The organism is Blastochloris sulfoviridis (assembly GCF_008630065.1).
Lineage (GTDB): Bacteria > Pseudomonadota > Alphaproteobacteria > Rhizobiales > Xanthobacteraceae > Blastochloris > Blastochloris sulfoviridis.
The window spans coordinates 1-57671 of record NZ_VWPL01000014.1; the positions used below are offsets into that span (position 1 = coordinate 1).

Here is a 57671-nt window from a genome sequence, read left to right on the forward strand (position 1 = left end):
AACACGGGGGGGCGCGCCCGCGGGGCTAACGCGGGGCCCCGCCCCCCGCGGCGGGGGGGGCGCCCCCCGCGGCCCCACCCCCCCCCCCGCCCCCCCGGTTGGCCGGGGGGCCGCGGCCCGATCCGAAAGCGGCGGCGGGCCCCCGCCGGCCGGCGTCGAGCCCCGAAGCCCGCGGCGGGCGGTCCGGCCTCCCCGATCACGGGCGCGCCACTCGGAACCGGCCACACGCAATCGTGCCGGCGCCTCACACCGACGTGACTCCCCCGTGACCGGCCCGGGGTCTATGCAGGCGGACGATGATAGAGCGCCTCCGCTTCCTCCTCGCTTTGATCGCGGCGACGACAATCTCCGGACCACCGGCCGCCATCGCGGCGGAGGGCCCCCGCGTCGTCGAGCTGTTCACCAGCCAGGGCTGCTCGTCCTGCCCGCCGGCCGACACGTTCATCGGCCAACTCGCCGACCGGCCGGGCGTGATCGCCCTGTCGCTGGCGGTCGACTACTGGGACTATCTCGGCTGGAAAGACACGCTGGCGCTTCCCGCCCACGCCGCCCGCCAGCGCGCCTATGCCGAGACGCGCGGCGACCGGCGGCTGTTCACCCCGCAGGTGGTGGTCAATGGCCGCGAGTCGGTGCCGGGCCAGGATCGCGCCGCCATCGAGCGCGCTCTCCAGGCCGCCAGGATCCACACGCCGGTGCCGGTGTCGGCGGCGGTGAAGGATGGCCAGATCAAGGTGTCGGTCGGCGGCAGCAACGGGGTGGCCCGCAGCGGCGAGGTGTGGGTGCTTGGCGTGCAGCGGACGGCCGCGGTCGAGATCAGCCGCGGCGAGAACGCCGGTCACACCGTCGCCTATCGCAATGTGGTGCGGCATATCCGCCGTCTCGCCGCCTGGACCGGGCAGCCGATCGAGGTCGCGGCCGACCTGTCCGCCCTCACCGCCAACGAGTGCGACCTTCTGGTGGTGCTGGTGCAGGATGCGGCGGAGGGACGTCTCGGGCCGGTGTTCGGGGCCGGAATCATGCCGCTGCGCTGACGCCGCCGCGATTCGTCGGCGACGACCGTGTCACCGACGCCCTGCCTTCATCCGGATTTTTTGGGGATTGGACGCCGGCGGAGACGCAACGGCGAAAAAAGCGGGGCCGGCCGCACTGCACCCCAGGGGGCTGGGGGGCTGGGGTTTACCGGGGCGCCGCGCTGGCCGGCCCTCGTGGTGATAAGTCCTGACCCCCATCCTTGTTCCAAGCGTTCGCAAGAAAATGCCCGCGCAAAAGTCGCGCCGGCTGCGACCAAGCTGCGGCCGTGCACGTAGTTCCGGCCGGGCGGTGCCATTTCTGCTTGAACAAGGCAGGATTCCGGCGATCATGACAGATCGGTAACGATTTTCGAGGAGGCGCGCTTGAGCGATATCGAGCCCAGCGGGGACCGCGGAGGCGCTTTGGTCGAATGGACCGCGGCGCCCTCCGCGAACGGATCGGTGGCGGCGCTGGCGCCCTGGGTGACCTTCGACCGGCGCGAGCTCGACAGCATCCTGAACCTCTATGGCCGCAAGGTCGCCGACGGCGAGTGGCGCGACTACGCCATCGATTTCCTGAAGGACCGGGCGGTGTTCTCGGTGTTCCGGCGTACCGCCGACGTGGCGCTCTACCGCATCGAGAAGATCCCCCGCTTCGCCCGCAAGCAGGGCGCCTACAGCGTGGTGTCGGCCACCGGGCTGATCCTGAAGCGCGGCGCCGACCTCGACCGGGTGCTGCGGGTTCTCGACAAGCCGGTGCGGCTGGTGGCGGGGTAACCGATCACCGCCCGGGCGGCGGCACGCCGTCGCCCGGGCCGAGCGGGCGCTGCATCAGCACCGTGTCGAGCCAGCGGCCGTGCTTCCAGCCGGTCGACACCAGCGAGCCGACCATGCGAAATCCCAGCGCGGCATGCAGGCCGATCGAGGCCGCGTTGGCCTGATCGCCGATCACCGCCACCATCTGGCGGAAGCCGCGCTCGGTGCATGTCGCGATCAGCCGGCCGAGCAGCGCCCGGCCGAGGCCTCGCCCGCGGGCGCGCGCATCGAGATAGATCGAATCCTCCACCGTGAAGCGATAGGCCGGCCGGGTGCGGTAGGCGCCGGCATAGGCGTAGCCGAGCACGCCGTCCGCGCCCATCGCCACCAGATACGGCCCGCCGAACGCGGTGACCGCTTCGAAGCGGCGGGCCATCTCGGCCACGTCCGGCGGGTCGAGCTCGAACGAGGCGGTGCCGGCGCGCACGGCCTCGGCATAGATGGCGGCGATGGCCGCGAAGTCGTCCGCCGCGGCGGGGCGGATCTCGAAGGCGATGGACATGGTCCGCGTCCATACGCCGATTTTCGCGGCCGCGGGACCCGCATCGTCCCGCAAGCCAAAGGCGCCCCGAAAACCAAAAGGCCCCGGCGGATGCCGGGGCCTTCGGTCTTGTCAGATTTCGGTCGTGCCGGGTCAGGCGGCCGCGATCACTCGCGATTGCCGAACAGGCTGAGCAGCATGGTGAACAGGTTGATGAAGTTCAGATAGAGCGACAGCGCGCCGAGGATCGCGGTCTTCTCCTGGGTGACGCCGTCCATGCCGCCATAGAGATACTCGGTCTTCAGGCGCTGGGTGTCCCAGGCGGTGAGGCCGGCGAACACCAGCACGCCGATCACCGACACGGCGAACTGCAGGGCGGACGAGGCCAGGAACAGGTTGACCAGCGAGGCGATCACCAGGCCGAACAGGCCCATGATCAGGAACGAGGCCATGCCCGACAGGTCTTTCTTGGTCGTGTAGCCGTAAAGCGACAGCGCACCGAACGACGCGGCGGTGATGAAGAACACCCGCACGATCGAGGTGTGCGTGTAGACCAGGAAGATCGAGGCGAGCGACAGGCCCATCAGGCCGGCGAACACCCAGAAGGTGATCTGGGCCGCCTGCGGGCTCATCGAATTGATGCGGGCGCCGAGCAGGAACACGACGCCGAGCGGCGCGAGCATGATGACGTACTTCAGCGGGCTGATGAACACCCACTGGCCGAATGCGGTGAGCATCAGCCCTTCGCGCAGGCGCACAGCCGCACTGGCGGGATCGTCCGTCACCGAGAGCATGTAGGTGCCGAGCGCGGCGAAGCCCGTGATTGCGAGCCCGAGCATCATGTAATTGTAGATGCTGAGCATGTAGGCGCGCAGGCCGGCGTCGACCGCAGCGGCCTCGGCGCGCGGAACCGTTCTGCCGAACGGCGCTGCAGCGTTCCGATCAAACTGTGCCATCGTAATCCTCGTGCTTTCCCTGCCGGAGATCACTCAAACCGTGCTCGCCCCCCGGCTTGCCGGGTAGATAGGCGGGCCATCGGTACGGTACAAGGGCAGGCCATCGCGCGCCGCCCCCAATCTGCCCGTGCGGCACCGGGCCGCTCGAACAGAGTTAAGCATCTTTTGCGCCGCTGCAAGGCCGGACCGGTCCGCGCGCATCCAATTGCCGGCAAGGTACCAACACGAGACCGGCGCGGAACCGGCCGTCCAATTCGACCGATCGGGCAAACGGTCCATCAAGGATCGGGTTTCACACTGGCGGCGGAATGGGGCCGGAGACCCTCCTCATGCACGACCCGATCGACAACCTCATGGTGCGCGTGCGCTGCCCCGAGTGCCGCAACAGTTTCCGGGCGCGGGTTCACCGCCTGCTGTTCGCGGCACGGGTGGCCTGCCCGCTGTGCCACACCGAGATGTTCTTCCACGTCAGCCGCCACGGCGAGAACGAGGACGTCGCGCACTACATCCGCTATGTCGAGGGCCGCACCCGCCACCCGCATTTCTTCGCCAGCCGCTGAGGGGCCGGCGATCGAAATGTCATACGGTTTCCGGTCGATCCCTTCGGGATGCCGGAAACGGTCCCGCCGAAAAATCCTTGAGCTGGAAGGGATTTCTCGGCGATCGGAAGACGGCTCGAAGGCTTGATCAGCCGGAAACCGTATCACAGATGCCGCAGCACCGGCGCCGGCCGCTCGCCCAGCGCCCGCCAGGTGCCGATAAGGCCGAACGCCACCGTCAGCACCAGCGCCGCCGCCACCGAGACGAGCGCGCCGGCCCAGTCCCACACGAACGCGATCCGCATCGCCTGCGACACGATCGCCCAGCCGGCGAGCGAGCCGGCCAGCACGCCGAAGGTGGCGGTGACGGCGCCGAGCATGGCGTATTCCAGCCCGTACGCCTTGAGCAGCCGGCCGCGCGTCGCCCCCAGCGTCTTGAGGATCACCGCGTCATAGACGCGGTGGCGGTGGCCGGCGGCCAGCGCGCCGGCCAGCACCAGCACGGCGGCGATCAGCGTCACCGTGCTGGCGCCGCGAATGCCGGCGATCAGATTGCCGACGAGGTCGTTGACCGCCGCCAGCGCGTCCTTGACCCGCACCGTGGTGACAGTGGGGAATTCCGCGGCGACCCGGGTGAGCACGGCAAGTTCGCCCGCGCCGCCATTGGGCAGGGCGAGGGTGGCGAGGTGGGTGTGCGGCGCGCCGCGGAAGGCCGACGGGCTGAACACCATGACGAAATTGATGCCGAGCGAGTCCCACTCCAGGGCGCGCAGGTTCGACAGCGTCGCCTCGATGTTGCGGCCGAGCACATTGACGACGATCCGGTCGCCGACCTTGAGCCCGAACGCGTCGGCGATGCGCTTTTCCATCGACACCAGCGGCGGGCCGGCATAGCCGGCCGGCCACCAGTCGCCGGCCACCACGCGCGAGCCCTCGGGCGGCGTCTCGGCATAGGTGATGCCGCGGTCGCCCGACAGCACCCAGGCGACGTTCTGCGGCGCCTCGATGGTCTCCACCGGCCGGCCGCCGAGCGACACCAGCCGGCCGCGCAGCATCGGCACCCGCGTCAGCGTGCCGTCCGGGGCGAGGCCCCGCACGAAGGCGTCGAACCGGCCGGCCTCGGCATTGGGAATGTCGACGAAGAAGAAGCTCGGCGCCCGCTCGGGCAGCGAGGCGGTGAACTGGCGGCGCAGGTTCGAATCGATCTGCGCCAGCGTCACCAGCAGCGCCAGCCCGAGCCCCAACGACAGCACCACCGAGGGGGTGACCGCGCCGGGCCGGTGGATGTTGGCGAGCGCGAGGCGCAGCTCGGTCGAGCGCACGGGCGGCAGGCGGCGCGCCAGCGCCATGATGCCGGAGGCGACGAGGCGCAGCAGCAGGAACACCGCGCCGGCCGCCCCGACATAGACGGCAGCCAGCGTCGGGTCGCCGGAGGTGAGGATCGCCAGCGCGGCCAGCGCCGCCGCCGCCGCACCGGTCAGCGCGATGTAGCGGCGGCGCGGCCACCGCCGCTCCGGCGCCACCATGTCGCGGAACAGCGCCGACACCGGCACGTCATGGGCGCGGCCGAGCGGCCACAGCGCGAAGGCCAGCGCGGTCACGAGGCCGTAGAGCGCGGCGAGCCCCAGCACGCCGGGATAGAGCGCCGGCGCCAGCGGGATCGGGATCAGCGCGCCGAATGCGCCCGAGACGACGAACGGCAGGCCGGCGCCGACGCCAAGCCCGATGACGACGCCGAGCCCGCCGAGCAGCAGCACCTGGGCGAGATAGATGGCGAACACCCGCGCGCCGGTGGCGCCGAGCGTCTTGAAGGTGGCGATGACCTCGCGCTTCTTGTCCATGTAGCTCTTCACCGCGCCGGCCACGCCGACGCCGCCGACGATCAGCGCGGTCAGCCCGACGAAGGTGAGGAACTGGGTGAAGCGCTCGATCTGGCGCTCAAGCTGCGGCGAAGCGTTGGCGCGGGTGCGCACCTCCCAGCCGGCCTGGGGGAATCGTTCGGCCGCGGCTGCGGCCACGGCGCGGGCCGCGGCATCGCTCGCCTGCGGCAGCAGCAGCCGGTAGGTCCAGCGCACCAGGCTGCCGGGCTGCACGAGGCCGGTGGCGCGCAGGCCGTCCTCGCCGATCAGCAGGCGCGGGCCGAAGCCGATGCCGCCGGCCAGCTGGTCGGGCTCCTGCACCACCAGCGCGCGGACCTCGAAGGTCGCGGCCCCCACCACCAGACGCTCGCCGGGCTTGAGGCCAAGCCGGCTCAGCAGCGCCGGATCGGCGGCGGCGCCGAACGCGCCGTCCCGGCGGACAAGCAGGTCGGCGGTGGCGAGCGGCGGGTCGAGCTTGAGCGCCCCGAGCCGCGGATAGGTGGGGCCCACCGCCTTCATCTCGACCAGCGTCGAGGCGCCGTCGGCACTGTCGGTGGCCTTGCGGGCCATGCCGCGCATGGTGGCGACGAGATCGGCCGTCCCGGTCTCGGCGAAGAACGCCTGCTCGGCGGCGCTGGCCTCGCGATGGATCAGCGAGAACGACACATCGGCGCCCAGAATGGTACGGCCCTCGCGGGCGATGCCGTCGGTGAGCGCCTTCGACACCGAGCCGACGCCGGCAATGGCTGTGACGCCGAGCGCGATGCAGGCGAGGAAGATGCGAAAGCCCTTTATGCCGCCGCGCAGCTCGCGCAGCGCCAGCCGGAACGCCAGCCGCAGGGACTGGAGCGAAGCCTGGAAACCGCCGCCGGCGGCCGGAACGAACGCGCTCATGCCCTTATGCTCATGCCGGCGCCAAGGCGCGGGCCTCGGCGTCGGCCTCGATGCGGCCGGAGCGGATGCGCACCGTGCGGTCGCAGCGCCGCGCCAAGGCGACGTCGTGGGTGACGACGATCAAGGTGGCGCCGCGCTCGCGCTGCTGCTCGAACAGCAGCTCGGCGATCGCCGCGCCGGTGGCGTCGTCGAGATTGCCGGTCGGCTCGTCGGCGACCAGGATCGGCGGGTTGGGCGCCAGCGCCCGCGCCAGCGCGACCCGCTGCTGCTCGCCGCCGGAGAGCTGGGCCGGATAGTGGCCGAGGCGGTCGCTCAGGCCGACGGTGACGAGCTCCTGCCGGGCGCGGTCGAACGCGTCGGCGATGCCGGCAAGCTCCAGCGGCACCGCGACGTTCTCCAGCGCCGTCATGGTCGGGATGAGGTGGAAGGACTGGAAGACGATGCCGATGTGGCGGCCGCGGAAGCGGGCGAGCGCGTCCTCGCCAAGCTCCATCAGGTTCTCGCCTGCCACCTCGACCCGGCCCGAATCGGGCTTCTCCAGCCCGGCCATCACCATCAGCAGGGTTGACTTGCCCGAGCCGGACGGCCCTACCAATCCCACCGCCTCGCCCCGATCTATGGCGAGGTCGACGTCCTTCAGCACGTGGACCCGGGCTGCCCCCCGGCCCAGCCACAAATCAACCCCCGCCAGGGCGATCGCTGGTGTCGATGCGTGCATTTTCGAGGTCTTGGCCGTTTTCGAGGTCTTTGTCATGCCGATCCGGTTCCGAGCGGGCACGCGCCCCGCGCCGGCACAATATGGGGAGCTGGCCGCGCCCCACCAGCGCCGGCCCGGCCTTGCGCGCCGGGCGATGCTGATCGGGCTGGGAGCCGCCGCCATGGCCGCCCTTGCCTTCACCCCCGCCCCTGCCGGCGCCGAGGACGGCCCGATCCGCCTCGTTGCGCTGGGCGACAGCCTGACCGCCGGCTACGGCCTGCCGGCGGACGCAGCCCTGCCGGCGCAGCTCCAGGCGCGGCTTGAGGCGCGCGGTCACAAGGTGGTGATCGCCAATGCCGGCGTGTCGGGCGACACCGCCTCGGGCGGCCTGGAGCGGCTCGACTGGGCGATCGCGGGCGACACCGAGGGGGTGATCGTCGCGCTCGGCGCCAATGACGCGCTGCGCGGCATCGACCCGGCGGTGACGCGCAAGGCGCTCGACACGATCCTCGCCCTCCTCGATGCCAAGGGCCTGCCGGTGCTGCTCGCCGGCATGTACGCGCCACGCAACATGGGCGAGAGCTACACCCGCACCTTCGACGCCATCTATCCCGACCTCGCCCGCCGGCACGGCGCGGTGCTCTATCCCTTCCTGCTGGAGGGCGTGGCGGGCACGGCCCGGCTCAATCTCGGCGACGGCATCCACCCCACCGCCGAAGGCGTGGGCCTGGTCGCCGAGCGGCTGGTGCCGTCGGTCGAGGAGCTATTGGCGCGCATCCGCGCCCGGCGCGGCGACGCGAAAGACGCGCCCGCGCCGACGCGCGGTTGACCGGCCCCGCGCGGTCCGGCAAACGAGGACGTGGCCACCGGCCGCGAGGGCGAGGAGGAAGCGATGCCGCGTCTCTTCACGGGACTGGAGATCCCGGCCGAGATCGGCGCCTCGCTGATGCTGCTGCGCGGCGGCCTGCCCGGCGCCCGCTGGGTCGAGCCCGGCGATTTCCACATCACGCTGCGCTTCATCGGCGACGTCGACGAGCGCATCGCCGGCGAGGTGGCGCTGATGCTGGCCGGCATCACGCGCAAGGCTTTCGAAGTGTCGCTGGTCGGGCTCGATGCCTTCGGCGGCAACAAGCCGCGCGCGGTCTATGTGCCGGTCGAGGCGCCGCCGGTGCTGATGGAGCTGCAGGCCGAGCACGAGCGGCTGATGCAGCGCATCGGCCTGCCGGCCGAAAGCCGCAACTACCGGCCGCACGTGACGCTGGCACGGCTGCGCGATACCTCGCCGCGCGTCGTCGCCGACTACCTGGCCACCCGCGGCCTCTATCGCAGTCCGCCGATCCGGGTCGGACGCTTCGTGCTGTTCTCGTCGCGGGCCTCGGTCGGCGGCGGCCCCTATGTCGTCGAAGCCGCCTATCCGTTGCTCTGACGTGTCCGACCCCGGACATCCAACCCACCCGACACCCGACTGACCCGACCCGAGGAGACATCATGCGTGAAAAGCTGACCGGACCGAAACGCGAGCAGGCGCTGCGGGCGCTGCCCGGCTGGCGCGAGGCCGACGACCGCGACGCCATCACCAAGCGCTTCGTGTTCCGCGATTTCAGCGAGGCCTTCGGCTGGATGACGCGGGTGGCGCTGGTGGCCGAGCGGATGGACCACCACCCCGAATGGCTCAACGTCTACAAGACGGTGGAGGTGACGCTGTCGACCCACGACGCCGGCGGCGTCACCGAGCTCGACGCGGCGCTGGCCAAGATCATGGACGGAATCGCCGCCCAGATCCGCTGATGCGGGACGCAACCGACAGGCCGGAGCCGAGACTGGCTCCGGCCTGCAGTGCATTGGGTGCGTCGCAGCCTCAGCGCGGCATGCTGCCAGATCCGGACGGGCTCACCAGCCAGCCGGTGGTGGCCGGGCGCTGGACCCGGAAGTCGGGCGCGCTCTTGAGCTGGTCCTTGGTGGCGTTCAGCGTGATGCGGTTGCGGGCGTTCCAGCCGGTGCCGCTCGGCCGGATGCCGCTCGATCCGGAGACTTCGGAGACCTGGAGCGCCGTCAGCGGCACCGCGACGTTCTTCTCGCCGACGCCGAGAAAGCCGCCGACGCCGAACACCACGGCCTGGATCTGACCGGACGTGTCGACCACGACATCCTTGATGTCGCCGATCGTGGCGCCGTCCGCGCCATAGATGTTGGCCTCCATCAGCTCGGAGGCCATCAGTTGGCCGGTTTGCGGCATCTGGTGGAAGGTGAGCGGCCCGGGCCGGCTGTGGCTGGCGCCGGGGGCCAAAGGAGACATCGAGGGTGACATCGACGATTGGGCAAGTGCAGGACCGGTGGCGAGCGCAAGGGCGGCCACGGCGGCCGCGAAGAGCTTGTTCGTCATCTGGTTCTCCTGGGGGTTGAGGTGGACCGCGCAGTTGCGCGTGCCCATCGACGCCCCCCCAACGTCCCCCGCCGGGGATGGTTCCGGCTTCGACAAGCTCGGCCGCGCCGCCGGCCGGCGAACCGCGGGGCCGGAGCATCGCGGCCGGCGCGGTCGAGGCCGCGCCGGAAGAGTCTGGTGCCAAACCCGATTTTCCGGGCACGGATGGTGCGGCCGGCTGGGCCGATCCGTCGCGATACGTATAAAACCCTAACTTACATCCGGCTGGCCAAAGCTCCAGATGAGGCCCTCCGGATGAGGTTCGGCACCCGAGCCTCGAACAAGGCGGCAGCAATGGCGGATCTGGACTCGATCTCCCTGCCCTGGGCTGCGCGTCAGGCGCCCTCGCTCGACGAGATGACGGCGATGGCGGAAGCCGCGTTCGCCCGCCTGCCGGCCGCCTTCCGCGCATTGTGCGAGGGGCTGGTGATCCAGGTCGCCGAGTTCCCGACCGACGAGGTGCTGGACGAAATGGAGCTTGAGAGCCCGTTCGACCTGCTCGGCCTGTTCCAGGGCCTGGGCCTCGCCCAGGACGAGGCGGTGGCCCCGACCGGCCGGCTGCCCAACATGATCTGGCTCTACCGGCGGCCGATCCTCGACTACTGGGCCGAGCACGAGGAGCCGCTGGGCAGCATCGTCACCCATGTGCTGGTGCACGAGATCGGCCACCATGTCGGGCTGTCGGACGCCGACATGGCCGCGATCGAGCGCGACGCGAGGTGACCGGCGGCCGTCCCCGAGTGCCGGGAGACCCAGGTAAGTCGGGAAACCCTGGAATGCCTTGAAACGGCACCCCCGTTCTGGCAAACCGCCGGCACGATCTTCGGCCCCATGGCCGGAACAACCGACGTGGCTCGGAGGGTTCGATGGACAGGTTCACGGTGCTCACGGGCGTCGCCGCGCCGCTCAGGGTGGTCAATGTCGATACCGACATGATCATCCCCAAGCAGTTCCTGAAGACCATCAAGCGCACCGGCCTCGGCAAGGGCCTGTTCTCGGAGGCGCGCTATCGCGACGACGGCAGCGACAACCCGGACTTCGTGCTCAACCAGCCGGCCTATCGCAATGCCAGGATTCTGGTGGCCGGCGACAATTTCGGCTGCGGCTCCAGCCGCGAGCACGCACCCTGGGCGCTGCTCGACTTCGGCATCCGCTGCATCATCTCGACGAGCTTCGCCGACATCTTCTACAACAACTGCTTCAAGAACGGCATTCTGCCGATCAAGGTGAGCCCCGAGGAGCTGGAGAAGCTGTTCGACGACGCCGAGCGCGGCGCCAATGCGACGCTCACCATCGACCTGGAGAAGCAGGAAATCCGCGGGCCGGACGGCGGCGTCATCGCCTTCGACATCGACCCGTTCCGCAAGCACTGCCTGCTCAACGGCCTCGACGACATCGGCCTGACCATGGTCAAGGCCGACCGCATCGAGAAATTCGAGACGGACACCGCCGCCAGCCGCCCCTGGCTGTGACGGCCCGATCACCCTGATTGTCATCCCGGGCAAGCGGCGAAGCCGCGCGACCCGGGATCGTCCTCGGGATTGACGCCTACCCGGCAAACGGTCCCGGGTCTCGCTCCCGCTCGCCCGGGACGACGACTTTGGCCAACGGAGCGGCCGATGGACGAGGTCTGGCTCGCCGGCGTCGATGGCTGTCCGGGCGGCTGGATCGCCGCCTTCGTGCGGCCTGAGGGCAACGCGGTGCGGCTCCGGACGGTCGGCACCTTCGCCGAGGTGATCGCGGCCCCCGAGCGGCCGGCCATCATCGCCGTCGATATTCCGATCGGCCTGCCCGAACGCGGCGGCCGTGGCGGCCGGGCCGCCGAGAACGCCGTGCGGCCGCTCTTGGGCGCGCGCCAATCCTCGGTGTTCGCCATGCCCTCGCGCGCCGCCGTCTATGCCGAGACGGCGTGGCCGCTCGCGGCGGCCGACCTTGCCGCCGCCCACCGCCGCGCCTCGGCGGTGGCGCGGGCCACCTCCGACCCGCCGCGCGGCGTCGCCATCCAGGCCTTCTGCGTGTTTGCCAAGGTCCGCGAACTCGACGCGCTGCTGCACGCCGACCCGGCCTTGGCGCGCCGGGTGTTCGAGACTCATCCCGAAGTGGCGTTCTGGCGGCTGAACGGCGCGGCGGCGCTCAGCGAACCCAAGAAGGTGAAGGGCCGTCCCTACGGTCCGGGCCTCGACCTGCGCCGCCGGCTGCTCGCCGCGGGCGGCCTGCCGGCCGAGGCGATGGCGGAGCCGCCGCCCGGTGCCGGCGCCGACGATCTGCTCGACGCGCTGGCCTGCGCGCTCACCGCCCGCCGCCTGCGGGCCGGGCTGGCGGAGCCCTTCCCCGATCCGCCCGAGCGCGACGCCTTCGGCCTGCCGATGGCGATCTGGGCGTGATCCCGCTCAAGACCAGCAAATCGCGGAAACGACGGCTCGCAGAGACTACAGATCGAACGTCGCCAGCACCGGCACGTGGTCCGACGGCCGCGGCCAGCTTCGCGCCTCGGTGAGCACCGACATCGCCACGAAGCCCGGCGCCAGCGGCGCGCTCGCCCACACATGGTCGAGCCGGCGGCCGCGGTTGGACACCGTCCAGTCGGCGGCGCGGTAGCTCCACCACGTATAGAGCTTCTCGTCCGCCGGCACCTGGCGGCGCATGACGTCGACCCAGCCGCCCGCCGCCTGCCAGGCGGTGAGCTTGTCGACCTCGACCGGGGTGTGGCTGACCACGTTGAGAAGCTGCTTGTGGCTCCACACGTCATGCTCCAGCGGCGCGACGTTGAGGTCGCCGACCAGGATGGCCCGCCCGCTGCGGCCTTGCGCCGCGAGCCGGTCGCACGCCGCAAGCTCGTCGAGGAAATCGAGCTTGTGGGCGAATTTGGGATTCGCGTCCGGGTCGGGCTCGTCGCCGCCGGCCGGAATGTAGAAGCCGTGCAGCTCGACCGGCGAATCGAGGCCCGCCGCCGCGCCGAGCGTCACCGCGACGTGGCGGCAGTCGTTCTTGTTGCAGAACGCCCGGCGCTCAATGCTCTCGAACGGCAGCTTCGACAGCATCGCCACGCCGTGCCAGCCCTTCTGGCCGTTCAGCGCGGCGTGCGGATAGCCCATCTCGGCGATCGCCCGCAGCGGGAACTTGTCGTCCGGGCACTTGGTCTCCTGCAGGCAGACGATGTCCGGAGCCTGCTCGGCGACGAGCCGGCCCAGGAGATCGAGGCGCAGGCGGACGGAGTTGATGTTCCAGGTGGCAACGCAAAGACGCATGACGGCTCACGCGGGCGGAAGCGCAAACGGCTGCCGCGGCATTGCCTGCCGACCGCAGCACATCGATTCGGCAGGGACGGGGGACGGCTGGCCTTGGGACGGCGAAACCGGCTGGCCGGGGCTTCCGGCATCGCGCAACCTCGTTGCCGTCGGCGGGCGGGGCGCGAAAGGGTCTAGCCCAGGGCAATGCGGCTGTCATGCGCAATCGGGCTGACCGCAGCGCCCGGGGCGGAGCCCGCAAGACCTGACCTCAAGACCAAGACCTGATCTCAAGACCAAGGCCAGCCCTCAAGACCTGGAGCGGTCGCAAGATCGAACGGAGATCAGGATCGAGGGGGGCAAAATTAAAATGCGCCCGGTCTCGGGGAAGACCGGGCGCATTTGCTTGGGGCACGCATCGGGAGGGCACCGACGTGGCCGCTGCTGGTGCGTCGGAGGTTCGCACCGCTCGGCGTTGGCCTGTTCACAAGATGGCATATCCCACGGCGCAAACAAGTGCGGACTCAGCAAAGCCGCGCGTTTCGGAGCGCGACATTCGGCCGCGTCCCCTACTGGAGTACGCGCTCATAGTTGATGCGGAATAGATCAGCGCTCGGACGTTTGGTTGTGTCGACGTTGTAGATCGCGACTGTGGTGTCAAATCCCTGGGGATCGGTCACGGTCCACTGCTTCAGTTGGTAGTCCTGAGCGCCGAACATCAGCATCAACCGGTGCGTACCTGCGACCGGATGACGCTCTTCCAGCACCACCGACACGAACAGGTCGTCCTTCTGGACGGCGATCACCGGCGCATCGCGCAACAGGTCGATCTTCTCGGCGAGCAGGAAGCGCAGCGGCGTCTGCGACAGCGGCGTGATTTCCTGGGTCGCCAGCTTGCGGTCGCGCACGGCGATGGAGCCGCCGTCGGAGATGAATTCGATCGGGCTCGGCGGCGCGTAGTCGAACCGCACCTTGCCGGGCTTCTGGAGATAGAAATGGCCCTGGGTGCGCGAGCCGTCCGGCGCCACCTGGACGAATTCGCCGGAGGCGACGGTAAGCGCGTTGAAGACGCCGTTGATCCTCTGCACCAGATCGCGCGTCGGCGGGTCCAGCGCGGCGATCGATCCCTTGGCCGGGCCGGGCGAGCGCACCGGGACCGGAATCACCGCCCCGCTGCCGGTGGCCGGCACGACGGCGGGAATGGCCTCGGCGCCGGGCAGCTGGACCGGGCTGACGGCCATCGGCGGAGCGGGCGGCTGCCCGCCGGCCGGCGCCGAAGGCTCGGCCAGTGCGGGCAGAGCCATCGCCACCACGCCGACCGCCGCCGCAACGACAAGCCCGTAACGCATCGCAAATCCTCCGAAGGGAAAAACACGTGTCCTGCTAATACCCGGCCATGGCGAGAATGCGGCCCCTGGCCGCGGCCGAACCGAGCCCACAGGGCGCGGACGAGACGGTCACGGCAGCGCAATCCGCGAGCGGCCGCACCTCTCCCGGAGCGCACGACTCACGCGCCGCACGACTCAATAGCCGCTGTCGTTGTCGGCTTCGATCAGGATCTCGCGCTTGCCGGCATGGTTGGCCGGGCCGACGATGCCGTCCTTCTCCATCCGCTCCATCAGCGAGGCGGCGCGATTGTAGCCGATCTGCAGCCGGCGCTGGATGTAGGAGGTCGAGGCCTTGCGGTCGCGCACCACCACCTCCACCGCCTGGGAATAGAGGTCGCCGCCGCCTTCGCCGCCCATCGCGGTCTTGTCGAACACCGCGCCGTCCTCGCTTTCCTCGTCGTCCTGGGCGGTGACGGCGTCGAGATAGTCCGGCGCGCCTTGCGCCTTGAGGTGGGCGACGACGCGCTCGACCTCGGCGTCGGAGACGAAGGGGCCGTGGACGCGCGAGATGCGCCCGCCGCCGGCCATGTACAGCATGTCGCCCTGGCCGAGCAGCTGCTCGGCGCCCTGCTCGCCGAGGATGGTGCGGCTGTCGATTTTCGAGGTGACCTGGAAGGAGATGCGGGTCGGGAAGTTGGCCTTGATGGTGCCGGTGATGACGTCGACCGAGGGGCGCTGGGTGGCCATCACCAGATGGATGCCGGCGGCGCGAGCCATCTGGGCGAGGCGCTGGATCGCGCCTTCGATGTCCTTGCCGGCCACCAGCATCAGGTCGGCCATCTCGTCGACGATGACCACGATGAACGGCAGCGGCCCGCAATCCATCTCCTCGCGCTCATAGATGGCTTCGCCGGTCTCCTTGTCGAAGCCGGTCTGCACCGTGCGCACGATGCACTGGCCCTTGGCGGCAGCCTCGGCGACGCGGGCGTTGAAGCCGTCGATGTTGCGCACGCCGAGCTTGGACATCTTCTTGTAGCGGTCCTCCATCTCGCGGACCGCCCATTTCAGCGCCACCACCGCCTTCTTGGGATCGGTGACCACCGGCGTCAGCAGATGCGGGATGCCGTCATAGACCGACAGTTCCAGCATCTTCGGATCGACCATGATCAGCCGGCATTCCTTGGGCGGATGCCGGTAGAGCAGGCTGAGAATCATGGTGTTGATCGCCACCGACTTGCCCGAGCCGGTGGTGCCGGCGATCAGAAGATGCGGCATGCGGGCGAGATCGACCACCACCGGCTCGCCGCCGATGGTCTTGCCCAGGCACAGCGGCAGGCGGTCCTTGGTCTCGGCGAAGGAGGGCGAGGCCAGAAGCTCGCGCAGCAGCACCTTCTCGCGCTTGGGATTGGGCAGCTCGATGCCGATCACGTTGCGGCCGGGCACCACCGCGACGCGGGCGGAGATCGCGCTCATCGAGCGGGCGATGTCCTCGGCGAGACCGATGACGCGGCTCGACTTGATGCCGGGCGCCGGCTCCAGCTCGTAGAGCGTCACCACCGGACCGGGATGGGCGCCGATGATGCCGCCGCGCACGCCGAAATCGTCGAGCACGCCTTCGAGCAGGCGCGAGGTCTCCTGCAGCGCGCCCTGGCTCAGCGCCGGCTGGCCGGAGCCCTTGGGCGCGGCGAGCAGACCGACCGCCGGCAGCTCGAATTTCGCCTCGGGTTCGAGCGCCGGCTGCGCCTCCGCCGCCGCGCGGGCGCGGCTGGTCTTGATGCCGCGCGCCGGCCCGCGGGTCGGCGGCAGCACCTCGGGCGAGCGCGCCGGCGCCGGGGCGGCGGCGGCGGCCGGCTCGCCGTCGTCGGCCCACACCGGCGGGCGCGGCGGCTCCGGCTCGCGCCGCTCGTCGGCCGGCGGCAGCCACGGCGCGGGCCGGAGCGCGGGCGGCGGTGGGCGGCGGCGCAGCCGGCGCATCAGCGCCGCCCGGCCGGCATAGAACCAGTGGGCGAGATAGCCGAGCGAAACGGACGCGGTATCACGCTCCTCGACGACGAAACGCGCCTCGGCCGGCGCGGCGGCATGATCGGCGGTGCGGCCGAAGCCGAGGCCGGAGGCGGCGAGCACGGCGGCGATGGCGGCGATCGACAGGGGCGTGGCCACCACCGGGCGGCCCGCCGCGTCGAGCGGCCCGGCGATCCAGGCGAACCCGCGCAGCACCGCGTCGCCGACGATGCCGCCGAGGCCCGAGGGCAGCGGCCAGGTGGCCGGCGCCGGCAGACAGGCCGCCGCGGCCGCCGCCAGCACCGTGCCGGCGAGCCATAGGACAAGCCGCAACCGCTCCCGTGTCGAGGGCCGGCCCGACACCAGCCGCCAGCCCAGGACCGCGATGGGAATCAGCAAAGCGAGCGCAGCCACCCCGACGAGCTGCATCACCAGGTCGGCGACGACGGCGCCCGGCGTGCCGAGCAGGTTCCTGGCCGGGCCGCTGGTGGCGTGGTTGATCGACGGATCGTTGACCGACCAGGTCGCCAAAGCGAGGGTCATCGCCAGCACGGCCGACAGGATCGTCAGGCCGGCGAGCTGCGACGCGAACCGGCGCAGCGCCGGGATCACCTCCTCGGTCAGGAGATCCACAAGCCACCGGCGCCGGATCAACTGCATGCCCACCTCCGTGACGGCCGCACAGCATCGCGCCACGGGAGGCGCGACAGTCCGGATCACGCTAGCGGGCGTGCGGTAAAGACTCGTTTAACCATCGCCGGCCGCCCTCCGAATGGAAGCCGCCAAACGGAAACGGCCCCGGCGCGGGGCCGGGGCCGTTCCTCTCCGATGCGGCAGGGCCGCGGCGGATTGATCATACGGTTTCCGGCCTGCAGGGCCGGAGAACCGTATTCCGGTCGCCGGAAATCCAGCTTTTGAGACAGGATTTCCGGCGAGTTTGTTTCCGGGATCCGAAGGGATCATCCGGAAACCGCATCACAGATTGTAGGCGCGCTCGCCGTGATCGACGAGGTCGAGGCCCTCGCGCTCCTTGTCGGCGGTGACGCGCAGACCGACGGTCCAGTCGATCAGCTTGAGCAGGACCAGCGAGCCGAAGCCCGACCAGCCGAGCGACACCAGCACCGCCTTGGTCTGGGCCCAGACCTGGGTGGTCATGTCGTAGGCCGCGGTCTTGCAGACGCCGTCGGGGTCGCAGGCGGTGTAGTCAACGATGCCGGCGCCGCCGAGGCTGGGGTCGACCAGGATGCCGGTCAGGATGGCGCCGACGATGCCGCCGATGCAGTGCACGCCGAACACGTCCAGCGCGTCGTCATAGCCCAGCGCGTTCTTCACGCCCGAGCAGAAGATGAAGCAGATCACGCCGGCGATGACGCCGAGCACGATCGAGCCCATCGGACCGGCGAAGCCGGCCGCCGGGGTGACGGCGACGAGGCCGGCGACCGCGCCGGTGACGATGCCGAGCAGCGAGGCCTTACCCTTGACCGCCCACTCGACGAACATCCAGGCCAGCGCCGCCGCCGCGGTGGCGACGAAGGTGTTCATCAGCGCCAGGCCGGCATAGGCGTTCGATTCGAGGTTCGAACCGGCGTTGAAGCCGAACCAGCCGACCCACAGCAGCGCGCCGCCGATCATGGTCATCGCCAGCGAGTTCGGGGACATCAGCTCGCGGCCGTAGCCGATGCGGCGGCCGACCAAGAGGCAGGAGACGAAGCCGGCGATACCGGCGTTGATGTGCACCACGGTGCCGCCAGCGAAGTCGATGGCGCCGAACTGGTAGATCAGGCCGGAGTCGGCGAGGACCTCGTCGAGCTTGGCCTGGGCAGCCGCCTTGGCGGTTTCGTCGACGGCGTCATGGACCGCCTGCGCAGCCGCGGCGACCGCATCCGGGCCGGCCCAGTACCAGACCATGTGGGCGATCGGGAAGTAGATGAAGATCAGCCACAGCGGCACGAACAGTGCCACGGCCGCGAACTTCATACGCTCAGCGAAGGCGCCGACGATGAGGGCCACGGTGATGGCGGCGAAGGTCATCTGGAACGCGACATAGACCAGTTCCGGAATCGCCACGCCGACCGAGAAGGTGCCGGCCAGCGATTCGGTGGTCACGCCCGACAGCAGCACCTTCGAGAACCCGCCGAAGTAGGCGTTGTCGCCGGTGAAGGTCATCGAATAGCCGAACAGCGGCCACAGCACGCAGGCGACGCAGACGCAGTAGAAGACCTGCATCAGCACCGACAGCATGTTCTTGGAGCGGACCAGGCCGCCATAGAACAGCGCTAGGCCCGGAATGGTCATCAACAGGACGAGGATGGTGGAAATCAGCATCCAGGCGGTATCGCCCTTGTCCACCGTCGGTCCGTCGGCGAGCGCCGGACCGGCTGTCAGGAGCATCACGGCAAGAGCCGGAAGCGCCCGACGCAGCATGGAGACCGTCATTTCAATCAACTCCTTGCAGGACGAAGCTCACAGAGCGTCGGTGTCGGTCTCGCCGGTGCGGATGCGCACGGCGTGATCGAGCGAGTAGACAAAGATCTTGCCGTCGCCGATCTGGCCGGTCTTGGCAGCCCCGGTGATGGCGTCGATGACCTTGTCGACCTGGCTGGTGGGGACGGCCACCTCGATCTTGAGCTTGGGCAGGAAGCTGACCGCGTATTCGGCTCCCCGATAGATTTCCGTGTGCCCCTTCTGGCGGCCGTAGCCCTTCACCTCGGTGACGGTCAGGCCGTGCACGCCAATGCCGGTGAGGGCATCGCGCACCTCGTCCAGCTTGAACGGCTTGATGATCGCCGTGACAATTTTCATCGGTCGATGTTTCCCGCTGTTGCCAGCCGCCAGGACTGCGGCCGGGTGACTATCGTGTCGGGTGCTACCGCACGAAGGCGCGTTTCCCCCGTGGCAAACCCGCGAGGGGAGAATCAAACCTCGTGCCAAGCGCCGCGCAGCGCGCAGCGCCCTGACATACAAGAGGAAACCGACTTGAAGAGCTATGCCGCAAGGGTGCCGCGACAGCATTTGCTCAAAGATTAAGCAAATGCTCTCGCCTTGACGTGCCGCAGACGGAGTCGCCCGCTCAAAATTGAGGCAGCCGCGAAACGCCCGATTTCCGGACGGTCCTGTCGAGATCGAAGGAACCGATCCCGGCGAAAATTCTCTGACCTGGCGGGGATTGCTCGGCGACCAGCATGCGGCTCGAAGGCCCCGCAGACCGGAATCCCGGATCACTCCGTCCGGCGCTGGCGCACCAGACCCTCCTGCGCCACCGAGGCGACGAGCTGGCCGTCGCGGCTGAACACCAAGCCGCGGGCGAGGCCGCGCCCGCCCGAGGCGTTCGGGCTGTCATGGGCGTAGAGCAGCCAGTCGTCGATGCGGAACGACCGGTGGAACCACAGCGCATGGTCGAGCGAGGCGGGCAGGATGTCCTTCTCGAACACCGTGCGGCCGTGCGGGATCAGCGCCGCGTCGAGCAGCGTCAGGTCGGAGGCGTAGGCGAGGACGCAGCGGTGCAGCACCGGGTCGTCCGGCAGCGTGTCGGTGATGCGCAGCCAGATGTGGAAGCGGCCCTCGGCCTGCCGCTGGCCGAGATAGCGGCCGAACTCGACCGGGCGCAGCTCGATCGGCCGCTCGCGCTCGTAATAGGCGCGCACCGGATCGGGCATCATCGGCAGCACCCGCTGCTTGATGTCCATCTCGCTCGGCAGGTCGAGCGGCGGCGGCACCACCGGCATCGCCATCTGGTGGGTGAAGCCCTCCTCGTCGGCGTGGAACGACACCATGGCGGCGAAGATGGTCTGGCCGTGCTGGATGGCGTTGACCTGCCGTGTGGTGAAGCTCTTGCCGTCGCGGATGCGCGCCACGCGATAGATGATCGGCACCGCCGGATCGCCGGGCAGCAGGAAATAGGCGTGCAGCGAATGCGGCAGCCGGTCCTCGACCGTGCGGCAGGCCGCCACCAGCGACTGGCCGACCACCTGGCCGCCGAACACCCGCTGCCAGCCGACCTGCGGGCTCCTGCCGCGGAACAGGTTCACCTCGAGCCGTTCGAGGTCGAGAATATCGAGCAGTTCCTTCACCGCGGCGGACATGCCTTCACTCCGGGGGATCGGTGTTATCCGGCTTCCGGGCAATCCCTTCGGGAGCCCGGAAGCGGCCTCGCCGAAAAATCCCTGAACAGGAGGGGGTTTTCGGCAAACAGCATACGGTTCTCCAGCCTTGCGGGACGGAAACCGTATCATCCGCAACACTGGCGTCAGCATGGCCGGCGAGCAAGCGCGCAGACGCGGGCCCGCCTTGCGCCGTCCGGGCCGGAGGGCTACGCAGGACGCATGGTGGAGACTGCGAAGACCACGCATCACGCGGACGTCGCCATTGCCGGCGGCGGCTATGCCGGCCTCGCGCTGGCGCTGGCGCTGCGGCAGGGCCTGGGGCCGCAGGCTTTGATCCTGGTGTGCGACCCGGTGCTGGCCCGTCCCTCCGCCGGCGACGGGCGGGCCTCGGCCATCGCCGCCGCCGGCCGGCGGCTGCTGGAGGCGCTGGGCGTCTGGGCGCGGCTCGCCGCGAGCGCCCAGCCGATCCGCGAGATGACGATCACCGACAGCCGCACCGGCGATGCCGTGCGGCCGGCGCTCTTGACCTTCGCCGGCGAGGTCGAGCCGGGCGAGCCGTCCGCCTACATTATCGAGAACCGGGTGCTGCACGACGCGCTCGCCACAGCGTGCCGGGACGCCGGCCTGACGCTGCTGGCGCGGCCGGTGGCCCGCGCCGAGGACGCCGGCGAGGCGATCGCCGCGCACCTCAGCGACGCCAGCCACGTCACCGCGCGCCTCCTCGTCGCCGCCGACGGCGGCCGCTCGCATCTGCGCGAGCGGGCGGGCATCAGCGTCCACAGCCGCGCCTATGGCCAGTCCGGCATCGTCGCGACGCTGGGCTGCGAACGCGACCACGAGGGGCGGGCCGAGGAGCACTTCCTGCCCTCCGGACCGTTCGCCTTCCTGCCGATGACCGGGCAGCGCGGCTCGATCGTGTGGACCGAGACCAGCGAGGCCGCGGCGCGCTACTGCCGGCTGCCGTCGGAATTGTTCCTCGACGAGGTGGCGCGCCGGCTCGGCCACCACCTCGGCGCGCTCACGCTGCTGGAGCCGCCGCAGGCCTTTCCGCTGCGGCTGATGATCGCCCGCGAATTCTACAAGGGCCGGCTCGTCCTGGTCGGCGATGCCGCCCACATCATCCACCCCATCGCCGGCCAGGGCCTCAATCTCGGCCTGCGCGACGTCGCCGCCTTGGCCGAATCGATCGTCGATGCCGCGCGGCTCGGGCTCGACATCGGCGGGCCGGACGTGCTGGAGCGCTATGCGCGCTGGCGGCGCTTCGACACCTTCACCATGGCCGCCGCCACCGACGCGCTCATCCGCCTGTTCTCGAACGATTTCGACCCGCTGCGGCTGGTGCGCGGCTTCGGGCTCGGCGTGGTGGACCGCATGCCGGGCCTCAAGCAGGCCTTCGTGCACGAGGCCTCGGGCTTCGGCGGCGAGGTGCCGCGGCTCCTGCGCGGCGAGCGGATCTGACACGAACGGCAGCAGAATATGACTCGTCATGCCCGCGCTTGTCGCGGGCATCCACGGCTTAAAATGTCTTTGGAAACAAAGACGTGGATGGCCGGGACGACGCCCGGCCATGACGACGGCGAGTCATGCTCGACGACAGTTGGTCTAAGCCGCGCCGCGCGCCCTCAGGCCGCGCCGCGCTTGGCGAGCAGGGCCTCGATCTCCTGCTCGGCGGCGTACCAGTCCTCCTGCTCGTAGCCCGGCGCGAAGTGGCGGCGCTGCGCCCGGTAATAGGCGGCGTCGGCGATCATCGCCGCCTTCTGCTCGGGCGTGATCTCCTCGGGAACGATCGCTTCGGACACGATCTCTCCCGACGCGGCCTCAAGGTGCGTCGCGTCCTCGGCCGCCGGCGCGAGATTGGGCGCGTCGGCCGCCGCCGTCTCGACGACCTTCTCCTCGATGACCTGCGTCTCGATGGCCTGCGCCTCGACGACGGGCGCGAGCGGCGCGGGTTCCGCCACCGGCGTCTCGACGGCGGGGGCCTTCTTCGATGCCGGCGTCACCGCCTCCGCCTTCGGCTTCGCCGCCTTGGAGGCCGCCGATACCGCGGCCGCCATCGTCTCGCTGGCCGCAGGCGCAGCCTTCACCGACTTCCTGGAACCCGACTTCTTGCCTTCCGCCATGCTCATGCTCCCCATTCGGGATCCCCTTGCGCATCCGTGCGCCCGGTGGGATCGTGGATTGAACCCGATATATACAGCCGCGTTCGGCGGCAGAATAACGCCACCCCGATCGCGGCCCGAAACGCCGTCCAAGGATAATCGCCGACGCGTCCGGTCTGCGACTCCCTCACCGGCCCGGCGGCCGCGCACCGTCGCCGGCCGCGGCGCTGCCGGGAGCGAGCCGCCCCTTGAGCGCTGCGACCACCGCCTGCATGGCGGGCGAAGCTTCCAGCGCCTCGACGCTGAGGCCGATGCGGCGGCGCCAGTTCGGCTGCTCGCGGTCGGTGCCCGGCACGTTGAGCGCGTCGAGTTCGCCGGCCACGTCGTCGGTCTGCACCAGCACCAGCGCGGAGGCCGCGCTGGCGAGCCCGCCATGCAGCGCCGCCAGCAGGGCCGGCGGCGGCGTGTCGGCCTCGAACCACGCCGGCTCGGTGGGCCAGCCGGCGGCCACCAGCATGCTGGCGAGGCGCGCGAACTCGGCCCGCCGCTCCTGGCGCCGCCGCTCGGCGCCGGCCGCATCGATGCGCCCGAGCGCGACATCGACATCGATGTCGCGGCCGCGGAGCCAGCCGCCGAAGGTCGGCAGGTCGTGGGTGCCGAAGCTCGCCACCGAGGTGCGCGAATAGCGGGCCGGCAGCCGGAAGTCGGCGCCGTCGCGCTCGAACAGCAGGATGCGCATGCCGAGCATGTCGGCCTCGGTGGTGCGCTCGCGGAAGCCCCACGGCACGGTGCCGAGATCCTCGCCGACCATCAGGCAATGGGCGGCGCGGCTTTCGTCGGACAGCACGCCCAGCATGTCCTCGAACGGATAGCGCACATAGGTGCCCTCCAGCGGCGTCGCGCCGTCCGGCACGAAGAACAGCCGCGTCAGGCTCATGGCGTGGTCGATGCGCAGCGCCCCGGCGTGGCGCATGTTGGCGGCGACGAGGCCGCGGAAGGCGGCGCAGCCGGTCTCGGCAAGGCGGAACGGGTTGAGCGGCGGCACGCACCAGGTCTGCCCGGCCGCCGAGAACGGATCGGGCGGCGCGCCGACCGACACGCCCGACACGAAATCGGCGGGCGCCGTCCAGGTCTCGGCCCCGTCAGGGGCCGAGCCGACCGCGAGGTCGCGATAGAGGCCGATGGTCAGTCCCGCAGCCTTGCCCCGGGCGCTGGCGCGCGCGAGCTGGCGGTCGGCCAGCCACTGCTGGAACAGCGCGTAGCGGATCTCGCGGGCATGGTCGCGCCGCGCCTGGGCGATGCCCGGGCCGGTGATGGCGCCAAGCCCCGACGGCCAGCGCGCGCGATCGGTGGTGCCGGCGGCGTGGGCGATCGCCTGGAACAGCGCGAAGCCGGCCAGCGCCTCGCCGCCCTCGGCGACGAAGCGGGCGTATTCGACCGCCAGCGCCTGCGGCAGCCGCCCGGTTTCGGCGCGCTGATCGAAGGTCTCGAACGCCGCCCGCAGCACCGCGTCCTTGATCGCCGCCACCGCCGGATAGTCGACGAGCCGTCCTTCGGCCAGCATGGCGATGGCACCGGCATGCGATTCGAGCGCCGCCTGCGCCGCCTCGGAGTCGAACATCTTCGGCAGGCACGCCACGTCGATATAGAGCGGATCGAGGAAGCGCCGGTCGCAGGGGTGGTAGGGGCTCGCCCGGCTGCGGTCGGTGGCGAACAGCGCGTGGAACGGATTGACGCCGACCAGCGCCGCGCCCATCCGGCCGGCGCTCTCGGCCACGCGGGCGAGCGTCTCGAAATCGCCGACGCCGGCGTCGCCGTCGTGGCGCAGCGCGTAGAGGTGGGCGGCGAGGCCGTAGAGCTTGTGGTCCTCGGCCAATGCCGGCGGCAGGTGGCAGGGCGGCGCGTGCCGCGGCGCCCCCGACGCGCGGGCGTGCAGATAGGCGAGGCTTTCGCGCGCCTGGGCGGTCGAGCCGACGGCGAAGCCCATGCCGGCCAGAATGGCGCGCAGCGTGTCGGGCGAGGCGCGCCGGCCGATGCCGTCGAGACCCCACCAGTCGCGCTCGACGCCGGCGGCCTCGGCGAGTTCGCCCAGCACGTTGGGATCGACCCCGGCGCGGCGGCGGGCGCGCACCGGCGCAGCCGCCACATCGCTGACGGCCGCGAACAGGCGCACCGAGCGCGCGGCGACCGTGGTGGTGGAGAGCCCCTCGACGTCGGGGGCCGGCGCGCCATCGGGCGCGGCGCTGTCGAACAGCTCGCGCCAGACCCGCTCCTGCTCGGCATCGGGCAGGGCGACGGCGACGTCGCTTGAGCCGCCATTGATCCACAGCACGACGCGGCTCGCCGGCTCCAGCCCGTCGGCGGTGGCGAGCATCAGGCCGAGCACCCGGTTGTCGGCGGTCTGCCACTCGGGCGTCGTCATGGCGAGGCCCGAGGGCGCGAGCCAGATCACATCCGGCGCACCGCCGGGCTCGACGGCCCGGCCGCTGACGAACCGGTCCTGGCGCAGCGCCGGGTGGGCGCTGCGCGCCGCCGCCAGCCGGGCGGTGAAGGCGATCAGCTCGCGGTCGGCACTCTGCCAGTCGAGCCAGGTCGTGGCGTTGTCCTGGGCGTAGGCGTTGTTGTTGCCGCCCTGGGTGCGGCCGAACTCGTCGCCGGCGGTGAGCATCGGCGTACCGCGCGACACGAACAGCGTCGCCAGCAGCGCGCGCACGTCGCGCTTGCGCCGGGCGACGATCTCGGGGTCGTCGGTGGGCCCTTCGACGCCGTGGTTCCAGGAATTGTTGGCGTCGGTGCCGTCGCGGTTGCCCTCGCCATTGGCGAGATTGTGCTTGCGCTCGTAGGCGACGGTGTCGGCCAGCGAGAAGCCGTCGTGGCAGGCGATGAAGTTGATGCCGGAGGCCGGGCCGCGCCCGCTCGCCTGAAAAATGTCCGACGACCCCGCAAGCCGCGTGGCGAGCAGACCGGTCAGGCCGGCATCGCCCCGCCAGAAGCGGCGCACGTCGTCGCGGAAGCGGTCGTTCCATTCCTGAAACGGCTTGGGAAACCGGCCGAGCTGGTAGCCGCCGGGGCCAACGTCCCACGGCTCGGCGATCAGCACGCGCTCGCCCAGCACGTCGTCCGAGGCGATGGCCGCGAGCAGCGGGTGGTGGGGGTCGAACCCGTCGGCGCGGCGGCCGAGCGTGGCGGCGAGGTCGAAGCGGAAGCCGTCGACGCCGGCCTGAAGCGCCCAGTGGCGCAGGGCGTCGACCACCAGCCGCAGCGTGGCCGGCCGGTCGCAGGCCAGCGTGTTGCCGCAGCCGGTGTCGTTGATCAGCTCGCCGTCGGCGGCGTGGCGGAAATAGGTGGGGCCGTCGAGACCGCGCAGCGACAGGCTGGGGCCCAGGATGTCGCTTTCGCCGGTGTGGTTGAACACCATGTCGAGCAGCACCTCGAAGCCCTCGGCGTGCAGGGCATTGATGGTGTCGCGGATCTCCGTCAGGCCGCCGGGGGCGAGGCGCGGATCGGGCGCCAGATAAGCGATCGGGCTGTAGCCCCAGGCATTGGTGAGGCCGAGCGGGCCGAGATGGCGCTCGTCGATCCAGGCGGTGATCGGCATCAGCTCGATGGTGGTGACGCCGAGGGTCTTGAGGTGATCGAGGATGGCGGGCTCGGCCAGCGCGGCGACGGTGCCGCGCTTGGCCAGCGGCACGCCTGGGTGGCGCTTGGTGAAGCCGCGCACCAGCACCTCGTAGATGACCCGCCGCTCCGGCGCGATGCGGGGCCGCGGCGTGGCGGACGGTGCGGCCGGCCGGCGCAGCACCGCCTTCGGCACGTCGGGCGCGCTGTCGGCCTCGGACATGGCGCCGATCTCGCCGGCATGCGCGCGCATCGACGGCGCGAGCACGAACGGCCGGTCGAGCTCGACGGCGTAGGGGTCGACCAGGAGCTTGGCGGGATTGAAGAAGAACCCGCGGTGGGGATCGAACGGGCCTTCGGCGCGAAGGCCGTAGCGCGTGCCCTCGTCGAGCCCGGCGACGAACGTGTGATGGATGTCGCCATCGCGCGCCATCGCCACCCGGCGGAGTTCCTCGCGGCCCTCGGCGTCGAACAGGCAGAGCGTGAGGCGGCTGGCGTGCTGGGACCGGACGGCGAAGTGCACGCCCGCCGCAACGGCGTCGAACGTCGCCCCGAGACGCCCGGGCGGCATGCCCGGCGATGGGGGACGCGTTGGCGTCATGCGCTGTCCACTTCCACCAGAGACCGGAACAGGGCGGCATAGGCGCCGGCCCGCCGCGTCCACGACAGATCGAGCGACATGGCCTGCCGCTGCATCGCCCGCCACGCCGGTGCGTCGGCATAGAGCGCAACGAAGCGCTCGATCGCCGCCTCCAGCGCCTCGCGGGTGACCGGCTCGAACTGGATGCCGGTGGCGACGCCCTGCTCGCGCGCGGCGGCATTGGCGTCGATCACCGTGTCGAACAGCCCGCCGACGCGCGACACGATCGGCAGGCAGCCGTAGCGCAGGCCGTAGAGCTGGGTGAGGCCGCACGGCTCGAAGCGCGAGGGCACGAGGATCGCGTCGGCACCGCCCTGCACGAGATGGGCGAGATTCTCGTCATAGCCGGCGAACACGCCGATCTGGCCGGGATGGGCGGCCGACGCCTTGGCGAGCGCCGCCTCCAGCGGGGCGTCGCCGGTACCGAGCACAACGACGCGGCAGCCGGCGGCGATGATCGAGGGCAGCGCCTCGATGACGATGTCCATGCCCTTCTGCCACGACAGGCGCGTGATGAGCCCGATCAGCGGCCCGTCGCCGGGCACGAGGGCGAAACGGCCCTCCAGCGCCGCCTTGTTGCGGGCGCGCAACTCCAGCGTGTCGGCGGTGTAGGTGGCGGCGAGCGCCGGATCGTCGGCCGGGTTCCAGGTGTCGACGTCGATGCCGTTGACGATGCCCGACAGCGCCAGGCCCTTCTGGCGCAGCAGGCCGTCGAGCCCCATGCCGGCGCCGGGCTGGCAGATCTCGGCGGCGTAGCGCGGGCTCACCGTGGTGACGCGGTCGGCGAAGCGGATGCCCGACTTCAGGTAGCCGATGCCGCCGTAATACTCGACGCCGTCCAGCGAATAGGCGTCGCCGGGCAGGCCGATGGCGTAGAGCAGGTCGCGCGAGAACTGGCCCTGGAAGGCGAGGTTGTGGATGGTCAGCACCGAGCGCGGCCGGCTGCGGCCGCCATAGTGCAGATAGGCCGGCGCCAGCGCCGCCTGCCAGTCGTGCGCGTGCAGCACGTCCGGGACGTAGGGGCCGAAATCGCCGCGGGCGATGAGATAGGCCATGTGCGCGAGCGCCGCGAAGCGCACGGAATTGTCCGGCCAGGGCTGGCCGTCCGGCCCCGAATAGGGGTTGCCTTCGCGCCAGAACAGTTGCGGCGCCTCGAGCACGAACAGATCGAGCCCGGCGGCGCGGCCGGACAGAAGCTTGCAGAAGGCGCCGAAGAAATAGCCGTACTCGGCGACAACCGTGGTGCCCTCCAGCGCCCGCAGCACGCTCGGATAGCCGGGCACCAGCGTGCGGACCTCGACGCCATGATGGGCGAGTGCGGGCGGCAGGCCGCCGACCACGTCGGCGAGGCCGCCGGTCTTGATCAGCGGAAAGATCTCGGAGGCGACCGCCAGCACCTGCAGCGGCCGCGGTCCGGTGGGCGCGGGCGCGGGCGGAACGACCGGCACCGCCGCCGGCTCCACCGCCGCCCGCGTCGGGACGGCCGGCGCCGGCGCCGGCTTCAGAACGGGCGCCGGCTTCGCCGCGGACGGCTCCGACAGGCTCTCCCCGGCCGGCTCTGCCGGCTTGCGGGGGCGGAACGCCGGAGCCTTGCGGCCCTTGGGCGGGGCTCTGTCGCTCATTCGGACATCCTGTCGATCATGTTCTGGGTGATCAGCACGATGCCCTTGTCGGTGCGGCGGAAGCGCTTGGCGTCGAGCTCCGGATCCTCGCCGACGACGAGGCCGGGCGGAATGCGCACGCCGCGGTCGATGATGGTGTTGTGCAGCCTGGCGCGCCGGCCGATGTCGACGTCCGGCAGCACCACCGAGGACTCGATGCGCGAGAACGAATTGACGCGCACGCCGGCGAACAGCACCGAATTGCTCAGCGCGCCGCCCGACACGATGCAGCCGGCCGACACCAGCGAGGACACCGCCTGGCCGCGCCGTCCCTCCAGGTCGTGGACGAACTTGGCGGGCGGGGCGATCTCGGCATAGGTCCAGATCGGCCAGTCGCGCTCGAAGATGTCCAGGCTCGGAATGACCGCCGTAAGGTCGATATTGGCCTCGTGATAGGCGTCGAGCGTGCCGACGTCGCGCCAATAGGCGTCCGGCTCGTTGTGCGAGCGCACGCACGAGGAGGTGAAGCGGTGGGCGACCGCCTTGCCGTTCTTGACGAGGTACGGAATGATGTTCTTGCCGAAATCGTGCGAGGAGTCCGGATCGGCGGCGTCGCGGCGCAACTCCTCGAGCATGAAGCGCGTCTCGAACACGTAGATGCCCATGCTGGCCAGCGCGAAATCCGGATTGCCGGGAATGCCCGGCGGATCGGCCGGCTTCTCGACGAAGTCGATGATGCGGTCGTTCTCGTCGACATGCATGACGCCGAAGCCGGTGGCCTCCATGCGCGGCACTTCGAGACAACTGACGATGACGTCGGCCTTCTGGTCGACGAGTTGGCGCAGCATCGGCTCGCAATCCATCTTGTAGACGTGATCGCCGGCCAGGATGATGGTGTAGCGCGGATCGTAGCCCTCGATGATGTCGATGTTTTGGTAGACCGCGTCGGCCGTGCCGACGTACCACATGTCCTCCGACACGCGCTGGCTGGCTGGCAGGATGTCGAAGCCTTCCTTGCGTTCCTGGCGGAAGAAGTTCCAGCCCGACTGCAGATGCCGGATCAGGCTGTGCGCCTTGTACTGGGTGGCGACGCAGATGCGGCGGATGCCGGAATTGAGCGCGTTCGACAGCGCAAAATCGATGATGCGCCACGTGCCGCCGAAATAGACCGCCGGCTTGGCCCGACGGTCCGTCAGTTCCATCAGGCGCGAGCCGCGTCCTCCGGCCAGCACGAAGGCCATGGTGTCGCGGGCAAGCGGACCGGAATCGGGCCGGTTGACACGGGCCACGGCGGGCGAAACAGGCAGGCCGGGAGACGTCATGGGCATTCCCACTCAAGATACAGGGTGGCCAGGGGAGGCAGCGTCAGGGTCGCCGACACGCCGCCGAACGCATCGCTGGTCGCCTGCACGGCGCCGCCATTGCCGACGCCGCAGCCGCCATAGTCGCGCGCATCGGTGTTCAGCCGCTCGGCCCAGCGCCCGGTGCGCGGCATCGGCACGCGATAGCCGTGGCGCGGCACCGCCGTGAGATTGGCGATCACGGCGACGAGGCCCGAGCCGTCGCCCGACTGGCGCGCCCAGGCGAACACCGAATTCTCGCGGTCGTCGACGATCAGCCAGCGGAAGCCTTCGGGCTCGCAGTCGCGCTCGTGCAGAGCGGGCTTGGCATGGTGCATCCGGTTGAGATCGCGCACCAGACGCTGCATGCCGGCGTGCGGGGCGTGCTGGATCACCCCCCAGTCGAGCGCCCGGGATTCGCACCACTCGTCGCGCTGCGCGAACTCCTGTCCCATGAACAGGAGTTTCTTGCCGGGATAGCCCCACAGCAAGGCGTAATAGGCGCGCAGGGAGGCGAACCGCTGCCAGTCGTCGCCGGACATCTTGTGCAGCAGCGACGCCTTGCCGTGCACCACCTCGTCATGGGACAGCGGCAGGATGAAGTTCTCGGAGAAGGCGTAGAGCAGGCCGAAGGTGATGTCGTCGTGGTGCCAGCGGCGATAAACGGCCTCGCGCGACATGTATCGCAGCGTGTCGTTCATGAAGCCCATGTTCCACTTGAAGCCGAACCCGAGGCCGCCCGCAAAGACCGGGTGGGAGACGCCGGCCCAGGCGGTCGATTCCTCGGCGATCATCAGCACGCCCGGATGCTGGGCGTAGACGATCTCGTTCAGGCGCTTGAGGAAGGCGATCGCCTCGAGGTTCTCCTTGCCGCCATACTTGTTGGGCAGCCATTCGCCGTTGCGGCGCGAATAGTCGAGATAGAGCATCGAGGCCACCGCATCGACCCTGAGCCCGTCGATATGGAAGCGCTCCAGCCAGAACAGCGCGTTGTTGATCAGGAAGCTCGCAACCTCGGTGCGCCCGAAATTGTAGATCGCGGTGTTCCAGTCGGGATGGAAGCCACGGCGCGGATCCTCGTGCTCGTAGAGCGCGGTGCCGTCGAAGTGGCGCAGGCCGTGGGCATCGGTCGGGAAGTGCGCCGGCACCCAGTCGAGGATGATGCCGATGCCGGCCTTGTGGGCGGCATCGACGAAGCGCGCGAACCCCGCCGGATCGCCATGGCGGGCGGTCGGCGCGAACAGGCCGGTCGGCTGGTAGCCCCAGGACGCATCGAGCGGATGCTCGGAGACCGGCAGGAGCTCGATATGGGTGAAGCCGAGATCGGCGACGTAGGGGATGAGCTGGCGGGCGAGGTCGTCATAGCTCAGGAACTCGCCGTTCGGCCCGCGCTGCCAGGAGCCGAGATGCGCCTCGTAGATCGACATCGGCGCGCGGCGCGGATCGCGCTTGGCGCGGGCCTCCATGTAGGCGGCATCCGTCCACGCAATGTCGAGCGGCCCGGCGACCACGGATGCGGTGTTGGGCCGCAGTTCCGACTGGAAGGCCATTGGATCGGCCTTGAGCGGCTGCAGATTGCCGTCGGGACCGAGGATCTCGAACTTGTAGATCGTCCCGGCGCCAAGGCCGGGGACGAAGATCTCGTAGACGCCGGCGTCGACCCGCCGCCGCATCAGATGGCGGCGGCCGTCCCACTGGTTGAAGTCGCCGACCACCGAGACGCGCTGGGCGTTGGGCGCCCACACCGCGAAATGCACGCCGGCCACCCCCTCGTGCACGATGGGATGGGCGCCGAGCTTGTCGAACAGCCGCAGGTGCGATCCCTCGGCGACGTAATAGTCGTCGAGCGGGCCGAGCACCGGGCCGAAGCCGTAGGGGTCGAAGAACTCCCAGGCGCCGCCGGCATTGCGGGCGCGCAGCCGGTAGCGGATGCGCGGACCGGGCCCGATCGATCCTTCGAACACGTCGTGCGGCGTGCGCTTCTCCAGCGCGCCCAGCACCGTGCCGGCGTCGTCGATCACCTCGACGGTGTCCGCGCCCGGCACGAACGCCCGCACCACGCGCGTCCGTCCGGCCTCCTGCAGGCCCAGAACGGCGAACGGGTCATGATGCGTGCCCGCGGCGATGGCGGCGATATCGCCGGTCGAGAGTCGCGCGCCGTTGCCCGCCGCGACGCCTCCACCCTTGGCCCCCGCGCCGCCCGTGCTTCCTCCGCCCGTGCTTCCTCCGCCCATGAAATCCCCGGCCATATACCCCCCGGCTGTGAACTGTTCGGCCAGAATTGCTGACCCATCGCCCGACGGGCCCGCCGGCGGCCTCGCGGGTGCGTGGCCGTTCGGCTGGAACTGCCGTCCCCTTGATCGTGCCCAAAGCCGCAGGAACGATCGAGGGACCATACCTCAGTAACGCCGGCCCCGATTTGCGGGTCAGCGCGTCGGCACGCCCCAGATCTCCTCAGCGTAGTCCCGGATCGCCCGGTCGGAGGAGAACCAGCCCGATCGGGCTGTATTGATCACCGCCTTGCGGGCCCAATCGCTCGAATTGCGCCACAGGGCAGCGATCTTCCGCTGGGTTTCGGCATAAGCCTGGAAGTCGGCAGTGACAAGAAAATAGTCGTGATTGCGCAGCGCGTCGACGGTGCCGCGATGGCGCGAGGGATCGTCCGGCGAGTAAACGCCAGCGTATAACGATTCCATGACAGCGACGAGCGCCGGATTGCCGGCGATCGTTTCGTTTGGATTGTATCCCTTGCGGCGAACGACTTCGACCTCCTCGGCGATCAGCCCGAAGATGAAAATGTTCTCGCCACCGATATGATCGCGAAGCTCGATGTTGGCGCCGTCAAGCGTCCCGATGGTCAACGCGCCGTTCAGCGCGAACTTCATGTTGCCGGTGCCCGAAGCCTCCATGCCGGCAGTCGAGATCTGCTCGGAGAGATCGGCGGCAGGAATGATCACCTGCGCCAGGCTGACATTATAGTTGGGCAGGAACGCCACCTTCAGCAGCCCGCGCGTCGCCGGATCGGAATTGATCACCTTGGCGACGTCGTTGATCAGCTTGATGATGTATTTGGCGGTCGTGTAGCTCGACGCCGCCTTGCCGGCAAAGATCTTGACCCGCGGCACCCAATCCTCGTTCGGCCGGGCGCGGATCGCGTCATAGAGCGCGATGGTCTCAAGAACATTGAGAAGTTGGCGCTTGTATTCATGGATGCGCTTGACATGGACGTCGAACATCGCCGCCGGGTCGACACGCACGCCGATCTGTTCGAGCATCAGGGCGGCGAGCCGCTCCTTGTTGGCGCGCTTGACCTGCATGAAGCGTTCGCGAAACGCCGCATCCTCGGCATGGGGCGCAAGCTGCGACAGCTTCTCCAGGTCGTCGAGCGGCCCTTCGCCGATGGTGTCGCGTACCAGCCGGGCGAGGTCGGGATTGGACTGCATCAGCCAGCGGCGCGGCGTGATGCCGTTGGTCTTGTTGGTGATGCGCTCGGGATAGAGCGTCCCCAGCTCCTTGAAGACCGTCTTCTTCATCAGCTCGCTGTGCAGCGCCGAGACGCCGTTGATCTTGTGCGAGCCGACGAAGGCGAGGTTGCCCATGCGCACGCCGCGGCCGTGCCATTCGTCGATCAGCGAGATCGCCGACAGCATGCCGTCGGTGCAGTCCGGCCGCGTGCGGGCGCTGGCGAGCAGCTTGGCATTGATGGCGTAGATGATCTGCATGTGGCGCGGCAGCAGCCGCTCCATCAGCGACACCGGCCACATCTCCAGCGCTTCCGGCAGGAGCGTGTGGTTGGTGTAGTTGATGGTGCCGCGGGTGATGGCCCAGGCTTCGTCCCAGCCGAGCGCGTGCACGTCGAGCAGAATGCGCATCAGCTCGGCCACCGCGATCGCCGGGTGGGTGTCGTTGAGTTGGAGGGTGGCCTTGTCGGACAGGCTGCGGATGTCGCCGAACTGCTGGACGTGGCGGCGCACCAGATCCTGCAGCGAGGCCGAGGTGAAGAAGAACTCCTGGCGCAGCCGCAGCTCCTGGCCGGCCTGCGTCGAATCGGACGGGTAGAGCACGCGCGAGATGCTCTCGGCGCGGGTGCGGTCGGCGACCGCGCCGACATGGTCGCCGCGGTTGAAGGCTTCGAGGTGGATCGGGTCGGCGGCGCGCGCCCGCCACAGGCGCAGCGTGTTCACCCGCGCGCCGCGCCAGCCGACGATCGGCGTGTCGTAGGCGATGGCCAGCACCCGGTCGACCGGCTTCCAGGTGTGGCGCACCGCGCCGTCCCAGCCCTCGGCGGCCTCGACCGTGCCGCCGAAGCCGATCTCGTAGGCGACCTCGCGGCGCTCGAACTCCCAGGGATTGCCGAACGCCAGCCAGTCCTCCGGCAGCTCGATCTGCCAGCCGTCGGCGATCTTCTGACGGAACAGGCCGTGGTCGTAGCGGATGCCGTAGCCATGCGCGGCGATGGCCAGCGTCGCCATGCTTTCCATGTAGCAGGCGGCGAGCCGGCCCAGGCCGCCATTGCCGAGCGCGGCGTCGGGCTCAAGCTCGGCCATGGCCTCGTAGTCGACCCCGATCTCGGCCAGCGCCTCGCGCACCACCGCGTCGAGTTGCAGGTTGCACGACACGTCGCGCAACTGCCGGCCGATCATGAATTCGAGCGACAGGTAGTACACGCGCTTGCGGCCGGTGCGGTAGGCCTCGCGCACCGAGGCGATCCAGCGGTCGACGACGTGGTCGCGGACGGCGAGGCTGGTGGCGCGCAACCAGTCGTGCAGCTTGGCCGCGGCCGGATCCTTGCCCACCGCATAGGTGAGCTTGGCCAGGATCGCCTTGCGCATCTGCAGCGCATCGACCTTGGGCGCAAAGGCGACACCGTCGATCGCCGGGTCATCAAGGCTGGCGGGTTCGCCGGTGGACGCGACGTTCGGCATCAGATAGGGCATGCGACCTCGATCGGGCACGGACGGGGCTGAATTGGTCTTAGCTGCAATGCAACCTGGATTGAAGAGGCGCGATTGTTTGGCCGGCTGCCGACCGCCGCGTGCCGGCCAGCACCGGTTTCCGAGGCGTTCGGTCGAAGTATAACCTGCAAACGCCTCGCACCCAGCATGGCTGCATCCTGAATCGATCTCGACAATACGGCCTCATCCCCGACTCAGCCAAGGGTTCGGTTAAAATCGCGACTGAAACTTCTTTTCCGCGCGACAGCTCGGCATGGCAGAGCGATTCCACATGCGCTCAAATGCGGGCGGCCCGCAAGCGAAACCGAAACGGCGCCGTTGCGCAAAATTGCCGCTCCGCACGACCTGCGGCTGCGTCAGCGGGCGTATTGGCGCCGCCGTTGCCTGCATCTCAACCTTATCGATACGCATATCAACGAAAGCGTTCACGTTTCGTTAATCTTTACATGTTGTAGTAATCATCGAATCGCGGTATTGGTAAACCAAGCTAGCGGCAGCCTTCGCAACCCTTTGCGCGCCCGCGATTTATACTTTCGACAAACCCAAAAATATTTGCTGAGTACGGGGGAACCAATCTGTCGTTCCGACGTTAATGTTACTTTTTCTAGTGCGAGGCCGCCCAGGAAAGTCGAAGCCAGCCATGTTGCGAGTTCTGATTGTCGAAGATAATGCGCTGATTGCGTGCGACCTCGACGCCATCGTCGCCGCATCGGGGCATGAAGTGATGGGCCCGGTCGATACCGTGGCGGACGCACGAAAACTGCTCGGCGACTGTGACGCCGCCCTGCTCGACATCGACGTGCGCGACGGCAAGACGTTCGAACTGGCCGCGGCGCTCGGCCAGACGGGACGGCCGTTCATGTTCATCACCGGCGTGGTGCGCCGGGATCTGCCGGGCATGTTCCGCAGCGCCGCCTTCCTGCAGAAGCCCTACGCGGCGGGCGACATCCGCCGCTGGCTGGGCCGGACCGAGTCGCCGCCCACCGTGCCGGCCGCCCAAAACGCCAGGATGCGCACCGCCCCGGCCTGATCCGCCGAGCCTGATCCGCCGAGGTCAGCCACGGGCCGATTTCACCCGGCGCCGGGGTCTTACCGGCCCGGCACCGGCGATGGCAGGCCGACCATCGCGAGCGCCGCGCCCTGGCGCGCGGCAACCGTGTCCACCGAAAAATCGGCGAAGGCATCCTCGAACAGCCGGTGGAAATTGACCTCCGCCCGCAGCCGCAGGAACACGCCGCCCAATCCGATCGCGGCGCGGTCCATGAACACGAACTCGCGCGGCACGGTCACCGGCCCGAGCTCGCGCAGGGCGCGGTGCACCGAGAACGCCTCCTTGCGGCCGTACTCGCCCGGCGCGACGCCGTCGGCGATGGTGCGCACGCGGTCCTCCAGCACCGGGCCGTAGATGAAGCGCGCCCAGATGTTGAGCACGTCGATGATCTCGCGCTTCAGGCCCTTGAAGCCCCACTGCTCGTAGGCGTGAACGATGCGCGCGTCGTCGTTGTCCCGCAGGCCGCGATAGAGATCGACCACACCGCCGACGAAGGCCGGCGGGAAGATGCGGATGCAGCCATAATCGAGCAAGTTGATGCCGCCGGGCACCCCGCCCTCCTCGAACACCGTGTAGTTGCCGAGGTGCGGGTCGCCATGGATGACGGCGAAGCGGCTGAACGGCATCCACCACGCCCGGTACATGGCGACGGCCAGCCGGTTGCGGGTCTCCAGGTCGTGGTCGACGAATTCGAGCATGCGCCGGCCGTCGAGCCAGTCGAGGGTGAGCAGCCGCCCGGTCGACAGGTCCGGCCACGCCGCCGGCACCCGCACGTCGTGGAGGTCGGCCGCCATGTGGCGGTAGAGCCGGACGTGGCGGGCCTCGCGCCGATAGTCGAGCTCCTCGCGCAGCCGCTCGCCCAGCTCGCGGGCGATCTCGCGGGTATCGACCGCCGGGTCGACGCGGCGCTGGATGGCAAAGGCGATGTCGAGCTGGGAGAGGTCGGCCTCCACCGCCGACTGCATGTCGGGATACTGCAGCTTGCACGCCAGCGGCTCGCCGCCGAGCGCGGTGGCCCTATGGACCTGGCCGAGGGAGGCTGCCGCCGCCGGCCGGTGGTCGAAGCTGCCGAACCGCGTCTGCCAGTCGGGGCCGAGCTCGGCCGCCATGCGCCGCTTGACGAACGGCCAGCCCATCGGCGGCGCCTCGCTCTGCAGCTTCTGCAGCTCGGCGGCGTATTCCGGCGGCAGCGCGTCCGGAATGGTCGACATGAGCTGGGCGACCTTCATGATCGGGCCCTTGAGCCCGCCCAGCATGGCGGAGAGGTCCTCGGCATTGACCTGCCGGTCGAACCGGCCGAGCAGTCGCGAGCCCATCATCTTGGCGGCCATGCCGCCGACATTGGCACCGACCCGCGCGTAGCGCGTGGCGCGGGCGGAAAACCTGTTCTGTTCGCTGTCGGTCATGGTCTCGGCCAAACGCCCGCTCGCCCCGAACGGCCCGGTCCGCCGGATATAGGCACGATCGGCCGGATTTCCACGCCTACTCGGCCGCTTCGGGCTCGGCGTGCGCGACCGTGCGCGGCGCGCGAACCCGCGGCGTGCGTGCGCGCGACCTGCCGGCGGCATGCCGGCGGTCGGTGGCGGCGAGCCAGCGCGCGGCCTCCGGCCAGCCGGTTGCGAGGTTCTGCGCCCCCATGAACAGGCTGAGATGTCCGCCCGGCCAAAGCCGGCTGGCGATGGCGGATCTGGCCGTGCCGGCCAGCCGCGCCGCCGCGAACACCTGCGCGGGCGGTGCGATGACGTCGTTCTCTCCGGCGACCAGGAACAGCGGGTGGCGGATGCGCTCGAGTCCCACGGTATGCCCGAGCGCCGGAACAGCGCCTTCGGCCAGCAGATTGCGCTGGAACAGCCATTCCACGGTTTGGAGGTAGTAGCGGCCGGGCAGGTCGACCAGGATGCGGTCCCAGGCGGCGTAGCGCTCCAGGGCGGCGCGCGCGTGCGGCCGGTCGTCGCCGGGATCGAGCTGCAGGTCGCGGCGCGCATAGGCGTCGAGTTGGCCGGCGATCCGCGGCCAGACGTTGCGCATGGCCCGCCCGCGCATGCGCCCGCCGCACTGACGCACGATCTCCGCGAACGTCGCCAGCGGCGTGGCCTTGGCCCACGCCGCCAGATCGCTCTCGCCGACCGCGGTATCGACGGGTGCGGCGACCGGCACCAGCGCCCGCACCTTGCCGGGGAAGCGGGCGGCATAGATCAGCGCCAGGCTGCCGCCCTGGCACAGGCCGACCAGATCGACCGGCGGTCCGCACTCGTCGACGGCGACATTGAGGTCGGCCAGATAGGTGTCGAGCGTGAAGTCGCTCATCGCCGGCGTCGCCGACTTCCAGTCGGTCAGCGCGAGGCGCGCAATCCCTTCGATCGCCAGGCGCTCCATCAGGCTGTGGCCGGGGGCGAGGTCGGCGATCGCCGCGGTGTGCAGCGCGAACGGCGCGACCACCAGCACCGGCCGGCCGGCGGCGCCGGTCGAGAAGTCGCGCAGGCGCAGGGTCGGAAGATCCAGGCGGATGCGATTGGCGGAGGTCCAGGCAGGCTCTTCTTCGCCGGCCACCACGTCGGCGCCCATCACCAAGGCCGCGAACCCGCAGGCAACCTCGTTCGCCGCCGCGGCGGCGGCGAAGGCGAAGTCCCAGGGTGTGGCTGGCCAGGGAGTCGGGCGCTCGGACGGCATGGAACCCTCCCGGGACCCTCCCGCGGGGCGCCAGCATCCTCCAGGTTGCGCACCAAATCAACGGTTGGCTGTTACCCCCCGCCTGCGACCGGTGTACGCGGGGGTGCAAGTGTATTCGGGGCTGCAAGTGAACGCGGGGGTGCGAGCCGGTCGCCGATCCAGCGGGCAAGCCCCTCCTCGCCGACCTCGCCCGCCGCCAGCGCCAGGATGGCGGCCGCCGCCTCGGCGGGGTCGGCCCGCAGATCGCGGTCGTTCAGGCCGAGGAACACGACAATCGCGGCAAACGCCATCCGCTTGTTGCCGTCGACGAACGGGTGGTTGCGCGCCAAGCCATACCCATAGGCGGCGGCGAGCGCGGCAAGGTCGCTCTCGCCATAGGCGAACTTGTTGAGCGGCCGCGCCAGCGCCGACTCCAGGAGACCACGGTCGCGCAGCCCCTCGGCACCGCCAAACAGCGCCAGTTGCTCGGCATGAATGTCGAGCACGATCTCGACGTCCAGCCATTCCGGCTCGGTCATGTGGCGGGCCTCTATTTGGCGAGCGTCTTGTAGGTGTCGGCGTAGTCGCGGAACGACCGGCGGGCGATCTCCATCGCCTTGGCGTGCCTGGGGTCGTAGGGGCTGAGCTTCACGCTGCGCTCAGTCTGCTCGATGACGTGCAGCACGTCGCCCTCCTGCAGATGCAGGCGCGCCAGCATCTCCTTCGGCAGCAGCACGCCGACGGAATTGCCGATCTTCTTGATCTTGAGCACATAGCCGGTGGTGTTGGCCCGTGCCTCGGCCGGATCCTCGCGCTTCATCTCCGCCTCCGCTGTTATACAAAATGTATCACAGCGGAAGGACGCTGTCGCGCCTTACCCCTCCAGCGCCTCCAGCTCGCCGATCATGCGCTCGATCACCGTCAACCCGGTCTGCCAGAACGCCGGCTCGCGGGCATCGAGCCCGAACGGCGCCAGAAGTTCGGAGTGATGCTTGGTGCCGCCGGCGGCGAGCAGACCGAGATAGCGCTCGGCGAAGCCCTCCGGCGCGCGCTCATAGACGGCATAGAGCGAGTTCACCAGGCAGTCGCCGAACGCATAGGCGTAGACGTAGAACGGCGCGTGGACGAAGTGGCCGATATAGGTCCAGAACGTCTCGTAGCCGGGGCCGAGCCGGATCGCCGGACCCAGGCTCTCGCCTTGCACCTCAAGCCAGAACCGGCCGATCTCGTCCGCCGTCAGCTCGCCCGCTATGCGTGCCTCGTGCACCTTGCGCTCGAAACTGTAGAAGGCGATCTGGCGCACCACGGTGTTGAGCATGTCCTCGACCTTCGAGGCGATCAGCGCCTTGCGTTGGGCGCGGTCGGGGGTGGCGGCGAGGATCGCCTTGAAGGTCAGCATCTCGCCGAACACCGAGGCGGTCTCCGCCAGCGTCAGCGGGGTCGGCGCCATCAAGGGGCCGTTGGGCGCGGCCAGCACCTGATGGACGCCGTGGCCGAGTTCGTGGGCGAGCGTCATCACGTCGCGCGGCTTATTCTGGTAGTTCATCAGCACATAGGGGTGCACCGAGGGCACGGTGGGGTGCGAGAAGGCGCCCGGCGCCTTGCCCGGCCGCACCGGCGCGTCGATCCACCGCCGGTCGAAGAACCGCTGGGCGATCTCGGCCAGCTTCGGCGAGAAGCCGCGATAGGCGTCGAGCACGGTTGAGCGCGCCTCCGGCCACGCATAGGTGCGCTGCTCGACCTTGGGCAGCGGCGCGTTGCGGTCCCAGTGGTCGAGCGCGTCCTTGCCGAACCAGCGCGCCTTCAGCGCATAGTAGCGGTGCGACAGCCGCGGATAGGCGTCGCGCACCGCCGACACCAGCGCCTCCACCACCTCGCGCTCGACCCGGTTGGCGAGGTGGCGGCTGTCGGCGACGTCCTTGAAGCCGCGCCAGCGGTCGGTGATCTCCTTGTCCTTGGCCAGGACGTTGGTGATCAGGGTGAAGGTGCGCAGGTGCTCGCGGAAGGTGGTGGCCAGCGCCTCGGCGGCGGCCTTGCGGGCGGGCTCGGCCGGCTCCAGCAGCAGGTTCAGGGTCGGCTCCAGCGTCAGCTCGCGACCCTCGACCTTGAAGCGCAGCGTCGACACCGTCTCGTTGAACAGCCGGTTCCAGGCGGTGCGGCCGGTGACCGACTTCTCCAGGAACAGCTGCTCCAGCCGGTCGTCGAGCTGGTAGGGCCGCTCCTTGCGGATGTCGGTGAACCAGGGCCACCAGCGGGCAAGCGCCGGGTCGGCCAGCGCGGCATCGACCAGCGCGTCGTCGAGCCGGTTCATCTCGAGCTCGAAGAACAGCAGGTGCGACGAGGCGTTGGTCACCCGCTCCTGGACGTCGCCATAGAATTTGGCGCGCGCGGGGTCGGAATTGTCGCCGGCATAGACGAGGCCGGCATAGGAGATCAGCCGGCCGAGCAGCTCCTCGATCGCCTCGTACTGGCGCACCGCCTCGGCAAGCCGGGGGCCGGCATCGGCGGCCGCGGCGATCTCGCCGAGCTTGCCGCGCCAGGTCTCGGCGAAGGCGGCGCAGGCCGATTCGGCCTCCTTGAGATCGGCCGCCACCTCGGGAGACGCCATGCCGGGATAGAGGTCCGACAGATCCCATTCCGGCAGCGCGGGGGATGGTGCGGCGGCGCTGCGGGGGGAGGCAGAGGCGGCAGGTGTCGCGGCTGAGGTCATGAAGCGGCTCGATCCGATGCAGGGAGGCCCCGACCCGACACGCCGTTCGTGGCGGGGATGGGGCGGGGCCGGACCTGCAGAGATACCGCAGAATGGCGGGCCGCCAAGCGGGGTTTCGCCGATGGCCCGCCGGGCGCGCGGCCCAGGCTGGCGGACAGGCGCAAAACTTCTGAGAATTTGCAATTCATTCAGCATGTTCGCGCGTTTCCGCGCGTCAGGGGCGGCGAAAAGTCCTGTCCGACGCGAGATTGTTAGCGTTGCGTTAACATTCCCCGGCCACGGTCGCCCCAAATTGGCACAGATCGGGTCGGGGACGGCATGAGTGGCGTGATTCTGGTCGTCGACGACGATCCCGTGCAGCGGCGGCTGCTGGACGCCATGGTGCGCCGGCTGGGCTTCGAGGCGGTCGCCGTCGACAGCGGCGAGGCGGCGCTGGCGGCGCTGGCCGGATCGGCGTTCGACGCCGTGCTGCTCGATTTGGTGATGCCCGACCTCGACGGCATGGCGGTGCTGACCCGACTGCGCGACCAGGCTTGCGAGGTGCCGGCGATCGTGCAGACCGCGAACGGCTCGATCGACGCGGTGGTCTCCGCCATGCGGGCGGGCGCGGTCGATTTCGTGGTCAAGCCGGTCGGCATCGAGCGGCTTTCGGTGTCGCTCAAGAACGCCCTGGCGACCCGGGCGCTGGAGAACGAGATCCGCCGCTTCAAGCGGGCGCGCGAGGGCACGCTGACCTTTTCCGACGTGCTGAGCCGCTCCGCGCGCATGGCGGCGGTGCTCAAGCTTGCCAACAAGGCGGCGGCCTCCGCCATTCCGGTGCTGATCGAGGGCGAATCGGGCACCGGCAAGGAGCTGGTGGCCCGCGCCATCCATGGCTCGGGGGCGCGGTGCGCCAAGCCGTTCGTCGCCGTCAATTGCGGCGCCATCCCCGAGAGCCTGGTCGAGTCGATCCTGTTCGGCCACGAGAAGGGGGCGTTCACCGGCGCCTTCGACCGCCACACCGGCAAGTTCGTCGACGCCACCGGCGGCACGCTGTTCCTCGACGAGATCGGCGAATTGTCGCCGGACGCGCAGGTGAAGCTGCTGCGGGTGCTGCAGACCGGCGAGGTCGATCCGGTGGGCAGCCGGCGCACGGTGAAGGTCGACGTGCGGGTGATGTCGGCCACCAACCGCGACCTGCTCACCGAGGTGAAGGCCGGCCGCTTCCGCGAAGACCTCTATTACCGGCTGGCGGTGTTTCCGCTGGCGCTGCCGCCGCTTCGGGCACGGCGCGAGGACATCGCCGATCTCGTGCGCCATTTCGCGGTGCGCTTCGCTGCCGAGGAGGGCAAGCGCATCCGCACCGTCTCGTCCGACGCGCTGCGGCTGCTGGCCGAGCACCCCTGGCCGGGCAATGTCCGCCAGCTTGAGAATGCGGTGTTCCGCGCCGTCGTGCTGGCCGAGACCGACGAGCTGACGCCGGCCGAGTTTCCGCAGATCGCCGCGCGCATCCAGGCGGCCCCGGCGCTGGCGCCGACCGACCTCGCCTTCGGCGGGCTGGAGCCGCTCCTTGGCGAGCCGGCGGACGCGCCGCTTTCGATCGGACGGCCGGGGTCCGCCGCGGGCGGCTGCGCCTTGCCGCTGCGCGGACCGGACGGCCATGTCGTCGCGCTGGCGGAGGTCGAGGGCGCCGCCATCCGCCACGCCATCCGCCATTATCGCGGCCAGATGACCGAGGTGGCGCGCCGGCTGAAGATCGGCCGCTCGACGCTCTACCGGCGGCTGAAGGAGCTCGGCCTCGATGCCGACTCCCTCGCCGCCGAGACCGGCACGGCCGAGGCGGAGGCCGCCGATGCGCCGGGCGTGGTGCCGGCGTAACACGTCCGGAAAAAAGCCCGGATGACGGCGTGGTGAGTTGCCGCCGTCAAGCAAATCAGATCAGGTCCGAACGAATTCGGATCGAGATGCGCTGATCTATGGGAGCAGGTGCCATGCGTGGGGGTTCCGCCCGGTTTCTGGCAGGCGCCGCGCTGGCCGCGCTGCTGGCCTACGAGGCCGCCGCCACAGAAGGGCCGGCACTTGAGGGGCCGGCAACCGCTGCCACCCAGGCCGCGCCAGCCACGGCCACGGAAACGGCGCCCGGGACCGACGCCGCCCCCGCGGCCACGGCGGCGCCCGATGGCGCGACCGGCGAGGGCGATCCGGACGAGCCTGCGGCCGAAATCGACCCCGACCCCGAGGATGATCCCGAGGACGAACCGGCGTTGCGCTCCGGCGCCGACGCAGAGGCCGAGCCCGGCACCGCCAAGTCCAGCACCACCAAGTCGGACGAGGTCGAGGCCGGCGAGAGCAAGCCCGCCGAGATCAAGCCCGAGCTGCGGCCGGCGGCTGTCGAGGTGCCCCTGGCGCCGGCCGCGGCGCCCGCCGCCGCAACCGCGCCCGAGACGGCCGCGCCCGCCGCACCCTCCATTGACGCGCTGGTGCCGGTGCCCGAGCCGGCCAATGTGCCGCCGCCCGGCCTTGCCGACATCGGGCCGCCCGCTGGCGCGCCGGTCAAAGACACAGCCAGGGAGACGGTGAAGGACGCGGTGAAGGAGACGGTGAAGGAGACAGCCAAGGACACGGAAAAGGACGCGTCCCCGGCTGTCGCGCCCGCCGGGCAGGCCGCCAGGGAGGCTGCGCCGCCGGCCCCGCCCCCGGCCGCCGCGGCGGCGGTCGAGGACGCGGCGGTGACCGCGGCGCTGCGGGCGCTTCTCGCCGAGCGCGGCGGCAGCGCCGAGGAGCGGCGGCTGCGCGAGACGCTGGCGCAGGCCTACGAGGCGCGCGGCTTCAAGCCGGTGTGGATCGAGCACGGCACGCTTTCGGCGCGCGCCGCGGCGGTGCGCACGGTGCTGGCCGGCGCCGCAACCGAGGGGCTCGACCCCGCCGACTATCCCCTGCCCGCCGACCCCGGCCAGGCGGCGACGGCGGCGACACTCGCTTCGGCCGAGCTGAAATATTCGAACGCCGCGGTGACCTACGCCCGCCACGCCATGTCCGGCCGCTTCGATCCCGGCCGCGTGCATCCGCTGGTCACCCCGCGCCGCACGGTCCCCAAGACCGAGGAGGTGATCGCCAAGGTCGCCCAGGCCGCCGACCCCGGCGCGGCGCTCGCCGCCTACAATCCGCCGCACGACGGCTACCGGGCGCTGAGGACGATTCTCGCCGAGATGCGCAGCGCCACGGCCGCCGAGGAGACCGCCCGCGTCCCCGGCGGGCCGCTGCTGCGGCCGGGCATGCGCGATGCGCGCGTACCGGCGCTGCGCGCCAAGCTCGGCATTGCCGGCGAGGCCGCCGACACCCTCTATGGCCCCGACCTGGTCGCGGCGGTCGAGGCGTTCCAGGAGACGCACGACCTCGCCGTCGACGGCGTGGTCGGATCCCGGACGCTGGCCGCGCTCAATGGCGGCGGCAAGGCCACCATCAACGACATCATCGCCAATATGGAGCGCTGGCGGTGGCTGCCGCGCGATCTCGGCACCACCCACATCATGGTGAACATTCCCGAGTTCACCGTGCGCATCTGGCGCAACGGCCAGATGATCCACCGCACGCGGGTGATCACCGGCAAGCCGTCGACCCCGACGCCGGTATTCACCGACGACATGGAATATGTGGTGATCAACCCGGCCTGGAACGTGCCGCCCTCGATCGTGAGGAACGAGATGCTGCCGCTCCTCGCCTCCGACCCCGAGGCGATCACCCGCCAGGGCCTGGAGGTGCTGGTCAATGGCCGCCCGGTCGACCCCTACGAGATCTATGGCGCCGATCCCAACTCGATCTCGTTCCGCCAGCCGCCGGGCGAGCGCAACGCGCTCGGCCGCATCAAGTTCATGTTCCCCAACCGGCACCACGTCTATCTGCACGACACGCCGACGCGCCACCTGTTCGCGCGCGAGGTACGCACGTTCAGCCATGGCTGCATCCGGGTGAACGAGCCGCTGAAGTTCGGAGAAGTGGTGTTCTCCCTCGGCCTGCCGGGCGAGCACTGGTCGCCGGGGCGCATCGAATCGATGTTCGGCCGCCAAGAGAACATCATCCAGTTCCGCCAGCAGTTCCCGGTCCACGTGGCCTATTTCACCACGATGGTCGACGAGACCGGGGCGCTGGTGGTCCGCGACGACGTCTACAGCTACAATGCGCAGGTAAAGGCGCTTCTGGGCCTGGAGGGCGAGGTGCGCCGCTTCTCGCCGCCGCCCTCGGCGCGGCCGGTGGCGCTGCCACCGCCGGTGGTGCGTCCGGCGGGTCCGCCGCCGACCTTCCTGGAGCAATTGTTCGGCATCCGGCCGATGCGCGGCGGCTGATCCTCTCGGTGATCGGCTACCTCACCTCCGGTTAACCACTGATATTAACCAGAATTCTGGCGCGGATCGGCGCGCGGCCGATTTTTGCCACGTTCAGTCCTTACCCAAGCCTGAGCACATCGGGGGCGGGTGCTAAGTCGCCATTAACCGGACCCGATTAAGACGATGTTCACCCTGGCGAACGCGGTAAGGGGACGCGCCCGCCTCACATCCTGTCTACGCATCGGGGACCGGCTCAGTGAGTTTAAGGCACACCTCCCGCTTTGACGTCCACGTCGCCTTCATCCGCCGCGCACGGCACGGTCTCACCGTCGCCGCTCTCGCAGCCACGCTTGTGGCCGGCGGCGTCCGAGGCACCCAAGACGCTGTCGCCAATGGCGACACGCGCACGATCTCATTCCACCACACGCATACGGACGAGTCGCTGACCATCACCTACAAGCGTGACGGCCGCTACGACGAAGGCGCGCTGAAAAAACTCAACTGGTTCATGCGCGACTGGCGCCGCAACGAGTCAACGCAGATGGACCCCCATTTGTTCGACGTCGTGTGGGAAGTTTCTCGCGATGTCGGCGCCACCGCCCCGGTCGAGGTCATCTCCGGCTATCGTTCGCCGGCCACCAACTCCATGCTGCGCTCGCGCAGCCGCGGCGTCGCCCAGTTCTCCCAGCACACCGTGGGCAAGGCGATCGACCTGTTCATTCCGGGCATCAGCCTGTCGGCCGTCCGCGAAGCCGGCCTGCGCCTGCAGCGCGGCGGCGTCGGCTTCTACCCGACCTCCGGCTCGCCCTTCGTCCATCTCGATACCGCCAGCGTCCGCCACTGGCCGCGCATGAGCCGCGCGCAACTCGCCCGCGTGTTCCCGGACGGCAAGACCGTCCACCTGCCGGCCGATGGCCGGCCGATGGCCCGCTATGAGGTCGCGGCCCGCGAGATCGCGCGGCACGGCGGTGCCGTCCGCGGCCGCACCCTGGTGGCGTCTCGCGTCGAGGCCGACGAAGACGGCGAGATGACCAATGACGGGCGGGTGATCTACCGCTCGCGCGGCGCGGCCACCGCCTCGGCGGCCGCCGCCCCGCGCCGCAGCCTGTTCGCCTGGCTCGGCGGCGACCGCGAGGAGACGGGCGCGACGCCGGCCGCCGAAGCGCCGGCCAAATCTCAGGCGGCTCCCGCCTCGACCACCGTCGCCCAGGCTCCGGGCGTGCCGCTGCCGCCGGTGCGGCCCGATCGCGCCGGTGCCATCACCGTGGCCCAGACCGAGACGACTGCCGCGCCCGCCGATTCGATGCGCTGGGTCGCCGGCCCGAACGGCCGCGAAGCGCCGGCCGCGCAGGTGGCCGCCGCGCCGCGGCCGCGGCCGCGCCCCGGCTCCGGCCAGGCTGCGGGCAGCTTCGCGCTGGCCTCGGCGGAGACGCGCCCGTCCAGCCCCGAGATCACGGCCAGCATCGCCCGCGGCGGCCTGCCGCCGGAGATCACCGCCGGCATCGGCGCGACGCAGCAGGCTCAGGACCGGCAGCAGGACCCCGATCGGATGCCGGTGCTGGCCTATGCCGGCGCCGACGACATCGCCCGGCCGCGCGCGGTTGCCGCTGCCCCGGCTCCGCAGCCGGCGGCCAACCGCCCCGCCGCCCAGCGCTCGGCGGCGCGTGAGCCCATGTTCCGCGAACCCACGCCGCGCCTGACGGCGCCGCGCACCGAAGGGCCGGGCCTGCCCCGCCTGATCGTCGCCGCCCGGTTCGACACGGTCCGCGTCGACATGCGCCACCCGGATGCCAGGACGGCGGCCTCGCTGCTGCGCGGCAGCGGCGGCGCCCTCGACCTCAAATTCTCCCGCAGGTCCGACCCGGACCTGACCCCCGACCGGTTCGCCGGCCCGGCGATCCGGCCGCTGCCGCTCGCCCGGTTCGACGTCGCCCTGCTGCAGGACGACGCGGCCTCCCAGAGAGGCCGCCGGGTGCGGTAAGCGTCCCAGCCGTCTCTGACGCAAAAAAGCCTCCGGCCCATGGGCCGGAGGCTTTTTCGTATCGGCAAGAGGCCCCTCACCCGGGCTGACGCGCGCGTCCAGGGATCAACTCGGCTTCATTCTTCCCTCTCCCCTTGCGGGAGAGGGTGCCGAGCGATCGAAGATCGCGAGGCGGGCGAGGGGTGAACCTTCAAACGCGCGTCTGTATTACCCCTCACCCGGCTCGACCTCGCTTTGCTCGGTCGCGCCACCCTCTCCCGCAAGGGGAGAGGGAAGAAACCGCGGCCTCCGGCCAGCAGTTGTCCGATTCGATCACCCCGAAGCCCAGCCACCACAACGGCGGGGCCGTGGCAAAGGCCGCGGATATCACTCGCCCTGGATCATGCCGAGCGCGGTCATGTAGAGCTCGACGATCGCCTCGTGCTCCTGGCGCTCGTCGCGGTCCTGCTTGCGCAGCTTGAGGATGGTCTTCAGCGCCTTGACGTCGAAGCCGTTGGCCTTGGCCTCGGCGAACACGTCCTTGATGTCGTCGGCGATCGCCTTCTTCTCTTCCTCCAGCCGCTCGATCCGCTCGACGATGGCCTTGAGCTGATCCTTGGCGAAATTGGTGGCGTCGTCTTCGATATCGGTCTTCTTCATCCTGGATGTGGCCATCAATGGTCCCTCTTCTGCGGACAGGCATCGCCCTGCCGCGCCGGCCGGTCAAGCCGTGCTCCCCGATGTCCACAGTGGCCGGGCGCGCGAACCTCCTATACTTGAACCGGACGGCGGGATCGCGCGACCGATGGTCCGGACATGACGCAAAGCAACAGGGGAAGCCATGGAACTGGTGCTGCTCGGCCTCATCGTGCTGGCCGCGGTGGTCGCGGTCGTCATCTACAACCGGCTGGTCGCGCTGCGGCAATCGGTCGCCAGTGCCGGCGGCGACATCGATGTGCAGCTTCGCCAGCGCTACGACCTGGTGCCGCAGCTCGTCGAGACGGTGAAGGGCTACGCCCAGCACGAATCGACGGTGCTGGAGACGCTCACCCAGGCGCGCGCCGCGGTGGCGCAGGCCGCGACGCCGGCCGACAAAATGGCGGCCGAGGCCGGGCTCGGCCGCGCCATCGGCGGGCTGATCGCCGTGGCCGAGGCCTATCCCGACCTCAAGGCCAGCGCCAATTTCCAGATGCTGCAGACCCAGCTCATGGACATCGAGAACAAGATCGCCGCCGCGCGGCGCTTCCTCAACAATTCGGTGCGCGAATACAACGCCGCGCTGGAGCAGTTCCCGGCGATCTTCTTCGCCGCCCGGCTCGGCTTCCAGCCGGCGTCGTTCTACGACCTGCCGGCCGACCGCGCCGCCGAGTTGACCGAGCCGGTGAAGGTCTCGTTCAAGTGACCGGATCGCAAGCGACCGGGCAGGCCGCCGCCCCGCCGCGGGCGGCGCTGCCGCCGGGCGTGCTGGGCCTCCGAACCTGGATCTGGCGCAACAACAGCCGCAGCCTCCTGCTGCTCGCCGCCTTTCCGGCGCTGCTCGTCGCCGTGACCTACGTGCTGTGCGTCGCCTTCACGCTGATCCTGGGCGACGACGACCCGGTGGCGGCGGTGCGGGCCGGCGGCGCGCTGGCGCAGGCGGCGATCCCCGGCGTGCTGGTGGCGAGCGCGGCGTGGTTCGCCATCGCCTATCTGATCCAGCGGCCAGCGATCCTGGCGCTGGCCGGCGCCCACCTCGACGACACCTCGCCTGAGGCGCGCCGCGTCCGCCGGCTGATCGAGCCCTTGGCGATCTCGCGCGGCCTGCCGACGCCGCACGTGGCGCTGATCGACACCGACGGCCTCAACGCCTTCGCCGCCGGCTGGAGCGAGCGCGATGCGGTGGTGGGCGTCACCCGCGGCCTTCTCGCCACGCTCGACGACGCCGAGCTGGAGGCGGTGCTGGCGCACGAGATGACCCACGTCATCAATCGCGACTCGCGGCTCCTGATCGTCTCGATCGTGTTCGTCGGGGTGTTTGCGCTGGCCTGCGAGCTGGCGATGCGCGGCCTGCGCTACGCGCCGCGCTCGGACGACCGCGACGGCAACAAGTTCATGATGTTCCTGCTGGTGGCCACCGGCATCCTGTGGCTCGGCCGCATCGGCGCGCTGGCGCTGCGCTTCGCCCTGTCGCGGCGGCGCGAGTTCATGGCCGACGCCGGCGCCCTGGAACTGACCAAGAACCCCGACGCCCTGGTGTCGGCGCTGACCAAGATCGCGGGCAAGCCCGGGATCGGCGAGGTCGCCGACGAGGTGCAGCAGATGTTCATCTTCGATCCGCCGGACGGCTGGGAGCTGTTCTCCACCCATCCCGACATCGAGGACCGCATCGCCGCCATCCGCGCGGTGGGCTGATGCGGTTTCCGGCTGATCAAGCCGGATAACCGCATTCCGATCGCCGAAAACCCCGTTATCGAGACTTTCTTTTAGAACTGGGGTTTTCGGCGAGGCCGGTTCCGGTATCCCGAAGGGATCAACCGGAACCCGTATGACGCGAAAATCCGGCCGCTCGGGCCGGATTTCGTCGTCCGATTGTCGAAATACCGCCTCCGAACACGCCGCTCCGGCGGATCAGTTCCGGGAGACCGCGACGCGGCCTCCCGGACGGGTATCACGCGCCGATGCCGTGGCCCTTCAACTGCTCGGCGATCTCGTCGAGGATGGCGGGATCGTCGATGGTCGCCGGCATGGTCCAGGTGTCGCCGTCGGCGATCTTCTTCATGGTGCCGCGCAGGATCTTGCCCGAGCGGGTCTTGGGCAGACGGTTGACGCAGATCGCGATCTTGAACGCCGCGACCGGGCCGATCTTGTCGCGCACCAGCTTGACGATCTCGGTCTCGATCTCGATCGGCGACTTGGTGACGCCGGCCTTCAGCACCACGAAGCCGCACGGCACCTCGCCCTTCAGCTCGTCCTTGATGCCGATCACCGCGCACTCGGCCACCGCCTGGTGCGAGGCCAGCACCTCCTCCATGCCGCCGGTCGACAGCCGGTGGCCGGCGACGTTGATGATGTCGTCGGTGCGGCCCATGATGTAGACGTAGCCGTCCTCGTCGATGAAGCCGGCGTCCGCGGTCTTGTAGAAGCCGGGGAACTCGTGGAGGTAGCTCTCCTCGAAGCGCTCGTCCTGCTGCCACAGCGTCGGCAGGCAGCCGGGCGGCAGCGGCAGCTTGACCACGATCGAGCCCATCTTGTTGGCCGGCAGCTCGTGGCAGGCCTCGTCGACGATGCGCACGTCGTAGCCCGGCATCGGCACGGTCGGCGAGCCCGGCTTGATCGGCAGCAGGCCCAGGCCCACCGGATTGCCGGCGATCGCCCACGAGGTCTCGGTCTGCCACCAGTGGTCGACCACCGGCACGCCGAGAATGCGTTCCGCCCACAACACGGTGTCGGGGTCGGCGCGCTCGCCGGCCAGGAACAGCGTGTGCATGCTGGAGATGTCGTATCCCGCCAGCAGCTTGGCCTCGGGGTCTTCCTTCTTGATGGCGCGGAAGGCGGTCGGCGCGGTGAACAGCACGGTGATCTTGTACTCGTCGACCATGCGCCAGAACGCGCCGGCATCCGGCGTGCCGACCGGCTTGCCCTCATAGATGATGGTGGTGCAGCCGGCGAGCAGCGGCGCGTAGATGATGTAGGAGTGGCCGACCACCCAGCCGACGTCCGAGGCCGCCCAGTACACCTGGCCCGGATGGACGTCGTAGAGGTTGGCCATGGTCCAGTGGAGCGCCACCATGTGGCCGCCATTGTCGCGGACCACGCCCTTGGGAATGCCGGTGGTGCCGGAGGTATAGAGAATATAGAGCGGGTCGGTGGCCTTCAGCGGCACGCAGTCGGCGGTCTTGCCGGCGGCCTCGGCCTTGGCGACGAGGTCCGCCCAGTCGTAGTCGCGGCCCGGGATCAGGGTGGCTGTGCTCTGCGGCCGGGCGAAGATGATGCAGGCTTCCGGCTTGTGGGCGGCGAGCCCGATGGCGTCGTCGAGCAGCGGCTTGTAGGGCACCACGCGGTTGGGCTCGATGCCGCAGGAGGCCGCCAGGATCAGCTTGGGCTTGGCGTCATTGATGCGGGTGGCGAGCTCCTTGGAGGCGAAGCCGCCGAACACCACCGAATGGATGACGCCGAGCCGGGCGCAGGCATACATGGCGATCGCCGCTTCCGGGATCATCGGCATGTAGACGATGACGCGGTCGCCCTTCTCGACGCCGAACTCCTTCAGCACCGCGGCGAAGGTCGCCACCTTTTGCTGCAGCTCCGCGTACGAGATGCGGGCCTTGGTGCCGGTGACCGGCGAGTCGTAGATGATCGCGGTCTGCTCGCCGCGGCCGGCCGCGACGTGGCGGTCGATGGCGTTGTGGCAGGTGTTGCACACGCCGTCGGTGAACCAGCGGCCGTAGACGCCGGCATTGGGGTCGAACACCGTCTTGGGCGCCTCATACCAGTCGATGGCCTTGGCCGCCTCGCCCCAGAAGGCCTGGGGATCGGATTTCCAGGCGGCATAGACTTCGGCATAGCGGCTGGTTGCGGCGGGCGCCCCGATCGGCGCGCTGGTCGTGGCAGTCATGGCGGCTCCCTCTCGCTCGACCCTGTGGACAGGCCTTGCCCCGATTGTGGCCGGAACCATACAGGGCGCAAGAGCGAGCGCTATCGGACATTGGGTGAAGAGGGCGGTAACGGGCCGCCCGCGTCAAAGTGCCCGGGGCCTGACCCGGGGAGGCCGGACACGGGGCGGGGCCGCGTCGCCTAGGGCTGCCCGGCTGGCGCGCCCAAGGGCTGAGGCGGCAGATTGGGATCGTGCTTGCCCAGGCCGTGGCGGGCCAGCACCGCCCACGCCTCCTCGGCATCGTCGGCCCATTCGATCAGCGCGACGTCGTCCTCGCCGATCAGCCCGTTCTCGACCAGCACCGGCAGCTCGATCAGCCGCGTCCAGAACGCCCGGTCGATCAGCACGATCGGCGCCGGCCCCATCTTGCCGGTCTGGCGCAGCGTCAGGATCTCGAACACTTCGTCGAGCGTGCCGAAGCCGCCGGGAAATGCCACCAGCGCATTGGCGCGCATGGCGAAATGCATCTTGCGCATCGCGAAGTAGTGGAAGCGGAAGGTGAGGTCCGGCGTGGTGTAGGGGTTGGGATGCTGCTCGTGCGGCAGCAGGATGTTGAAGCCGATCGAGGGTGCGCCGGCCTCGAACGCGCCGCGGTTGGCCGCCTCCATCAGGCCGGGGCCGCCGCCGGTGGCGATGACGTTGTCGCGGATGCCATAGCCATGGTCGAGCGCCCCGCCGCGCTCGGAGGCGATGCGGCCGAAATCGCGCGCCATGGCGTACCAGGCCGCGTGCCGGCCGGGGCCGGTCTCGCGCACGCGGGCGCTGCCGAAGGCGACGATGGTCGAGCGGATGTTCTCGCGCCGCAGCGTCTCCTCGACCTTGCTGTATTCGAGCAGGAAGCGGGCGCCGCGCATCGAGTCGCCCAGCAGAAACTCGCGGTCGAGCGCGGCGAGCCGGTAGGAGGGCGACGACAGGGCCGGGGCCGGCGAATCGGAAGCGGAGTCGGTCACGTCGAATCCGGCGGGAGGGAAACGGCCGCGCGGGCCGGACTGCCGGCCCGATGACCGGCCCAAAAACCGAACCGCCGGCGCGGGCCGGCGGTTCTAAACCACGCTGCTGTGCGGGTCAGTGTACGCTGAGGGTATCGCCCCTGAGCTTCTCGATCGCATCCTTGATGGCCAGCTTGCGTCGCTTCAGTTCGGCGATCTGGAGATCGTCTGAAGCCGGTTGGGCCAGTTTTTCCTCGATCTCGCGCGCAATGCTCTGATGGCGCTTCTCGAGTTCCGCAAGGTGAGCCTGAATTGACATATGCTCCGTTCTCCCTTGTAGGGGCAAGCAAAAAAAGTCTGCCACGCCGTTTGGAGCAAGTCGACTACCGATCCGTGCTGCATTGCAGCATAGGGCCGCAAGACGCCCAGCCCTTCCGCCTTGCGGGCCACGCAAGGCGGGGTGATACTGATCTTGATGCGCGGCCCGCGGGGTGGCCGGCGCAAAGCTGCAGCCTCATGACAAATCAGGAAGAATCAGAACTGCGTGCGCAGCTCTCGCGGCTTAAGCAGGAGCATCGCGATCTCGATGCCGCGATTGCGGCGCTGGAGGCCATGTCGGGCTTCGACCGGCTGCAGGTTCAGCGGCTGAAGAAGCGCAAGCTTTCGATCAAGGATCGCATCATCGAGATCGAGGACCAGTTGTTTCCGGACATCATCGCCTAGAGCAGTCTCCGCAAAAGCGGGCACCGGTTTTGCGAAAGAGACTGCGACAACTCAAGAACTTGAGACGCGTCCGCTTGGTTCAATCAGACCGGCGGACGCGCTTGCGCAGTCTCCGCAAAAGCGGGTACCGGTTTTGCGAAAGAGACTGCGACAACTCAAAGACTTGAGACGCGTCCGCTTGGTTCAATCAGACTGGCGGACGCGCTTGCGCAGTCTCCGCAAAAGCGGGCACCGTTTTGCGAAAGAGACTGCGACAACTCAAGAACTTGACGCGCGTACTGACGCGGTCGGGCCGGACGACGCGCGATCTTCGAGACCGGACCGCCGGATCGCGGCAATCGGCCGGAGCGGACGCCCCGGTCGGCCATCGTGGGACGATTCGACGCTCCGCGACCGCGCGGCGAATCCCCGTCGAATCCCGTCTCTGCCATGCGGTTTCCGGCCCTGTAGGCCGGCAACCCGTATCACATCTGCCGCAGCAGCGCCTCGGCGCTCGACTGGTTGGCCTGGGAGGGGACGTCCTCGATGAGCAGCGTCTTCACCACGCCGTCCTCGACCAGCATGGCGTAGCGCTTGGAGCGGATGCCCAGCCCGAACGCCGACCCGTCCAGATCGAGCCCCGCCGCCTTGGCGAAGTCGGCATTGCCGTCGGCCAGGAAGACGATCTTTCCCGCCGCCCCGCTCGCCTTCTCCCAGGCGTCCATCACGAACGGATCGTTCACCGCGGTGACCAGGATGGCGTCGATGCCCTTGGCCTTGAAGTCGGCCGCGTGGGCGAGATAGCCCGGCAGATGGTTCTTGTGGCAGGTGGGCGTGAAGGCGCCGGGCACCGCGAACAGCACGATCCGCTTGCCGGCGAACAGCTCGCCGGTGGCTTTCGCCACCGGGCCGTCCTCGGTGGGCACGCGGAAGGTAACGTCGGGCAGGCGGTCTCCGACCTGGATGGTCATGGCCGTGGCTCCTCGTTGGGCAGGCTTGTCAAAGGGGAAAGCGCAGGGACGGGACGGACGGCACCTGCCGCCCGCTCGTTCCTGATCTAGGAGGGGACGGCCTTCAGTCGAGGGGGGCGGTCGTCTCGACGGCGCCCTCGCCCGACACCAGCGTGAAGGTGAGGCGGGCGCCGGCCGGGTCGGCGCCGGCCGGCACGCCGTCAAGATCGAACTCGAATCGGAGGAGTCCCTCGGCGGCCGGAACGCCCGCGCCCGGCACCGGCAGCGCCCAGTCGGCGGTCGGTCCCTCGACGAACAGCTCGGCCTGCGGCGCCGCGCGGGCATCGACGCGCACCCGCCAGGGTTTCGTGCTGCGGTCGACGGCCACGCGGGCGATGGCGAGGCCGCCGGCCGCGCCGAGCGCGGCCCGGCGCGGCACGCGGACGTCATGGGCGTGAAGCAGGCCGCCGGCTCCCGCCCCGGCCACCGCCGCCAAATGCACCTGCGGCGACACCGGCAGGCTGAGCGCCGCCTCGGCGGGGATGCAGAGGGTGCCGCACACGGCGTAGGAGAGGTCGACCGCCAGCACCGCCGGCCGCGCCGGGTCGCGCGGGTGGATGGTGAGCGGAAACACCACCGCGCCGCCATAGCCGATCGACACGCCGCCGCCCGACTCGAACCGCCGCGGCGCCGGCCAGCCGACCTCCACCGAGCGAACATTGGTCGAACGCGAAAAATCGAAGCGGGGCGGCATGCCGGCATCGCCCGGGTAGCGCCAGTAGGTCTTCCAGCCGGGATCGAGCCGCAATTCCAGGCCGGCCCGCAGCGCCGAATCGTCGCCATTGACGCCGCCGGCGATCAGCCGCGCCGCCGAATTCGGACCGGCCACCCACCCCGAGTCGGCCGCACGCGCCTCGGAGGCCGCCAGATCCGTCCCTGGCAGAACGCCGCAGACGAGGCCCGTCCCCACCAGGGCGGCCATCGCCGCGGCCGCGAGACCCGCGCCGCCCGTCGGCGAACTCCGGCGATGATGCCCGTCCATACCCGCTGCCATACCCGCTGCCCTCACGGATCGGCAGTAGCGCACCGCCGCCGGCGCGCGCCAGCCACGATGTCGTGAGACGCGGCCGCCTCGGCCGGCAATCACTTCCGCGCTGACGCGAGGTCGCGGCCGGTCTTCGAGCGTTTGCAAAGCAGGCCGAAGCGGCTACCATTTGCCTATGAAGATTGTGCGATCCAGCCGCAGCGACCGGCCCGGCGGGTATCTGGATGGCCAGATGCTCATCGCCATGCCGTCGATGCACGACGAGCGGTTCGAGCGCTCGGTGATCTATATGTGCGCGCATTCGGCCGAAGGGGCGATGGGCATCATCGTCAACCAGCTCGCGCCCGACATCCAGTTTTCCGACCTCCTGGTGCAGCTCGAGATCGTGCCGAAGGCGGAGCTGATCCAGCTTCCCAAGACGGTCGGCGCCATCCGCGTGCTGCGCGGCGGACCGGTGGAGACCGGGCGCGGCTTCGTGCTGCACAGCGCCGATTTCTTCATCGAGAACTCGACGCTGCCGATCGACGAGGGCATCTGCCTCACCGCGACGCTGGACATCCTCAAGGCGATCGCCCACGGCGAGGGGCCGCACAGTGCCGTGCTGGCGCTGGGCTATGCCGGCTGGGCGCCGGGCCAGCTCGAATCCGAGATCCAGGCCAATGGCTGGCTGCACTGCGACGCCGATCCGGACCTGATCTTCGGCAGCGAGACCGAGGCCAAGTATCAGCAGGCGCTGCGCAAGATCGGCGTCGGCATCGGCAACCTGGCGAGCGAAGCCGGCCACGCGTGATCTTCACGCATGGCGTCGCCGCGTCGTCGTCCCGGGCGAACGGCGAAGCCGTGAGACCCGGGACCGGCATCCGAAAAGATCATATCACCCTGCAGACGATCCAAGATCCTGCAGACGATCCCAGGTCGCGCGCCTGCGGCGCTTGCCCGGGATGACACGGCTTCTCGTATGGTTTCCGGTTGATCCCTTCGGGACACCGGAAACGGTCTCGCCGAAAAATCCTTGATCGGACGGGGGTTTTTCGGCGATCGGAATACGGTTCTCCGGCCCTGCAGGCCGGAAACCGTATCACCGCCCCGCGGCGGCGCGCTGGCTCTCGGCCGGAATCGGCGAGATCAGGCGGCGCGCGTCCTCGGCGGTGAGTGGCTCGCCGAACGCGAAGCCCTGGGCGTATTCGCAGCCGAGCTGGGCGAGCTCGACGGCGTCCGACTCGGTCTCCGCGCCTTCCGCCACCACCTCCATGCCGAGGTCGTGGGCCATGGCGACGATCGAGCGCAGCAGCACCGGCCGCGTGCCGCGATCGGAGGCGCGCACGAACTGCTGGTCGATCTTGACGGTGTCGAAGGGGAAGCGCTGCAGATAGGCCAGCGACGAGTGGCCGGTGCCGAAATCGTCGAGCGACAGGCCGGCGCCGAGTTCGCGGATGCGCGACAGCATCTGCGCGGCGTATTCCGGGTTCTCCATCACCAGCGACTCGGTGAGCTCCAGCTTGAGCGTGTCGGGAATGACCACGTTGCGCGCCAGCACGCCCTTGATGTCCTGGATCAGGTCGTGGCGCAAAAGCTGGCGCGACGACACGTTCACCGACACGAACACTGGCGGGTCGAGCCTGAGCACGCGCTGCCAGCTTCCGAGCTGGCGGGCGGCACGGTCCATCACGAACAGGCCGAGCTCGATGATCAGCCCGGTCTCCTCGGCGATCGGGATGAACTCGGCCGGCGCCAGCTTGCCGAGCTTGGGGTGGTTCCAGCGCGCCAGGGCCTCGAAGCCGGCCACCGTGCGATCCTCCAGCCGTACGATCGGCTGATAGAGAATGATGATCTCGTCGCGCTCCAGCGCGCGCCGCAGGTCCGATTCGAGGCCGAGCCGGTCGGTCTTCTGGGTGCGCAGCGCCGGCTTGAACACCTCGATGCGGTCGCCGCCGGTGCGCTTGGCCACCTGCATGGCCAGCTCGGCGTCCTTCAGCACCTCCTCGCGCCGGCCGTGGTCGGCATCGATCAGCGCCAGCCCGATCGACGCGGTGAGGAAGATCTCGCGATTGGCGAAGGTGATCGGCGTGCGCAGCGTCTTGCGGATGGTGTCGGCGAAGGCGGTGATGCGCTCGGGCTCGCGCTCGGACAGCAGGATGATGCCGTACTGGTC

Annotated in this window: 47 protein-coding genes (1 of these 47 running past the window's edge); 18 read left to right on the forward strand and 29 right to left on the reverse strand. The window is 69.8% G+C overall.

Annotation, left to right across the window (positions count from 1 at the left end; all coding sequences use genetic code 11):
* Positions 1-296: 296 nt before the first annotated feature.
* A complete protein-coding gene (locus F1193_RS09465) occupies positions 297-1031 on the forward strand; it encodes a DUF1223 domain-containing protein (RefSeq protein WP_150097442.1) in 735 nt (244 codons plus the stop codon).
* Positions 1032-1433: 402 nt separating this feature from the next.
* Positions 1434-1787, forward strand: coding sequence for a DUF2794 domain-containing protein (locus F1193_RS09470; protein ID WP_150097502.1), 354 nt, complete (start codon positions 1434-1436; stop codon positions 1785-1787).
* A 4-nt stretch (positions 1788-1791) separates the two neighbouring features.
* On the opposite strand, the gene F1193_RS09475 is transcribed toward F1193_RS09470, so the two are convergent.
* Positions 1792-2328: a GNAT family N-acetyltransferase gene (locus F1193_RS09475; RefSeq protein WP_150097443.1), complete on the reverse strand. Its 537-nt coding sequence runs from the start codon at positions 2326-2328 to the stop codon at positions 1792-1794.
* A gap of 146 nt (positions 2329-2474) precedes the next feature.
* On the reverse strand, positions 2475-3263 hold the full coding sequence (locus tag F1193_RS09480) for a Bax inhibitor-1/YccA family protein (RefSeq protein WP_150097444.1): 789 nt from the start codon (positions 3261-3263) through the stop codon (positions 2475-2477).
* Between the two features lie 329 nt (positions 3264-3592).
* Between F1193_RS09480 and F1193_RS09485 the strand changes: the two genes are divergently transcribed.
* A complete protein-coding gene (locus tag F1193_RS09485) occupies positions 3593-3823 on the forward strand; it encodes a hypothetical protein (protein ID WP_150097445.1) in 231 nt (76 codons plus the stop codon).
* 143 nt (positions 3824-3966) lie between these two features.
* On the opposite strand, the gene F1193_RS09490 is transcribed toward F1193_RS09485, so the two are convergent.
* Positions 3967-6555, reverse strand: a complete 2589-nt coding sequence (locus F1193_RS09490) for an ABC transporter permease (protein WP_150097446.1) — start codon at positions 6553-6555, stop codon at positions 3967-3969.
* Between the two features lie 10 nt (positions 6556-6565).
* Entirely contained in the window at positions 6566-7309 is a 744-nt protein-coding gene (locus F1193_RS09495) for an ABC transporter ATP-binding protein (RefSeq protein WP_246164258.1), read from the reverse strand.
* A 97-nt stretch (positions 7310-7406) separates the two neighbouring features.
* On the opposite strand from F1193_RS09495, the gene F1193_RS09500 reads away from it, so the two are divergent.
* From F1193_RS09500 to F1193_RS09510, 3 genes are all read left to right on the forward strand, one after another.
* Positions 7407-8081, forward strand: coding sequence for an arylesterase (locus F1193_RS09500; protein WP_150097504.1), 675 nt, complete (start codon positions 7407-7409; stop codon positions 8079-8081).
* 63 nt (positions 8082-8144) lie between these two features.
* Complete coding sequence (gene thpR, locus F1193_RS09505; protein WP_150097447.1) at positions 8145-8678, forward strand: RNA 2',3'-cyclic phosphodiesterase; 534 nt, start codon at positions 8145-8147, stop codon at positions 8676-8678.
* 62 nt (positions 8679-8740) lie between these two features.
* Positions 8741-9040 (forward strand): 4a-hydroxytetrahydrobiopterin dehydratase, encoded by a 300-nt coding sequence (locus F1193_RS09510; RefSeq protein WP_150097448.1) that lies wholly within the window; start codon positions 8741-8743, stop codon positions 9038-9040.
* A 70-nt stretch (positions 9041-9110) separates the two neighbouring features.
* Here F1193_RS09510 and F1193_RS09515 read toward each other — a convergent pair whose 3' ends face one another.
* Positions 9111-9635 carry a PRC-barrel domain-containing protein gene (locus tag F1193_RS09515; RefSeq protein WP_170263489.1) on the reverse strand — a complete coding sequence of 175 codons (525 nt, stop codon included), beginning with the start codon at positions 9633-9635 and terminating at the stop codon, positions 9111-9113.
* Positions 9636-9968: 333 nt separating this feature from the next.
* Between F1193_RS09515 and F1193_RS09520 the strand changes: the two genes are divergently transcribed.
* From F1193_RS09520 to F1193_RS09530, 3 genes are all read left to right on the forward strand, one after another.
* Entirely contained in the window at positions 9969-10397 is a 429-nt protein-coding gene (locus tag F1193_RS09520; protein ID WP_150097450.1) for a metallopeptidase family protein, read from the forward strand.
* Positions 10398-10540: 143 nt separating this feature from the next.
* Positions 10541-11146, forward strand: a complete 606-nt coding sequence (gene leuD, locus F1193_RS09525; RefSeq protein WP_150097451.1) for a 3-isopropylmalate dehydratase small subunit — start codon at positions 10541-10543, stop codon at positions 11144-11146.
* A 147-nt stretch (positions 11147-11293) separates the two neighbouring features.
* Positions 11294-12058: a DUF429 domain-containing protein gene (locus F1193_RS09530; RefSeq protein ID WP_150097452.1), complete on the forward strand. Its 765-nt coding sequence runs from the start codon at positions 11294-11296 to the stop codon at positions 12056-12058.
* 45 nt (positions 12059-12103) lie between these two features.
* Here F1193_RS09530 and F1193_RS09535 read toward each other — a convergent pair whose 3' ends face one another.
* The 6 genes from F1193_RS09535 to tesB form a co-directional block, all read right to left on the reverse strand.
* The gene (locus F1193_RS09535; RefSeq protein WP_150097453.1) at positions 12104-12922 is read right to left on the reverse strand and encodes an exodeoxyribonuclease III; all 819 of its coding nucleotides are present in this window, start codon (positions 12920-12922) and stop codon (positions 12104-12106) included.
* A gap of 548 nt (positions 12923-13470) precedes the next feature.
* Positions 13471-14205, reverse strand: coding sequence for an outer-membrane lipoprotein carrier protein LolA (locus F1193_RS09540; protein ID WP_150097454.1), 735 nt, complete (start codon positions 14203-14205; stop codon positions 13471-13473).
* Between the two features lie 219 nt (positions 14206-14424).
* Positions 14425-16896 carry an FtsK/SpoIIIE family DNA translocase gene (locus F1193_RS09545; protein WP_425457228.1) on the reverse strand — a complete coding sequence of 824 codons (2472 nt, stop codon included), beginning with the start codon at positions 16894-16896 and terminating at the stop codon, positions 14425-14427.
* Positions 16897-17205: 309 nt separating this feature from the next.
* A complete protein-coding gene (locus F1193_RS09550) occupies positions 17206-18666 on the reverse strand; it encodes an ammonium transporter (protein WP_150097456.1) in 1461 nt (486 codons plus the stop codon).
* Positions 18667-18693: 27 nt separating this feature from the next.
* The gene (locus F1193_RS09555) at positions 18694-19032 is read right to left on the reverse strand and encodes a P-II family nitrogen regulator (RefSeq protein WP_126401722.1); all 339 of its coding nucleotides are present in this window, start codon (positions 19030-19032) and stop codon (positions 18694-18696) included.
* Between the two features lie 416 nt (positions 19033-19448).
* Positions 19449-20312 (reverse strand): acyl-CoA thioesterase II, encoded by an 864-nt coding sequence (gene tesB, locus F1193_RS09560; protein ID WP_150097457.1) that lies wholly within the window; start codon positions 20310-20312, stop codon positions 19449-19451.
* 240 nt (positions 20313-20552) lie between these two features.
* Between tesB and F1193_RS09565 the strand changes: the two genes are divergently transcribed.
* Positions 20553-21791 (forward strand): ubiquinone biosynthesis hydroxylase, encoded by a 1239-nt coding sequence (locus F1193_RS09565; protein WP_150097458.1) that lies wholly within the window; start codon positions 20553-20555, stop codon positions 21789-21791.
* Positions 21792-21955: 164 nt separating this feature from the next.
* Here the strand turns inward: F1193_RS09565 and F1193_RS17285 are convergent, their stop codons facing one another.
* The 6 genes from F1193_RS17285 to F1193_RS09595 all read right to left on the reverse strand — a co-directional run bounded on the left by F1193_RS17285 (position 21956) and on the right by F1193_RS09595 (position 34463).
* Positions 21956-22459, reverse strand: a complete 504-nt coding sequence (locus F1193_RS17285) for a DUF2934 domain-containing protein (protein ID WP_210247339.1) — start codon at positions 22457-22459, stop codon at positions 21956-21958.
* A gap of 160 nt (positions 22460-22619) precedes the next feature.
* Complete coding sequence (glgX, locus tag F1193_RS09575; protein ID WP_150097460.1) at positions 22620-26621, reverse strand: glycogen debranching protein GlgX; 4002 nt, start codon at positions 26619-26621, stop codon at positions 22620-22622.
* A 26-nt stretch (positions 26622-26647) separates the two neighbouring features.
* Complete coding sequence (gene glgA / locus F1193_RS09580; protein WP_210247340.1) at positions 26648-28312, reverse strand: glycogen synthase GlgA; 1665 nt, start codon at positions 28310-28312, stop codon at positions 26648-26650.
* Positions 28309-29613: a glucose-1-phosphate adenylyltransferase gene (gene glgC / locus F1193_RS09585; RefSeq protein WP_150097506.1), complete on the reverse strand. Its 1305-nt coding sequence runs from the start codon at positions 29611-29613 to the stop codon at positions 28309-28311. Before glgC ends, glgA begins: the two co-directional genes overlap by 4 nt.
* Positions 29610-31865: a 1,4-alpha-glucan branching protein GlgB gene (glgB, locus tag F1193_RS09590; RefSeq protein WP_150097461.1), complete on the reverse strand. Its 2256-nt coding sequence runs from the start codon at positions 31863-31865 to the stop codon at positions 29610-29612. The genes glgC and glgB overlap by 4 nt, the downstream gene beginning before the upstream one ends.
* Positions 31866-32057: 192 nt before the next feature.
* Positions 32058-34463: a glycogen/starch/alpha-glucan phosphorylase gene (locus tag F1193_RS09595; RefSeq protein ID WP_150097507.1), complete on the reverse strand. Its 2406-nt coding sequence runs from the start codon at positions 34461-34463 to the stop codon at positions 32058-32060.
* A 763-nt stretch (positions 34464-35226) separates the two neighbouring features.
* On the opposite strand from F1193_RS09595, the gene F1193_RS09600 reads away from it, so the two are divergent.
* Complete coding sequence (locus F1193_RS09600; RefSeq protein ID WP_150097462.1) at positions 35227-35616, forward strand: response regulator; 390 nt, start codon at positions 35227-35229, stop codon at positions 35614-35616.
* Positions 35617-35675: 59 nt separating this feature from the next.
* On the opposite strand, the gene F1193_RS09605 is transcribed toward F1193_RS09600, so the two are convergent.
* The 5 genes from F1193_RS09605 to F1193_RS09625 form a co-directional block, all read right to left on the reverse strand.
* Positions 35676-37043: an ABC1 kinase family protein gene (locus tag F1193_RS09605; RefSeq protein WP_150097463.1), complete on the reverse strand. Its 1368-nt coding sequence runs from the start codon at positions 37041-37043 to the stop codon at positions 35676-35678.
* A gap of 76 nt (positions 37044-37119) precedes the next feature.
* A complete protein-coding gene (locus F1193_RS09610; RefSeq protein ID WP_246164260.1) occupies positions 37120-38307 on the reverse strand; it encodes an alpha/beta fold hydrolase in 1188 nt (395 codons plus the stop codon).
* A gap of 71 nt (positions 38308-38378) precedes the next feature.
* Positions 38379-38825 carry a type II toxin-antitoxin system death-on-curing family toxin gene (locus F1193_RS09615; protein ID WP_150097464.1) on the reverse strand — a complete coding sequence of 149 codons (447 nt, stop codon included), beginning with the start codon at positions 38823-38825 and terminating at the stop codon, positions 38379-38381.
* Between the two features lie 11 nt (positions 38826-38836).
* Positions 38837-39106, reverse strand: coding sequence for an AbrB/MazE/SpoVT family DNA-binding domain-containing protein (locus F1193_RS09620; protein ID WP_150097465.1), 270 nt, complete (start codon positions 39104-39106; stop codon positions 38837-38839).
* A 54-nt stretch (positions 39107-39160) separates the two neighbouring features.
* Complete coding sequence (locus F1193_RS09625; protein ID WP_150097466.1) at positions 39161-40996, reverse strand: M3 family oligoendopeptidase; 1836 nt, start codon at positions 40994-40996, stop codon at positions 39161-39163.
* A gap of 318 nt (positions 40997-41314) precedes the next feature.
* Between F1193_RS09625 and F1193_RS09630 the strand changes: the two genes are divergently transcribed.
* The 3 genes from F1193_RS09630 to F1193_RS09640 all read left to right on the forward strand — a co-directional run bounded on the left by F1193_RS09630 (position 41315) and on the right by F1193_RS09640 (position 47281).
* Positions 41315-42853 (forward strand): sigma-54-dependent transcriptional regulator, encoded by a 1539-nt coding sequence (locus F1193_RS09630; RefSeq protein WP_150097467.1) that lies wholly within the window; start codon positions 41315-41317, stop codon positions 42851-42853.
* A gap of 113 nt (positions 42854-42966) precedes the next feature.
* Positions 42967-45318 carry a L,D-transpeptidase family protein gene (locus tag F1193_RS09635; protein WP_170263491.1) on the forward strand — a complete coding sequence of 784 codons (2352 nt, stop codon included), beginning with the start codon at positions 42967-42969 and terminating at the stop codon, positions 45316-45318.
* A gap of 238 nt (positions 45319-45556) precedes the next feature.
* Complete coding sequence (locus tag F1193_RS09640; protein WP_150097469.1) at positions 45557-47281, forward strand: peptidoglycan L,D-endopeptidase MepK; 1725 nt, start codon at positions 45557-45559, stop codon at positions 47279-47281.
* Positions 47282-47647: 366 nt separating this feature from the next.
* Here the strand turns inward: F1193_RS09640 and F1193_RS09645 are convergent, their stop codons facing one another.
* Entirely contained in the window at positions 47648-47935 is a 288-nt protein-coding gene (locus F1193_RS09645) for a DUF2312 domain-containing protein (protein ID WP_150097470.1), read from the reverse strand.
* A gap of 166 nt (positions 47936-48101) precedes the next feature.
* Here F1193_RS09645 and F1193_RS09650 point away from each other — a divergent pair, with 166 nt between their 5' ends.
* Together F1193_RS09650 and F1193_RS09655 are read left to right on the forward strand one after the other, a co-directional pair.
* Positions 48102-48662: a LemA family protein gene (locus tag F1193_RS09650; protein WP_150097471.1), complete on the forward strand. Its 561-nt coding sequence runs from the start codon at positions 48102-48104 to the stop codon at positions 48660-48662.
* Positions 48659-49651: a M48 family metallopeptidase gene (locus F1193_RS09655; protein WP_210247341.1), complete on the forward strand. Its 993-nt coding sequence runs from the start codon at positions 48659-48661 to the stop codon at positions 49649-49651. Before F1193_RS09650 ends, F1193_RS09655 begins: the two co-directional genes overlap by 4 nt.
* A gap of 256 nt (positions 49652-49907) precedes the next feature.
* Here F1193_RS09655 and F1193_RS09660 read toward each other — a convergent pair whose 3' ends face one another.
* The 3 genes from F1193_RS09660 to F1193_RS09670 form a co-directional block, all read right to left on the reverse strand.
* Positions 49908-51854, reverse strand: coding sequence for a propionyl-CoA synthetase (locus tag F1193_RS09660; protein WP_150097472.1), 1947 nt, complete (start codon positions 51852-51854; stop codon positions 49908-49910).
* A 179-nt stretch (positions 51855-52033) separates the two neighbouring features.
* Complete coding sequence (locus F1193_RS09665) at positions 52034-52747, reverse strand: LOG family protein (RefSeq protein WP_150097510.1); 714 nt, start codon at positions 52745-52747, stop codon at positions 52034-52036.
* 211 nt (positions 52748-52958) lie between these two features.
* On the reverse strand, positions 52959-53141 hold the full coding sequence (locus F1193_RS09670; protein WP_126401690.1) for a YdcH family protein: 183 nt from the start codon (positions 53139-53141) through the stop codon (positions 52959-52961).
* Positions 53142-53338: 197 nt separating this feature from the next.
* Between F1193_RS09670 and F1193_RS09675 the strand changes: the two genes are divergently transcribed.
* The gene (locus F1193_RS09675; RefSeq protein ID WP_150097473.1) at positions 53339-53545 is read left to right on the forward strand and encodes a YdcH family protein; all 207 of its coding nucleotides are present in this window, start codon (positions 53339-53341) and stop codon (positions 53543-53545) included.
* A 464-nt stretch (positions 53546-54009) separates the two neighbouring features.
* Here the strand turns inward: F1193_RS09675 and F1193_RS09680 are convergent, their stop codons facing one another.
* Both F1193_RS09680 and F1193_RS09685 read right to left on the reverse strand, forming a co-directional pair.
* A complete protein-coding gene (locus F1193_RS09680; protein ID WP_150097474.1) occupies positions 54010-54495 on the reverse strand; it encodes a peroxiredoxin in 486 nt (161 codons plus the stop codon).
* Positions 54496-54598: 103 nt separating this feature from the next.
* On the reverse strand, positions 54599-55456 hold the full coding sequence (locus F1193_RS09685) for a protein-disulfide reductase DsbD domain-containing protein (RefSeq protein ID WP_170263493.1): 858 nt from the start codon (positions 55454-55456) through the stop codon (positions 54599-54601).
* 238 nt (positions 55457-55694) lie between these two features.
* On the opposite strand from F1193_RS09685, the gene F1193_RS09690 reads away from it, so the two are divergent.
* Positions 55695-56309: a YqgE/AlgH family protein gene (locus F1193_RS09690; protein ID WP_150097476.1), complete on the forward strand. Its 615-nt coding sequence runs from the start codon at positions 55695-55697 to the stop codon at positions 56307-56309.
* Positions 56310-56597: 288 nt separating this feature from the next.
* On the opposite strand, the gene F1193_RS09695 is transcribed toward F1193_RS09690, so the two are convergent.
* Positions 56598-57671: the final stretch of an EAL domain-containing protein gene (locus F1193_RS09695; protein ID WP_425457229.1), read on the reverse strand. 1821 nt of this gene lie beyond the right edge of the window; only the last 1074 of its 2895 coding nucleotides appear in the window; its start codon lies beyond the right edge, outside the window — the gene reads right to left on this strand; the stop codon is at positions 56598-56600.

Excerpts from the sequence above, each read along its gene's own strand:
- F1193_RS09650 (WP_150097471.1), top strand. The coding sequence starts at position 48,102 with ATGGAACTGGTGCTGCTCGGCCTCATCGTGCTGGCCGCGGTGGTCGCG.
- F1193_RS17285 (WP_210247339.1), bottom strand. The coding sequence starts at position 22,459 with ATGAGCATGGCGGAAGGCAAGAAGTCGGGTTCCAGGAAGTCGGTGAAG.
- F1193_RS09475 (WP_150097443.1), bottom strand. The coding sequence starts at position 2,328 with ATGTCCATCGCCTTCGAGATCCGCCCCGCCGCGGCGGACGACTTCGCG.
- F1193_RS09490 (WP_150097446.1), bottom strand. The coding sequence starts at position 6,555 with ATGAGCGCGTTCGTTCCGGCCGCCGGCGGCGGTTTCCAGGCTTCGCTC.
- F1193_RS09660 (WP_150097472.1), bottom strand. The coding sequence starts at position 51,854 with ATGACTGCCACGACCAGCGCGCCGATCGGGGCGCCCGCCGCAACCAGC.
- F1193_RS09500 (WP_150097504.1), top strand. The coding sequence starts at position 7,407 with ATGCTGATCGGGCTGGGAGCCGCCGCCATGGCCGCCCTTGCCTTCACC.
- tesB (WP_150097457.1), bottom strand. The coding sequence starts at position 20,312 with ATGTCCGCCGCGGTGAAGGAACTGCTCGATATTCTCGACCTCGAACGG.
- F1193_RS09605 (WP_150097463.1), bottom strand. The coding sequence starts at position 37,043 with ATGACCGACAGCGAACAGAACAGGTTTTCCGCCCGCGCCACGCGCTAC.
- F1193_RS09530 (WP_150097452.1), top strand. The coding sequence starts at position 11,294 with ATGGACGAGGTCTGGCTCGCCGGCGTCGATGGCTGTCCGGGCGGCTGG.
- F1193_RS09690 (WP_150097476.1), top strand. The coding sequence starts at position 55,695 with ATGAAGATTGTGCGATCCAGCCGCAGCGACCGGCCCGGCGGGTATCTG.
- F1193_RS09550 (WP_150097456.1), bottom strand. The coding sequence starts at position 18,666 with ATGACGGTCTCCATGCTGCGTCGGGCGCTTCCGGCTCTTGCCGTGATG.
- F1193_RS09670 (WP_126401690.1), bottom strand. The coding sequence starts at position 53,141 with ATGTCAATTCAGGCTCACCTTGCGGAACTCGAGAAGCGCCATCAGAGC.
- F1193_RS09615 (WP_150097464.1), bottom strand. The coding sequence starts at position 38,825 with ATGACCGAGCCGGAATGGCTGGACGTCGAGATCGTGCTCGACATTCAT.
- F1193_RS09680 (WP_150097474.1), bottom strand. The coding sequence starts at position 54,495 with ATGACCATCCAGGTCGGAGACCGCCTGCCCGACGTTACCTTCCGCGTG.
- F1193_RS09665 (WP_150097510.1), bottom strand. The coding sequence starts at position 52,747 with ATGCGCGGCGCCCGCTTCCTGCTCGAATACAGCAAGGTCGAGGAGACG.
- F1193_RS09510 (WP_150097448.1), top strand. The coding sequence starts at position 8,741 with ATGCGTGAAAAGCTGACCGGACCGAAACGCGAGCAGGCGCTGCGGGCG.
- F1193_RS09540 (WP_150097454.1), bottom strand. The coding sequence starts at position 14,205 with ATGGCTCTGCCCGCACTGGCCGAGCCTTCGGCGCCGGCCGGCGGGCAG.
- F1193_RS09495 (WP_246164258.1), bottom strand. The coding sequence starts at position 7,309 with ATGACAAAGACCTCGAAAACGGCCAAGACCTCGAAAATGCACGCATCG.
- F1193_RS09520 (WP_150097450.1), top strand. The coding sequence starts at position 9,969 with ATGGCGGATCTGGACTCGATCTCCCTGCCCTGGGCTGCGCGTCAGGCG.
- glgC (WP_150097506.1), bottom strand. The coding sequence starts at position 29,613 with ATGACGTCTCCCGGCCTGCCTGTTTCGCCCGCCGTGGCCCGTGTCAAC.
- F1193_RS09480 (WP_150097444.1), bottom strand. The coding sequence starts at position 3,263 with ATGGCACAGTTTGATCGGAACGCTGCAGCGCCGTTCGGCAGAACGGTT.
- F1193_RS09555 (WP_126401722.1), bottom strand. The coding sequence starts at position 19,032 with ATGAAAATTGTCACGGCGATCATCAAGCCGTTCAAGCTGGACGAGGTG.
- F1193_RS09685 (WP_170263493.1), bottom strand. The coding sequence starts at position 55,456 with ATGGCCGCCCTGGTGGGGACGGGCCTCGTCTGCGGCGTTCTGCCAGGG.
- F1193_RS09485 (WP_150097445.1), top strand. The coding sequence starts at position 3,593 with ATGCACGACCCGATCGACAACCTCATGGTGCGCGTGCGCTGCCCCGAG.
- F1193_RS09620 (WP_150097465.1), bottom strand. The coding sequence starts at position 39,106 with ATGAAGCGCGAGGATCCGGCCGAGGCACGGGCCAACACCACCGGCTAT.
- glgX (WP_150097460.1), bottom strand. The coding sequence starts at position 26,621 with ATGCCGCCCGGGCGTCTCGGGGCGACGTTCGACGCCGTTGCGGCGGGC.
- glgA (WP_210247340.1), bottom strand. The coding sequence starts at position 28,312 with ATGAGCGACAGAGCCCCGCCCAAGGGCCGCAAGGCTCCGGCGTTCCGC.
- F1193_RS09535 (WP_150097453.1), bottom strand. The coding sequence starts at position 12,922 with ATGCGTCTTTGCGTTGCCACCTGGAACATCAACTCCGTCCGCCTGCGC.
- F1193_RS09600 (WP_150097462.1), top strand. The coding sequence starts at position 35,227 with ATGTTGCGAGTTCTGATTGTCGAAGATAATGCGCTGATTGCGTGCGAC.
- thpR (WP_150097447.1), top strand. The coding sequence starts at position 8,145 with ATGCCGCGTCTCTTCACGGGACTGGAGATCCCGGCCGAGATCGGCGCC.
- F1193_RS09565 (WP_150097458.1), top strand. The coding sequence starts at position 20,553 with ATGGTGGAGACTGCGAAGACCACGCATCACGCGGACGTCGCCATTGCC.
- F1193_RS09630 (WP_150097467.1), top strand. The coding sequence starts at position 41,315 with ATGAGTGGCGTGATTCTGGTCGTCGACGACGATCCCGTGCAGCGGCGG.
- F1193_RS09675 (WP_150097473.1), top strand. The coding sequence starts at position 53,339 with ATGACAAATCAGGAAGAATCAGAACTGCGTGCGCAGCTCTCGCGGCTT.
- F1193_RS09635 (WP_170263491.1), top strand. The coding sequence starts at position 42,967 with ATGCGTGGGGGTTCCGCCCGGTTTCTGGCAGGCGCCGCGCTGGCCGCG.
- F1193_RS09515 (WP_170263489.1), bottom strand. The coding sequence starts at position 9,635 with ATGACGAACAAGCTCTTCGCGGCCGCCGTGGCCGCCCTTGCGCTCGCC.
- F1193_RS09610 (WP_246164260.1), bottom strand. The coding sequence starts at position 38,307 with ATGCCGTCCGAGCGCCCGACTCCCTGGCCAGCCACACCCTGGGACTTC.
- F1193_RS09645 (WP_150097470.1), bottom strand. The coding sequence starts at position 47,935 with ATGGCCACATCCAGGATGAAGAAGACCGATATCGAAGACGACGCCACC.
- F1193_RS09625 (WP_150097466.1), bottom strand. The coding sequence starts at position 40,996 with ATGACCTCAGCCGCGACACCTGCCGCCTCTGCCTCCCCCCGCAGCGCC.
- leuD (WP_150097451.1), top strand. The coding sequence starts at position 10,541 with ATGGACAGGTTCACGGTGCTCACGGGCGTCGCCGCGCCGCTCAGGGTG.
- glgB (WP_150097461.1), bottom strand. The coding sequence starts at position 31,865 with ATGGGCGGAGGAAGCACGGGCGGAGGAAGCACGGGCGGCGCGGGGGCC.
- F1193_RS09465 (WP_150097442.1), top strand. The coding sequence starts at position 297 with ATGATAGAGCGCCTCCGCTTCCTCCTCGCTTTGATCGCGGCGACGACA.
- F1193_RS09595 (WP_150097507.1), bottom strand. The coding sequence starts at position 34,463 with ATGCGCAAGGCGATCCTGGCCAAGCTCACCTATGCGGTGGGCAAGGAT.